Raw genomic sequence first — 56,295 nt, 5'->3', positions numbered from 1 at the left:
CTGCGGCCTCGTCGTCACCGTGCCGGACGGTCGCCGGACGCGCTACGAACTGGCCGACGAACGGCTCGGCCGCGCCCTGGACGACCTGCGTTCCGCGGTGGTGGCCGTCGAGTCGGACCGCACCTGCCCGGACGCGGAGACGAAGGGCTGCTGCTGATGGCCACGCTCTCCCTCGGCCCCTCCCCGACCCGCCGGGACGCGCTCGCCCGCCGGATACGGCTCCTGGTCGCGGTCACCATCGCCTACAACGTCATCGAGGCGGCGGTCGCCCTCACCGCCGGAACGATCGCCTCCTCCAGCGCCCTGATCGGCTTCGGCCTGGACTCCGTCATCGAGGTGTCCTCCGCCGCCGCCGTCGCCTGGCAGTTCTCCGCCCGGGAGCACGCGGTGCGCGAGAGCAGGGAGAAAATCACCCTCCGGATCATCTCCGTATCGTTCTTCGCGCTCGCCGCGTACGTCGCCGTCGACGCGGTCCGGGCACTGACCGGGACCGGAGAGGCCGAACCGTCCCCCCTCGGCATCGTCATCGCCGCCCTCTCGCTGGCGGTCATGCCGTTCCTGTCGGCCGCCCAACGACGCGCTGGACGCGAGCTCGGGTCCGCCTCCGCCGTCGCGGACTCGAAGCAGACCCTGCTGTGCACCTACCTGTCCGCCGTCCTGCTGGTCGGACTGCTCCTCAACGCCACGCTCGGCTGGTCCTGGGCCGACCCGGTCGCCGCCCTCGCCATCGCCGGCCTCGCCGTCAAGGAGGGGCGCGAGGCCTGGCGGGGCAAGGGTTGCTGCGCCCCGACGGCTCATGGTCAAGCCTGCGCAAATTCACCCGATCAGTAACACATCCATTGCCCGCCCTCAGGAGTCTCACCTCCGAGCGGCACCCTTATGTGGCCGCATATCAGGGGCATTTGGAGCGTTCAGTTGAATATCGGCATCAAGCGCATCAATCGCGTCACCGTCACGGCCACCGTGACGCTCACCGCCGGTGCGGTACTCGCGGGCAGCGCCTTCGCCTCCACGGCGCACGCCGCCACGCCGCCGACTCCGAAGATCGTCGCCAAGGGCGGCTTCGTGATGAACGACGGCACCGGCAAGACCCTCTTCACCAAGTCCGCGGACACTCGTCGTGCCACGGGTTCCACCACCAAGATCATGACGGCGCTGGTGGTCCTGTCGCAGAAGAACGTGAACCTGAAATCCAAGGTCACGGTCCAGAAGGCGTACAGCGACTACATCGTCAAGAAGAACGCCTCGTCCGCCCGGCTCATCGTCGGCGACAAGCCCACCGTGGGCCAGCTCCTCTACGGCCTGATGCTCCCCTCCGGCTGCGACGCCGCGTACGCCCTGGCCGACAAGTTCGGCTCGGGTACAACCCGTGCGGCCCGCGTGAAGTCGTTCATCGGCAAGATGAACGCCACGGCGAAGAGCCTCAAGCTGAAGAACACCCGCTTCGACTCGTTCGACGGCATAGGGGGCGGCAACAACTACTCGACGCCCCGTGACCTGACGAAGATCGCCAGCAAGGCGATGAAGAACTCCACGTTCCGCTCGATCGTCAAGACCAAGTCGACGAAGCAGAAGGTCACCACCAAGAGCGGTGGCTACCGCTACATGTCGTGGAGCAACACCAACAAGCTGCTCAGCAGCTACAGCGGTGCCGTCGGCGTCAAGACCGGCTCCGGTCCGACCGCCAAGTACTGCCTGGTCTTCGCCGCGACGCGCAAGGGCAAGACGGTCATCGGCACGGTGCTGACGTCGTCCTCCGAGGCGAACCGCACCGCCGACGCGAAGAAGCTGATGGACTACGGCTTCAACCTCTAGGTTGGTCTGTCCCGGGACAGACGAAAAGACCTGTGGGCCCGCGCGGTCGTCGCGCGGGCCCACGCATCACGGGTTCGCGGACAGATTCTCTGCCCTGTCTGCGTACATCCTTGCGGGCCGCTCATGAGTCTCGTATCGGGACCTCTCCATAGTCCCGGTCCCTCAATGCATTCGCGAACTCGGAGCGTTCATTGATATCGAGCCACAAGGCCCGCCCCAAGACTGGTCACAAGGCCCGCAGCAGGCGTCTGCGCAACTCTGTCGTCGCAGCCGTCGTATCCGGTGGCGTGATGCTTGCGGTCACGCCTCTCTCATCGCCCGCCCAGGCCGCTGTCCCCCTGCCGACGCTCAGCGCCAAGGGAGCGTTCCTGCAGGACAGGACAACCGGCGCCAAAAAGTACGGCAAGGCCGCTGACATCAAGCGGCAGATGGCCAGCACCACCAAGGTCATGACCGCCGCCGTGGTCCTCAACACCCCCGGCGTCGATCTGTCCCGCAAGGTGACCATCTCGCAGACCTACCGCGACTACGTCACGGCCGAGGGCGCCAGCACGGCGGATCTGAAGACCGGTGACAAGGCCACGGTCCGTCAGCTGCTCCATGCCCTGATGCTTCCGTCCGGCTGCGACGCGGCGTACGCGCTCGCTGACGCCTACGGCGTGGGCACTACCCGGGCCGCCCGGACCAAGCAGTTCATCGGCCAGATGAACAAGAAGGCCGCATCGCTCGGGATGACCAACACCGCGTTCGACTCGTTCGACGGCATTTCGTCGACCGGGAACAACTACTCGACCCCGCGAGATCTTGCGCAGCTCGCCAGCTACGCGATGCGGGGCTCGACTCTGCGCGGCATCATGAGCACCACCAAGTACGTGACCCCCGTGACGACCAGCACCGGGGCGCTGCGCACGTACACCTGGTACAACACCAACAAGCTGCTCGGCTCCTACAGCGGCGCCGTCGGCATCAAGACCGGCACCGGCACCGCGGCAGGTCCCTGCCTCATCTTCGCCGCCACCCGGGGCGACAAGACGTACGTCGGCGTCATCCTGAACGGCACCGACCGCTACAACGACGCGGCCAAGCTGCTGGACTACGGCTTCGGTTCCGCCACCGCGTCGACCATGCAGCTGCGCACGCTGCCCCCGGGCGCACAGCGCGACTGATCCGGCACCGGATACAAACGGCTGGACACAACAGCTGGACACGACAGAAGGGTGCGGCCACCGCCGGTGGCCGCACCCTTTGTCCGTTTTCCCGTCAGGCCCAGGTGATCAGGCGCTTCGGCTGCTCCAGGATCGCCGCCACGTCGGCCAGCACCTTGGAGCCCAGCTCGCCGTCGACCAGGCGGTGGTCGAACGACAGGGCGAGCGTGGTGACCTGACGCGGCTTCACCTTGCCCTTGTGGACCCAGGGCTGGAGCTTGATCGCGCCGACCGCCAGGATCGCGGACTCGCCCGGGTTGAGGATCGGCGTACCGGTGTCGACGCCGAAGACGCCGACGTTGGTGATGGTCACCGTGCCGGCCGCCATCGCCGCCGGGGACGTCTTGCCGTCCCGGGCCGTGGCGACCAGCTCACCCAGGGCCGCCGCGAGCTGCGGCAGCGTCTTGTCGTGCGCGTCCTTGATGTTCGGCACGATCAGACCGCGCGGGGTGGCCGCCGCGATGCCCAGGTTGACGTAGTGCTTCTGCACGATCTCCTGGTTGGCCTCGTCCCAGGCGGCGTTGACCTCGGGGTTCCGCTTGATCGCGACGAGGAGGGCCTTGGCGATGATCAGGAGCGGGTTGACCCGCACCCCCGCCATGTCCTTGTCCTCCTTCAGCTCGGCCACGAGCTTCATCGTGCGCGTCACGTCGACCGTGACGAACTCGGTGACGTGGGGCGCGGTGAACGCGCTGCCCACCATCGCCTGCGCGATGGCCTTGCGGACGCCCTTGACCGGGATACGGGTCTCCCGGGCGGAGTCGGAGGCCACGGCGGCTGCCTGGGCCTCGGGGGCCGCCTGCGCGGGGGCCGGGGCAGCCACCGGAGTCGTGGCGGCCGGGGCCGCCGCCGCGTGGACGTCCTCGCGGGTGATGATGCCGTCCCTGCCGGTCGGCACCACCGTCGCCAGGTCGATGCCCAGGTCCTTGGCGAGCTTGCGGACCGGGGGCTTGGCCAGCGGACGGCCTCCGTCCGGCGCACCACCCTGAGCCGGCACCGCAGGAGCGGGGGCCGGTGCGGGGGCGGCAGCGGGAGCAGCAGCCGGCCCCGCGTGGCCGTTCAGCTCGGCCTGCACCGCCGCCGCGACGGCGGCGGCCTCCGGAGCGGCCGACGCCCCCTTGCGCGGGCGGCGCTTGGTGGAGGACTCGGCGACGCCGTAGCCCACCAGGACCGGGGTACGGCCCTTCGGCTCGGCTTCCGCCTCGGGCTCCTCCACCGGCTCCTGGGCCGGGGCGGCGGCCGGGTCAGGCGCGTCGCCGCTGCCCGGGGCCACGTCGATCGCGATGATCACCTGGCCGACGTCGACGGTCGTGCCCTCGGGGAAGCGCAGCTCGTGCACCACCCCGTCGAACGGGATCGGCAGCTCGACGGCCGCCTTCGCGGTCTCGACCTCGCACACGACCTGGCCGTCGGTGACGGTGTCGCCGGGCTGGACGAACCACTTGAGGATCTCGGCCTCGGTCAGTCCTTCGCCCACGTCGGGCATCTTGAACTCACGGAAGCGAGCAGACGTTTCGGTCATCGTCGTCACGAACCCTCTCCTCAGAACGCCAGCGAGCGGTCGACGGCGTCGAGCACCCGGTCCAGGCCGGGCAGATACTCGTCCTCCAGCCGGGCCGGCGGGTAGGGGACGTGGTAGCCACCGACCCGCAGCACGGGCGCTTCGAGGTGGTAGAAGCAGCGCTCGGTGATCCGGGCGGCGATCTCCGCGCCGGAGCCGTAGAAGACGGGCGCCTCGTGGACGACCACGACCCGGCCGGTCTTCTCCGCCGACGTCTGGATGGCGTCGAAGTCGATCGGGGACATCGAGCGCAGGTCCAGGACCTCGATCGACTTGCCCTCCTCCTGGGCGGCCGCGGCCGCTTCCACGCAGACCTTCACCATCGGCCCGTACGCGACGAGCGTGAGGTCGCTGCCCTCGCGGACGGTCACGGCCTTGTGGAGCGGGCCGGGGATGGACTCGGTGTCGACCTCGCCCTTGTCCCAGTAACGCCGCTTGGGCTCGAAGAAGATGATCGGGTCATCGCTCTGGACGGCCTGCTGCATCATCCAGTAGGCGTCGCTCGCGTTGGACGGCGAGACCACCTTGAGCCCCGCGACGTGCGCGAAGAGCGCCTCGGGGGACTCGCTGTGGTGCTCGACCGCGCCGATGCCGCCACCGTACGGAATGCGCACGACGACCGGCAGCTTGATCTTGCCGAGCGCGCGGGCGTGCATCTTGGCGAGCTGCGTGACGATCTGGTCGTACGCGGGGAAGACGAAGCCGTCGAACTGGATCTCGACGATCGGGCGGTAGCCGCGCAGGGCCAGGCCGATCGCCGTGCCCACGATGCCGGACTCGGCGAGCGGGGTGTCGATCACCCGGTCCTCGCCGAAGTCCTTCTGGAGTCCGTCGGTGATACGGAAGACGCCGCCGAGCTTGCCGACGTCCTCACCCATGATGAGGACCTTGGGGTCGTTGTCGAGGGCGAGGCGGAGCGACTCGTTGAGCGCTTTCGCGATGGACATCTTTTCCACGGCCATGGCTACTTGCCCTCCTCGGCGGAATCGGCGAACGATGCCTGATAGGCGGCGAACTGGGCCCGCTCCTCGTCCACGAGGGAGTTGCCGTCGGCGTAACCGTGCTCGAACAGGGCCATCGGGTCCGGGTCGGGCATCGCACGCACCGCTTCCCGCACCCGCTTGCCGAGGGTCTCGCTCTCCTCGTCCAGCGCGGTGAAGAAGGCCCCGTCCGCGAGCTTCCCCTTCTCCAGGTACGCGCGCAGCCGAAGGATCGGGTCCTTGGCCTCCCACGCGGCCCGCTCCTCGTCGGCCCGGTACTTCGTCGGGTCGTCGGAGGTGGTGTGGGCGCCCATCCGGTAGGTGAACGCCTCGACGAGGGTCGGGCCCTCGCCCCGGCGCGCGCGCTCCAGCGCGGAGCGGGTGACGGCGAGGCACGCGAGGACGTCGTTGCCGTCGACCCGGACGCCGGGGAAGCCGTAGCCCTGGGCGCGCTGGTAGAGCGGCACACGGGTCTGGCGCTCGGTGGGCTCGGAGATGGCCCACTGGTTGTTCTGGCAGAAGAAGACGACCGGGGCGTTGTAGACCGCGGAGAAGGTGAACGACTCGGCGACGTCGCCCTGGCTGGAGGCCCCGTCACCGAAGTACGCGATCACGGCGGAGTCCGCGCCGTCCTTGGCGACGCCCATGGCGTAGCCGGTGGCGTGCAGCGTCTGGGAGCCGATGACGATCGTGTACAGGTGGAAGTTGTTGCTGTTCGGGTCCCAGCCGCCGTGGTTCACCCCGCGGAACATGCCGAGCAGGTTGGTCGGGTCGACGCCGCGACACCAGGCGACCCCGTGTTCCCGGTAGGTCGGGAAGACGTAGTCGTCGTCGCGCAGGGCCCGGCCGCTGCCGATCTGGGCGGCCTCCTGGCCGAGCAGCGAGGCCCACAGGCCCAGCTCGCCCTGGCGCTGGAGGGCGGTCGCCTCGGCGTCGAAGCGTCGGGTGAGGACCATGTCCCGGTACAGGCCGCGCAGCTCGTCGGCGCTCAGGTCGATGCTGTAGTCCGGGTGCTCGACGCGCTCGCCCTCGGGCGTCAGCAGCTGTACGAGCTGGGGCTCGGAACTCTGCGGCTTCTTCGCGGCGCTGGTCCGCTTACTGGCGCGTCGCGGTTTACGCGCGGCGGCAGTGCTCTCCACGGTCACGTGCGTGCTCCTCCGTCGGTCCGGCCCCCGGGGTCTGCCGGGGACCAGTGCGGCTCGCCTGGATCCGGAGCCGTGCACGGGGTGGGTGCCGGTCGGCCGGAGTCAGGCGTGACAGGTGCCCCGGCGAGTGCCCTGTCATAGGCACGTTACCCACAGCGTCGCAGAACTGCGAAACCCTATCTGACCTGCGATTTTGCTTGGATTTCCAAGTAAATCGAAAAAATCGCGAACCTCTGCTGGTCAGGGCACTGAAAGCAGCCTTGCGGGCCGCCGGAACAACGGCACGTTATCCCGCGGATCAGCGCCAGGGAAGAGCGGAGGAGAGGCGAGTGTGTGAGACTGCGATCGTGCGCGAAGATGGAAAAATCACGGTATTTCTGCTCGATGATCACGAGGTCGTCCGGCGTGGCGTCCATGAGCTCCTCTCCGTCGAGGCGGACATCGAGGTCGTCGGCGAGGCCGGTACGGCCGCGGACGCCCTGGTGCGGATCCCGGCGACGCGTCCCGACGTGGCAGTGCTCGACGTGCGGCTGCCGGACGGCAGCGGGGTGGAGGTGTGCCGGGAAGTCCGTTCCCAGGACGAGAACATCAAATGCCTGATGCTCACCTCGTACGCCGATGACGAGGCGCTTTTCGACGCGATCATGGCGGGCGCCTCGGGATATGTGCTGAAGGCGATCCGCGGCAATGAACTGCTGAATGCCGTACGGGACGTGGCGGCCGGAAAATCCCTGCTGGACCCGGTGGCCACCGCCCGGGTGCTGGAGCGGCTGCGCGACGGCGGCAGCGGCAAGGGCGACGACAAGCTCGCCGGCCTCACCGAACAGGAACGCAAGATCCTGGACCTGATCGGTGAGGGCCTGACCAACCGGGTCATCGGGGAGCGTCTGCACCTCGCCGAGAAGACCATCAAGAACTACGTCTCCAGCCTGCTGTCCAAGCTGGGCATGGAGCGCCGCTCGCAGGCCGCCGCGTACGTCGCGCGGCTCCAGGCCGAGCGCCGCTGAGCCTCCCCGCTCCCCACAGGGACTTTGGTCCCGGGCCGGCCGGGGCAGGCGACTCTTACGCGGCCCCTACGGCCGGGGGACAGTGGAATCCATGTCCTTCGACGAACTCCCCGCGACCGGGACGATCCGGCGGGCCCCGGCCGGCACGGTCGGGTCCCCCGCGACCGGCACGATCGAGCGGGCCGAGCCGATCCGGGGAGCGGCGCCCATCGAGCTGCTCCGCCGCGTCCCGTACGGCCGCCTCGCGACCAGCATGCGGGCCCTGCCGTTCCTGACGGTGGCCCGGCACATCGTGTGCGACGGCCGCATCCTGCTCCGGATGCACAGCGGCTTCGGCCACCACGAGGCATGCGACGGGAGCGTCGTCGCGTACGGCGCGGACAACTACAACGACGCGCACAACTACAACGGCACAGCCTCCGGCGACGGCGGCGACCTGTGGTCGGTGCAGTTCACCGGCCCCGCCGAGATCGTGCACCCCTGCCCCGAGCAGGAGCGGCTGTTCGGCGTCGCGCCCGTCTCCGTCAACGGGGAGCCCTTCGCGCCGGCCTACCTCCGGGTCGATCCGCACTTCGTCACGGAGCACACGCTGAAGTTCTGAGGCATCCAGGCCTTCCAGACGGCCTTAGCGCACCTCCGGGCGTGACCGCAACTCCGCCGAGCGGCCACGCAGAGTGATCTAACATCTGGTAAGTGCCGCGCTCATATGTCACCCGTCCACCTGTTCCCCCGGTCGGCGAGGTGCTGCGCCGTTACCCGAACGTGGGCGAGCCGCTCGCCTGCGAGCCGATCACCAAGGGCCTGCTGAACCACGGATACCGCGTCTCCACCACGAGCGGGTCCTACTTCCTCAAGCACCATCTCGACAAGAGGCACCTGGGCGACCCCAGCGGCGAACGCGCCGCGATCGTGCGTCAGCACCGTGCCACCCAGCGCCTACAGTCACTAGGCGTTCCCGTCGTCCCGCCCCTGACGGACGCCCTGGGCGACACCGTCACGGTGATCGGCGAACGGTGCTACGCCCTGCACCCCTGGGTCGACGGACTCCACCGGGTCGGCTCCGAGCTGACCCTCTCCCAGTCGCGTCGGCTCGGTGCGCTCCTGGGGACCGTGCACACCGGCCTGGAGCAGGTGATGGCGCCGCGCGACGGCCCGCATCCGGCGAGTCCGCCCGCGCCGCCGGTCCACCGCAGCCCGGACGCCGCCGACACCTTCGCGCTGATCGACGACCTGCTGGCCGCCGCGCGCGGGCAGGGCGGGCGGGACGCCCCCCGCGACGCCTTCGACGAACTCGCCGTGCACCGGCTCGTGGAGCGCCGCGCCCTGCTCGAACAGCACTCCCACCGCCGGCCGCCGACGCCGGACGGGCCCGCCACCGGCTGGGTGCACGGGGACTTCCACCCGCTGAACCTGCTCTACCGGGGCGCCGACCCGGTCGCGATCGTGGACTGGGACCGGCTGGCCGTACAGCCGCGCGCCGAGGAGGCTGTGCGGGCGGCGGCAATCTTCTTCGTCCGCCCGGCCGGGGAGCTGGACCTCGCCAAGGTACGGGCGTACGCCCGCGCGTACCGGCGGGCCGCGGGGGCGGGGGCCGCCGAGCTGGCGGCCGCCGTGCACCGGGTGTGGTGGGAGCGGCTCAACGACTTCTGGATACTCCGCTGGCGCTACCGCCTCCACGACCGCAGGGCCGACCCGCAGTTCCCCGCGGTGTCGGCCCTGGCGGTGTGGTGGACACGGGAGTACGAAGCGGTGTGCGCGGCCTTCACGGAGTGAAGCGGTGCACCACCGCGTGAGCCCGGCGCGCGCCACGAGGGCGCACGCCGGGCTCAGAGGTGGTGCGGTGGTGCGGTGGTGGTTATCCCGTCGTGGTGGCGCCGAGCGCCGTCTCGCCGGGCGTCGTGCCCGTACCGCCGTCGTCGCCGGCCCCGCCCTCGTCGTCGCCGCCGGGTCCGCCCGGGGTGCCGGGGTCGGTGGTCGGCTCGGTCGGCTCACCGGTGGGCTCGCCGCTGTTGCCCTCGTTGGTGTTGCCGTCCGAGGTCCCTGGGTCCGTGCCGGTCGGGTCCGGGGACGGGGTGAACGAGGGCTCGCTCGGGATCGGGTCCGGGTTGTACGGCGGCGGATTCGGCTGCGTCCGACCGCCGCCGGTGGAGGTGTCCGGGTCCTCCGGCTCGTCGCTCTCCTCCTCCTCGGACGGCGACGGGGAGGGCTTCTCCTTCTCGGACTGGCTGACCGAGGTGGACGGCGTGACCGGGTCCTTCTTGCCGCCGTCGTCCTTCGCGGCGTTGACGGCGAAGGCGACGCCCGCGCCGATCGCGATCAGCGCGAGCAGGACGAAGAGCCACATCTTGCCGCGCCCGCCGGAGCGCCGGCCGCCGCCGTCGTAGCCCCCGTCGTCCGGGTTGTACGGCGGCAGGATCGGGCCCTGTGAGGTGTCCCCGTGCGTCGGGTGGCCCATCGCGCGGGTGGAGCCGGACATCCCGTGCGGCGGGGTCTGGCCCCCCTCGCGCAGCGCGACCGGGCCGGTGTTCCACGTGCCCGTGTGGCCGCCCTGCACCTGGAGCATCTGGAGGCTGTACTGGACGAGCCCGCGCATCTCCTCGGCGCTCTGGAACCGGTCGTCCGGGTCCTTCGCCAGCGCGCGCATCGCCATCCCGTCCAGCTCCGGCGGCACCACGTCCGAGACCTCGGACGGCGGCACCGGGATGTCCTGGACGTGCTGGTAGACCACGGAGAGCGGGGTCTCGCCGGTGAACGGGGGCCGCAGCGCCAGCAGTTCGTAGAGCAGACAGCCGGTGGCGTACAGGTCGGACCGGTGGTCGACGGCCTTGCCGAGCGCCTGCTCGGGGGAGAGGTACTGCGGGGTGCCCATGACCATGCCGGTCTGGGTCATCGTCGACTGCGCGCCGTGCAGCGCGCGGGCGATGCCGAAGTCCATCACCTTGACCGCGCCGGAGTCCGTGATGATCACGTTGGCGGGCTTGATGTCGCGGTGCACGATGCCGTGCTGGTGCGAGTACGCGAGGGCTTCGAGCACCCCCGAGACGATGATCAGCGCCTGCTCGGGAGGCGGGGCCTCCGCGGTCAGGAGCAGGTCGCGGATGGTGCGGCCCTCGACCAGCTCCATCACGATGTACGGGACGGTCTGGCCGCCCACGACGTCCTCGCCGGAGTCGTAGACGGCGACGATCGCGTGGTGGTTGAGGCCCGCGACGGACTGTGCCTCGCGGGTGAAGCGCGCCTTGGAGACCGGGTCCTCGGCCAGGTCGGAGCGGAGGAGCTTCACCGCGACCGTACGTCCGAGCCGGACGTCCTCCGCCGCGTAGACCTCCGCCATGCCGCCCCGGCCGAGCCGGTAGGTCATCCGGTAACGCCCGTCACCGACCACGCCGCCGACACCCCAGGCGTCGGAGCCATCCGAAACTCCGCCGCCGTTTGCTTCGGAATCGGGTGCCATCAGTCCTCGCCGTCGTATCTGTCCGCGCGTCCGCGGGTTCTCACGGTGCCTTGCTGCATTGCAGCGTCACGCTACAGCCTCCGCCGGACACCACGGTTCCGCTGCGGCAGGATCATCGGACCGCCCGGCGCGTCCTACACATGGATTTGATGCGTTTCCTGTAACGCTTCCGAGACGCTTCCTGTGCTGAGGGTCACGGAACGGGCACCCGGCTTGACGTGTCGTACCCCTGCGGCAGACTTGGCGCGTAATCGCGTTGTACGGAACCGCGTCGCACGCAAACACGTCAGACGGATACACCGCGTGCGACCGCGCGCCGCCGAGGGGGATGCAAGTCATGAGTCAGGACGGCGCACAGGGCCGCTACGCGGGCGGGGCGGTCGCGGGCGGCCGCTACCAGCTGCGCGACCTGCTCGGCGAGGGCGGGATGGCGTCCGTGTACCTGGCCTACGACTCCGCCCTCGACCGCCAGGTCGCGATCAAGACCCTGCACACGGAGCTCGGCCGCGAGCAGTCCTTCCGCGAGCGCTTCCGACGCGAGGCGCAGGCCGTCGCCAAGCTCCAGCACACCAACATCGTCTCCGTCTTCGACACCGGCGAGGACGAGCTCGGCGGTGCGCTGATGCCCTACATCGTCATGGAGTACGTCGAGGGGCAGCCGCTCGGCTCGGTGCTGGCCGCCGACATCCGCAGTCATGGCGCGATGCCCGCCGACAAGGCCCTCAAGGTGACGGCGGACGTGCTCGCCGCGCTGGAGACCAGCCACGAGATGGGCCTGGTCCACCGGGACATCAAGCCCGGCAACGTGATGATGACCAAGCGCGGCATCGTCAAGGTCATGGACTTCGGCATCGCCCGTGCCATGCAGTCCGGTGTCACCTCGATGACACAGACCGGCATGGTCGTCGGCACCCCGCAGTACCTCTCCCCCGAGCAGGCCCTCGGCCGCGGCGTCGACGCCCGGTCCGACCTGTATTCGGTGGGCATCATGCTCTTCCAGCTGTTCACCGGCCGGCTCCCGTTCGACGCGGACTCGCCGCTGGCCATCGCGTACGCGCATGTGCAGGAGGAGCCGGTCGCGCCGTCCAGCATCAACCGGTCGGTCACCCCGGCGATGGACGCCCTCGTCGCCCGCGCGCTCAAGAAGAACCCGAACGAGCGCTTCCCCAGCGCCGCCGCGATGCGCGACGAGATCGCCCGCGTGCTGAACGCCTCCGGCGGCCGGACCGGCGCCCCCGTTATCGTGGCAGGCGGCGGGCCCGCCAACAGCGGCTCCGGTGTCGGCTCCGCGGTGTTCCCGCCGGTCGACCAGAGCACTCCGGCACCCCAGAGCGTCCAGACGCCGTACCAGCCGCATCCGCAGCAGCAGCCCCACCAGCCGGGCCCGTACAGCCAGCCGGCGCCCACGCCGGGCTACGGCTACCCGCAGGCCCAGGGCTACCAGACCCCGGGACCGCCGGCTCACCAGACCCCGCCGCCGTACTCGATCAGCCCGCAGCACTCGACGGCCGTGGGCGGCGTGGCCGCCGGCGGCTCCAAGCGGAACATGCCGGTCGTCGTCGGTTCGATCGTCGTCGCACTGCTGGCCATCGGCGGCCTGATCACCGCGATCGCCCTCCAGGACGGCAACAAGGACGACGAGGCGGGCAAGGGCGGCGACCCGGGCACCAGCGAGGTGGAGGGGTACCGCCCGCCGGAGCGCAACCGGACGATGAAGAGCACGGAGTGCACGGACGCCTCCGAGGACTCCAACGACCCGGCGAAGGTCCAGGCGCCGAACTTCGTCTACAAGGACATCCTGTCCGCGAAGGCGTGTGCGGCCGCCGCGGGATGGACCATCAAGGAGATCGAGGAGAAGGGCAACACCTACGCCGAGGGCCAGGTCGTCGGCCAGTTCCCGTCCTCCGGCGCGGCCGTTTCCGAGCGCGGCGCCCACTTCGAACTCCAGGTCTCCACCGGCAGGCCCTCCTGACCCGCCGGTCATCCGTCGACACCGTCCGACCGGGCGGTGTCCGGGGATGACCGTTACGGCCCACTGATCTCCGTCCCGGACCGTTATCAGGGCACTCTCAGGGCCCCGTATTTCCGGATACCGCATCCGGGATGCCGGATGAGGGGGCCCGTGTGACGCTGATCTCATGGCTCCAGGACTTCCGGCCGCGTGGTCGTCGAGGTGTGCGGTCTGTCTGATGGCGGCGGCCGGAGCGGCGCTGGGGCCGCTGGGCGGATCCGCCCACGGTGCACCGGCGCCCGAGGGCCCGCCCCGCACCGCCACGGCCTCCGCCCCCGCGGCGTCGAGCCCCGCCACCGCGTCCGCGACCCCCGCCCGTCCGGCCGCGGCACAGCCCGTACCGCCGGGCTCCGCGTCCCCCTCGGCGCTCCCCTCCGTCCTGCCCGTACGGTCCGGCGTCCCGGTCTCCGGAGCGCCGGGAACCGGTCCGGCCCCGTCCTCCCCGGCAGCGACCGGGCACGGGGCGGGGGCCCCCGCCGGGCCCGGGGCCGAGTCGCCGGACTCCGCCTCCGCCTCTTCCTCCCCTTCCCCCGCCGTATCCGGATCGACCGCCCCCCTGGCCGGGCGCGAGGCCGGGGCGGGCAAGGCGCGTCCCGGGCGTTCGCTGACGCCGCTGGAGCTGGCGCGGGCCGAGGAGCCGGTGCCGGAGGAGAAGCCCGGCACGGACCTCGTGGACCCGGTCGACCTGCCCGCTTCCACCCCGCCGCCCAGCGCCTTCACCGATCCGGGGCCCCGGTCAGGACAGGCTCTGGACGCCTCGTCCGTGCGCCGGGTGCAGCAGGTCTCGCTCGGTACGGGCATCGCGCTGGTCGGGCTGGGGCTCGGCTTCCTCGCCTTCCGTATGCGCCGGGCGAACTGAGCGTCGCGACCCTCTGTCGTGTCGCACCGAACCGGGTCGGCGGGACTTGCCAGGACGAACATACTCGGTATACATACTCAGTATGTCCATTCGTCACGGCCTGCTGGCCCTGCTGGAGCGGGGCCCTCGTTACGGGTCCCGGCTCCGCACCGAGTTCGAGTCACGCACCGGCTCCACCTGGCCCCTGAACGTCGGGCAGGTCTACACGACGCTCAGCCGGCTGGAGCGCGACGGCATGATCGTCCAGGAGGGCTCGGACGACGCCGGGCACGACCTCTACGCGATCACCGACGACGGCCGCACGGAGCTGCGCACCTGGTTCGAGACGCCCGTGGACCGCACCAGTCCGCCCCGCGACGAACTGGCCATCAAGCTCGCCATGGCCGTGGGCGCGCCCGGCGTCGACATCCGGGACGTCATCCAGTCCCAGCGCCACCACACGCTCAAGGCGATGCAGGACTACACCCGCCTCAAGGCCCAGGCCCTGGCCGACGTCCCGGCCAACCGGGACGAGGTCGCCTGGCTCCTCGTCGTGGAGCAGCTGATCTTCCAGGCGGAGGCCGAGGCCCGCTGGCTCGACCACTGCGAGTCCCGGCTCGTCCGCCTTGCCGAGGCCGCCGCGACCGAACCCTCCGCCGAGCCCGGCCCCGCGGCCACCCGCGGTCCGGCCCGCTCACTGGCCGGCCGGACCCGGTCCAGGCGCTGACGCCGACTCCCGCGGTGCCGACGGGCGCCCGTCCCGGCACCGCCGCCCACATCCCCAGCACCAGCACCCACGTCCCCGGCCCCACCGCCGCCCACACCTGACCCCGTCCGTTCCCAGGGGGGAACCACCCGCCATGCCTTCGTCCGCCACACCCCCGCCCCCGCCGTCCTCCGGGACGCCCGGCGGCAGCCCCGTACTCGAACTGCGGGCGCTGACCCGTACCCACGGCTCCGGCATCGCCGAGGTGCACGCCCTGCGCGGGATCCAGCTCGCCGTGCACCCGGGCGAACTGGTCGCCGTGATGGGCCCCTCCGGCTCCGGCAAGTCCACCCTGCTGACCCTGGCCGGCGGGCTCGACACCGCCACCAGCGGCCAGGTGGTCATCGAGGGCCAGGACATCGCCGCCCTCGGCGCCAAGGGGATGGCCGCCCTGCGCCGCCGCAGCGTCGGTTACGTCTTCCAGGACTACAACCTCATCCCCGCCCTGACCGCCGCCGAGAACATCGCGCTGCCCCGCGAACTCGACGGCGTCTCCGTGCGCAAGGCCCGTAAGGAGGCCCTCGCCGCGCTGGCCGAGCTGAAGCTGGAGGAGATCGCCGACCGCTTCCCCGACGAGATGTCCGGCGGCCAGCAGCAGCGCGTCGCCATCGCCCGCGCCCTCGTCGGCGACCGGCGCCTCGTGCTCGCCGACGAGCCGACCGGAGCGCTTGACTCCGAGACCGGCGAGGCCGTCCTCGCCCTGCTGCGCACCCGCTGCGACCAGGGCGCGGCCGGCGTCATGGTGACCCATGAGCCCCGGTACGCGGCCTGGGCCGACCGGGTCGTCTTCCTCCGGGACGGCTCGATCGTCGATCAGACGCTGTCCACCGGGGCCGACTCCCTGCTCTCCGCCGGAACCGCCGAGGCCGCCACGTGAACCCGCTCCCCGGCTGGCGCGCCGCCTTCCGCATAGCCCGGCGCGACGCCGTACGGGCCAAGGGCCGCAGCGCCCTGGTCGTCGCGATGATCGCCCTGCCGGTCCTCGGCGTGACCGCCGCCGACCTCACCTACCGCAGCGCGCTGCCCACCAGGGCCGAGGAGCTGACCGGTGAACTGGGTGCGGCCGACGCCCGGTTCTCCGCCACGGGCATGGGCCCGGTGAAGCTCCAGCAGATGCCCGACGGCGTCAACTGGGGTCCGCTCGACGGCGCGCCGGACCCGACCCCCGAGGAGCAGGAGCGGCCGGTCGACGTGCCCGCCACCTTCCCCGAGGGGTCGCGGCACCTCACCGAGCGGAGCGTTCCCGCGTCGGTGACCACCCGGCACGGCATCGCGAACACCGAGATCACCGAACTGTCCATCGCCGACCCGATGCTGCGCGGCCGGATCGAGCTGACCGACGGCGCCTACCCCCGGGCCGGGAACGAGATCGCGGCGACCGAGAAGTTCATCGAGGCGTCCGGCCTGTCCATCGGGGACCGCGTCACCGTGCGCGGCCCCGACCGGACCTACACCCTCACCGGAGCGGTCGAACTCCCCGCCGACCTGCGGGCGGACTCCCTGTACGCGGTCCCCGGCTCGGTCATCGCCCCGTGGCAGAAGATCGCCGAGCGCGACAAGAACGTGTCGCCACCCCAGGCGAGCGACCCGGACTGGCTGGTCCAGGGCCCGCCCGGCGCGGGTGTGACCTGGCAGGACATCCTCGCCGCCAACGACAGGGGGGTGGTGGTCGTCTCCCGCCAGGTCGCCCTGGATCCGCCGCCGGACTCCGAGGTCCCGATGGCCGGGACGAGCCTGGCGTACGACACGGACACGGAGCTGACCGCGGCGGTGCTCACGGTGGCCGCCATGGCGGTCCTGGAGATCGTGCTGCTGGCCGGCCCCGCGTTCGCCGTGGGCGCCCGTCGTTCACGTCGGCAGCTCGGCCTGGTCGGCTCCTGCGGCGGCAGCAGGGGCCAGGTCCGGGCCGTGGTGCTCGCCGGTGGCGCGGTGCTCGGCGCGGTCGGCGCGGTGGCCGGGGTCGGCGCCGGATTCGGCCTGACCGCCCTGTTCCGCCCGATGATCGAGGACTACACGGGCAGCCGCTTCGGCGAACTGACCGTACGGCCCTGGGAGATCCTCGGCATCGCCCTGCTCGGTCTGGTCACCGGCGTCCTCGCCGCGCTCGCCCCGGCGATCGTCGCGGGCCGCCAGTCCGTCCTGGAGTCGCTCACCGGCCGGCGCGGCACCCGCCGCAGCTCCCGCGTCCTGCCCGTCGTCGGTGTCGTCGCGCTCACGGCCGGCGTCGCGGTCGCGGTCTACGGCGGGGTGGCCGGCGACACCGCCCTCGTCGCCGGGGGATCCGTCCTCGCCGAACTGGGCGTCCTCGGCTGCATCCCGGTGATCGTCGGCTTCCTCGGCCGGCTCGGCCGACGGCTCCCGCTGACGCCCCGCATCGCCCTGCGCGACGCGGCCCGCAACCGGGGCCGCACCGCGCCCGCCGTCGCCGCCGTGATGGCGGCCGTCGCGGGCAGCGTCGCCATCGCCACGTACACCAGCAGCAACGCCGCCGAGCAGGCGTACGACTACCAGCCCAATCTGACCCCGGGCACCGTCGCCCTGATGGCCGCCGACACCGGCGACAGCGCCGAACTGGCGCGCACCCGGGCCGCCGTCGAGCAGAACTTCCCGGTCAGCGGCGCACGCGCCGACATCAGCCGGGTCTGGGCCGGCAGCGACTGCATGGTCTATTACGACGAGGAGAGCGGCTGCGGCACCCTCGAACTCGTCAAGCCCACCGGCAAGGGCCACTCCTGCCCGCTGAAGGGCAAGGGCGCCAAGGAGCTCGCCCTGCGGATCTCGGCCGACGAGCACAAGCGGCTGATGAACTCCCCGGCCTGCATGGACGAGCACTACACGATGGTCGCGTTCGGCACCGGCGGCGACAAGATCGTCGTCGGGGGCGCGGACGTGCTCGACTCGTACGTGAAGCTGGAGGACCCGGCGGCGGCGAAAGCCCTGGCGGAGGGCACGCCCGTCCTGCTCAACTCGGCGTACGCGAAGAACGGCGAGATCGCCCTGAAGGCCACCCACGCCTACAACGACCGCGACAAGAAGAACCGGGCCCTGCACCCCGGCAAGACCCGCGTCACCACCGACCGGCTGAAGGTCTACGTCGCACCGGACCGCTACGCGGCGACGCCGGGCATCCGGATGGTCATGCCGGAGAAGACCGCACAACGGCTCGGCCTGCACGTCGAGGAGTACGGCAGCTTCTACACGCTCGACCGGGATGCCACGGATGCCGAGAGCCAGGCGACCCACGCCGCGTTCGCTCAGGCCGGGAACCGCGCGTACCTGATGACGTCGAACGAGACGTTCCGCAGGAACGACGACACCGACACGGTCCTGCTGCTCCTCGCCCTCTTCGCCGGGGTGGTGACCCTGGGCGCGGCGGCCATCACGACCGGGCTGTCCAAGGCCGACGCGGAGGCCGACCTCACCACGCTCAGCGCGGTGGGCGCGCCCCGGGGGTGCGGCGTTCGCTGTCCGGCTTCCAGTGCCTGGTCGTCGCCCTGACCGGGGTGCTCCTGGGGACGGCGGCGGGGCTCGTGCCCGCCGTGGCCCTGCGCCTGACCGACCTGCGCGCGGCGCTGGCGGACATGCGGGAGGATCCGATGGAGTCGGCGTACACGCCGATCGTGATGCCGTGGGAGACCGTCGGGCTGCTGGCCCTGGTCGTCCCGGTGCTCGCCGGACTCCTGGCGGCCGGCCTCACCAGCTCCCGGCTGACCCTGGCGCGACGCGCGGGCTGAGCGGCGCTGGTGGTGCTGGCGGTGCTGGTACCGATGCTGGTACCGATGCTGGTACCGATGCTGGTACCGATGCTGGTACCGATGCTGGCAGTGCTGCCGGAGGGCTTTCGGTGCTGCCGGAAGGCTTGCGGTGGGCTTTCGGTGCCCCCGAAGACGGTGGATCTTCCGTTTTCGGGGGCACCAACGTGGGGTACGGCGTGTGTGCGAGACAATGGCGGCATGGAAATGCCGAGGAATGACCGGTCGCAGGAGCACCCGCAGGTCCTTGTCGTGGGCCAGGACGGAATGGCTATCGGCGGCGGTGCCAGTGACGACGAGTCGCGCGAGGTCCCGGTGACGGAAATGGTGGAACAGCCCGCGAAGGTCATGCGCATCGGCAGCATGATCAAGCAGCTCCTGGAGGAGGTCAGGGCGGCCCCTCTCGACGAGGCGAGCCGGGTCAGGCTCAAGGAGATCCACGCCAGCTCCGTGAAGGAACTGGAGGACGGCCTGGCGCCCGAGCTGGTCGAGGAACTGGAGCGGCTCTCCCTGCCCTTCACCGAGGAGTCGGTGCCCTCCGAGGCAGAGCTGCGGATCGCCCAGGCCCAGCTCGTGGGCTGGCTGGAGGGCCTGTTCCACGGCATCCAGACGGCGCTGTTCGCGCAGCAGATGGCGGCCCGCGCCCAGCTGGAGCAGATGCGCCGCGCCCTGCCGCCCGGCACAGGACACGAGGACGAGGAAGGCGGCGCGGACCCGCACGGCCCGATCCGTTCGGGCCCGTATCTGTAGACCCCGTCTCCGCCTCATCCGCCTCCTGAAGTCGGAGGACCGACCACGAGGGGCCCGGCGCGCACATCACGGTGTGCGCCGGGCCCCTCGTCGCGTCTGCGGCCCGTTCACGGGGTCAGGTATCCGCTTTACGGGTCAGGCGTCGGCCTACGGCCTGTCCGCTCTGCGGGTCAGGCGTCGGCCTACGGCTGTCCGCTCCGCGGGTCAGGCACCGGCCGACGGTGCGACCAGGAGCACCTTCCCGATGTGCGTGCTGGACTCCAGCACCCGGTGCGCCTCGGCGGCGTCCGCCATCGGCAGCGTCCGGTCCACCACCGGCCGGACCACCCCGTCCGCGATCAACGGCCACACGTGCTCGCGTACGGCGGCGACGATGGCGGCCTTCTCGTGGAGCGGGCGGCCCCGCAGGGAGGTCGCGGTGACGGCGGCCCGCTTGGTCAGCAGGGCGCCGAGATTCAGCTCGCCCTTGGCCCCGCCTTGGAGCCCGATGATCGCGAGGCGGCCGTTGACGGCGAGCGCCTGCACATTCCGGTCCAGGTACTTGGCGCCGATGAGGTCCAGGATGACGTCGGCCCCCGACCCGGCGGTGTTCTCCCGCAGCTCCTCGACGAAATCCTGCTCGCGGTAGTTGATGAGGATGTCCGCCCCCAGCTCGGCGCACCGGGCGAGCTTCTCCGGACTGCCCGCCGTGACCGCGACCCGGGCCCCGACCGCCTTCGCCAACTGGATCGCCATCGTGCCAATTCCGCTGGAGCCGCCGTGCACCAGGAAGGTCTCGCCGGGGCGGAGGTGGGCCACCATGAAGACGTTGGACCACACCGTCGCGGTGACCTCGGGGAGCGCCGCGGCCTCCACCAGGTCGACGCCCTCCGGTACGGGGAGGAGCTGGCCCGCCGGCACGGCGACCTTCTCCGCGTAGCCGCCGCCCGCCAGTAGCGCGCACACGGCGTCGCCGACCGCCCAGCCGGTCACTCCGGGACCGAGCGCCAGGATTCGGCCCGCGCACTCCAGGCCGGGGTAGGGGGACGCGCCGGGCGGCGGGTTGTAGAAGCCCTGCCGCTGGAGCACGTCCGCACGGTTCACTGCGGAGGCGACGACCTCGACGAGGACCTCGCCGTCGCCGGGTACGGGATCGGGCACCTCGGCCCACACGAGCGCCTCGGGGCCGCCGGGTTCGGGAATCGTGATCGCATGCATGGCCGCGAGGCTACTCCGGCACGGCGTGGGTTCAGGGGCGCGGCGGCATCGAGTTGTTCGGCGCGGAGGCGGAGCTGGGGCTCTTCCGCACGATGGTGATGACCCGGTCCGTCAGCTGCAACGGGCTGGCCGCCGGGTCGTCGTAACCGAGCAGCCGGTGCCCGCGCAGGACGCTGACGACGAGGTCGTCCGTCTCCCGTACGTTCTTGCCCACCTCGGCCTTTATGACAGGCCGTTCCACCAGGTCGAGGCCGCTGCCCTGCTGGATCAGGTCCTCCATCACGGTACCCGCGCTGGGGCTGAGGACGGAGAGGCCGAGCAGCCGCCCGGCGGCACTGGCGCTGGTGATGACGGCGTCGGCGCCGGACTGCCGCAGCAGGGGAGCGTTCTCCTCCTCGCGCACCGCCGCCACGATCTTCGCCCCACGGTTCAGTTGCCGTGCGGTCAGGGCCACCAGGACGGCCGTGTCGTCGCGCTGGGTGGCGATGATGATCTGCCGGGCCTTCTGAAGCTCCGCGCGCAGCAGGACATCGCTGCGGGTGGCGTCGCCGAGCACGCCGGTGAATCCCTCGGCGTTGGCGGCCTCGATCACCTTGGAGGCCGGATCGACGACGACGATCTGGTCCTTCCGCAGGCCGGTGGTGCAGAGAGTCAGGATCGCCGAGCGGCCCTTCGTACCGAAGCCGACGACGACGGTGTGGTCACGCAAGTTGGATCTCCAACGCTTCAGCCGGAAGTCCTCGCGGGTCCGTTCCGTGAGGACTTCGAGAGTGGTACCGACCAGGATGATCAGGAAGAGCACGCGCAGCGGTGTCACGAGCACCACATTGATCAGCCTGGCCCCGTCGCTGTACGGGGTGATGTCCCCGTACCCGGTGGTGGAGAGGGTGACCGTCGCGTAGTAGACCGCGTCGAGCAGATCGACCTTGCCATCGGCGTTGTCGTTGTAGCCGCCGCGGTCGAGCCAGACGATCAGCACGGTCGCGGTCAGTACGAGCAGCGCCATCAGCAGGCGCTTGCCGACCTGGCGGGCCGGGCCGTCGACGACCCGGCGGGGCAGCATCACCCGGGTCGGCACGACCACTTCTTCGGCTCGCCTGGCCATCGCATCGTGGCCGGGAAGTTTCACGTGAAACACCCTTCCGTCCACGGCGTCGCCGGGGCCCATGGGAGATCCAGAATCTCCACCTCGGTGCCGGACCGTACCCCGCCCGGCACCACCACGGCCAGCCCGTCCGCCGCGGCGATTCCCCGCAGCATCGCGGGCCCGTTGTAGCGCAGCGGCGCGACGTGGTCCCGGCCACCCGCCCGCCCCGCGCGATGGACCACGGGGACGAGGCGGGTGTCGTGCGGATGCCCGTGCACCTCGGCATGGACGAGAGCCCGGTACGCGTCCTGGGCGGGGCGGCCCGCGATCCCCGCGAGCAGCGGCTCCACGAGCGTCAGCAGGCCTGATACGGCCGCGAGCGGATTGCCGGGCAGCCCGACCAGATAGGGCCCGTCCGGCGAGCCCAGCGGCTGTCGCTTCGGCGAGCCCTCCGCCTGCCCCTGCGGCTGTCCGTCCGGCGCTTCCTGCGGCTGTCGCTCCGGCTGTGCCGAAGCCGGAAGTCGTGCCAGCAGCATGGGGTGGCCGGGGCGGACCGCGACCCCGTCCACCAGGAGTTCGGCCCCGAGGGAGTCGAGGACCGGGTGCACATGGTCGACCGGGCCGGAGGCGGTGCCGCCGGTGGTGACGATCAGGTCGGCGTCGGAGGCGGTGAGGGCAGCGCGCAGCGCTTCCGCGTCGTCGCCGAGGCGACGGGGCCCGGAGACCTCGGCGCCCAGGGCTCGAAGCCAGGGGCCGAGCATGGGGCCGAGTGCGTCCCGGATGAGCCCGTCGTGCGGCAGGCCGGAGGCGAGCAGTTCGTCGCCGAGGACGAGGATGTGGACGCGCGGACGGGGCACGGCGGGCAGCGCGTCGTACCCGGCGGCCGCGGCGAGACCGAGCACGGCCGGGGTCACGACCGTCCCGACCGGGACGAGCTGCTCGCCCGAGCGGCACTCCTGGCCCCGGGGTCTGATGTCCTGCCCGGCGACCACCGGCCGCCTGGCGTGGAGCAGCCCCTTGGCCTCGTCGGGGTGCGCGTGCTCGCTGCGGATGACCGCCGTGGTGTCGGGCGGGACGCGGGCGCCGGTGGCGATCCGTACGGCGGTGCCGTCGGGCAGCGCGGCGCCGGGGCCGCGTCCGGCGAGGAGCCCCGCCCCGGCCCCGAACGCCCAGGGCCCCGGCCCTGCGACCGCCCAGCCGTCCATGGCCGAGGTGTCGAAGGACGGCAGATCGGTGAGCGCGCCGAGCGGCTCGGCCAGCACATGCCCGAGCGCTCGGTCGAGCGGCAACCGGATCGCCGCGAGCGGAGCCGCCCGCCCGGCCCGCGCCGCGACCGCCCGCGCCCGGTCCCAGGAGAGGGGCGGGGGCGGAGGCGGGGCACCGGTCGGGGTGGGGCCGCCCGGAGCGGCTCTGTTGGCGCTGGTGGCGCTGGTGGCGCTGGTGGCGCTGGTGGCACTGGTGGCACTGGTGGCACTGGTGGCGCTGTTCAGGGTGGAGTGGGGGCTGCCGGTGGGTGCGTCGTTCGCGTCACCGCACGGGCCGCCGTCGGAGACGTCCCGTCGGCGGTCGGGGTCCCGGCCCGGGCCGGATCGCGCCCCGCCGACCAGGGCGAGCGCCTGCTCGACGGCCCGTTCCGCCTCCGCCTGTGCCTCCGCCTGTGCGACGTCGTCCGGGGCACGGCGGGAGCGACCGGGTCGGACCGGGTCGGGGCCGGTCATGGGGCCCCAGTCCCTTCGCGTCCCGCATCGGGCTTCGTCTCCGCGTTCGTTTCCGCGTTCGTCTCCGCGTTCGTCTCCGCGTTCGCTTCCGCTTCCCAGCGCAGAGCCAGGGCGGTGGCCTTGCGAGCGGCCTCCGCGACCGCTGCCGCGGCCTCGTCGGGACCCGCGCCCGCGCTCGCCCTGGCCGCCGCGTACCCGACCAGGAAGGTCGTGAGCGGTGCGGCGGGGCGGGCCACTCCGTGCGCGGCGTCGCGGGCGAGGTCGAGCAGGACACCGGTGTCGACGTCGAGTTCGATTCCCAGTTCGTTCTTGACCGAGGTGATCCATTCGTCCAGCACGGCCCCATGCTCCCTGATCCGGGCTCTGGCGGCCGCGATGTCGTCCCAAGTGTCGCAGTCGAACGCGGCGTCGGGGCCCGCGTCGACCCGGGCGAGATCGAGCTCCGCAGTCAGGAGCCGGAGCGGCAGCCCGGCGAGCCCCCCGTACTCGACGGCGAGCAGGGCCAGCTCCCGGCGGAGCGGCTCGGCGCGGTAGGCGGCCACCAGCGGCTGGTCACGCCCGCCGGGGTCGGTGCACAGGGCCCCTTCCCGGCCGGGCTGTCCGGCCGCGGCGAGCAGCGCGTCGACCGTCCCCGCGCCGAGGAACGGAAGGTCGGCGGAGAGGACGAGAACGCGCTCCGCCGTCGTCAGCCGCAGCCCCGCCCCCAGCGCCGCCAACGGGCCGCCGCCCTCGGGCACTTCCCGGGTCCAGAGCACCGGTCTGGCGGTGGCGCGACGGCCGCCCACCACGACGGTGAGCGCCGCGCCGGCGCACGCCGCGAGCACCCGGTCGAGCAGCGCCCGGCCGCCCACCCGGACTCCTGGCTTGTCGGCGCCGCCGAGCCGCTTCGCGGCCCCGCCGGCAAGGACGATCACGTCGTAGGCGGTCATACGTCGAGTATGGGCGGCGGCCCGGAGCGACGCCCCCGCCGGGGTGGCCGGAAGGCACGGCCCCGGAGGGGCGCGTCCGGCGGTGCGCCGGCCCGTCGGCTACAGGGTGCGCAGCAGCACCGCCGGCTGCTCCACACAGTCCGCCACATACCGGAGGAAGCCGCCCGCGGCTCCCCCGTCGCACACCCGGTGGTCGAAGGTGAGGGACAACTGGACGACCTGGCGTACGGCCAGTTCGCCCTGGTGCACCCATGGCTTGGGCATGATCCGGCCGACGCCGAGCATCGCCGCTTCCGGGTGGTTGATGATCGGCGTCGAACCGTCGACCCCGAACACCCCGTAGTTGTTCAGCGTGAACGTGCCTCCGGTCAGCTGGGCCGGGCTCAGCTTCCCGGTCCGCGCCAGCTCGGTCAGCCGGGCGATCTCGGCCCCGATCGACTCGACGTTACGGGTGTGCGCGTCCCGGACGACCGGAACGACGAGGCCCCGCTCGGTCTGGGCCGCGAACCCGAGGTGCACGCCGGGCAGCCGGACGATCTCCCGGGCCTCCGTGTCCACGGTGGAGTTGAGCTCGGGGAACCGGGCCAGCGCCGCCGTGCAGATCCTCGCCAGCAGGGCCAGGACCGACACCTTCGGCCCGGCGGACGGGCCCGTGGCGGCGTTCAGCGCGGCCCTGACCGCCATCAGCTCGGTGGCGTCGGCGTCGACCCAGCAGGTGGCGTCCGGGATCTCGGTCCGGCTCCGCGACAGCTTGTCGGCGACCGCTCCGCGCACCCCGCGCAGCGGAATCCGCTCGGCGGCCGGAGCAGCCGGTGGCGCGGGAGCCGCAGGCGCCTGGGCCGGTGCCTGGACCGGTGCCTGGGCCACACGGGCCGTCGCCGCCGCGGTCTCCTCCGCCTGACGGATCGCGCCGTCGACGTCCGCGCGCAGGATCAGCCCGTCGGGGCCCGAACCCGTCAGCCGCCGCAGATCGATGTCGTGTTGCCGGGCCAGCCGGCGTACCAGCGGAGAGACCACCGGCACGGGGCCCTGCCCGTTCACCACAGCGACAGCCCCAGCCGCGGGAGCGGTCTCGGTGGCAGCGGACGAGGGAGCCATGGCGGACGCCGCCGGGGCGAGCGCGGGCGCATCGTCCCCCGGGGCGTCGGGTGCCGGGGTCTGGGCGACCGTCCGGTCGAGTCGGTCCGGCCGGATGCGCCGACGCCGCGCGGCGGGTGCGCCCGTCCCGTACCCCACGAGCACGTTCCCCGAGCCGCCCGGGGACTCCGTGGCGGAGGCGGTGGAGGCGGTGGAGGCGGTGGAGGCGGTGGAGGATGCGGCGGGCGACCGGGCGCCCCGGAGAGATCCAGCCCCTCCGGCGCTCCGACGGCGACCGTCAGCAGCGGTGCGCCGACGGGAAGTTCCGTGCCCTCCTCGCCGAACCGCGCCGTCACCACGCCCCCGTAGGGGCAGGGCACCTCCACCATGGCCTTGGCCGTCTCGACCTCGACGACGGGCTGGTCGATGGCGACGACCTCGCCGACCTCCACCAGCCAGCGGACGATCTGTGCCTCGGTCAGCCCCTCACCGAGGTCCGGCAGTTTGAATTCGAGCACCCTGGCCATCAGCTGTCCGCCTCCCACTGCAACCGGGCCACCGCGTCGAGCACCCGGTCCACTCCCGGCAGATGATGCCGCTCCAGCATGGGCGGCGGGTAGGGAATGTCGAACCCGGCCACCCGCAGCACCGGAGCCTCCAGATGGTGGAAGCACCGCTCGGTGATCCGGGCCGCGATCTCACCGCCGGGCCCACCGAATCCGGGGGATTCATGGACGACGACCGCTCGCCCGGTGCGCCGCACCGACGCGGCCACCGTCTCGTCGTCGAACGGCACCAACGAGCGCAGGTCCACCACTTCGAGGTCCCAGCCCTCGGCGACCGCCGCCTCCGCGGCCTCCATACAGACCGGCAGGGAGGGCCCGTACGTGATCAGCGTGGCGCTGCGCCCGGGACGGCGCACCACGGCCTTGCCGATCGGCTCGACCGCGGCGGGGGCCTCGGGCGACCAGTCGGCCTTGGACCAGTAGAGCCGCTTGGGCTCCAGGAAGATCACCGGGTCGTCCGAGGTGATCGACTCCCGCAGCAGCCCGTACGCGTCGTCGACCGTGGCCGGAGTGACGACGTGCAGGCCGGGGGTGGCCATGTAGTACGCCTCGGAGGAATCGCTGTGGTGCTCGACCCCGCCGATCCCGCCGCCGTACGGCACCCGCACGGTGATGGGCAGCGGCATGGCCCCGCCGGTGCGGTTGCGCATCTTGGCGACATGGCTCATCAACTGCTCGAACGCCGGGTAGGCGAACGCGTCGAACTGCATCTCCACCACGGGCCGCAACCCGTACATCGCCATGCCGACGGCCGCGCCGAGGATGCCCGCCTCGGCCAGCGGGGTGTCGGTGCAGCGGTCGTCGCCGAACTCCTTCGCCAGCCCGTCGGTGATCCGGAAGACCCCGCCGAGCGTGCCCACGTCCTCGCCGAGCACATGAACGGTGGGGTCCTCCGCCATCGAGTCGCGCAGCGCGCGCCCGAGGGCCTGCGCCATCGTGGCCGGTTTCGCCTTCGCCCGACGTCCGTCGGCCGTCACTGCCGCGGTCGTCATCGCCCCGCCTCCGCGTCGTGCTCGTCGTGGTCCTGCTCGGCGTCCAGCTCGGCACGCAGAGCGGCCGCCTGCTCCCGGAGCTGGCTGGTCTGCTCGGCGTAGACATGGGCGAACAGGTCCATCGGGGCCAGCTCCGGATCCGCGTTCATCCGGTCGCGCAGGGCGGCTGCCATGCGTTCCGCGGCCTCCTTCGCCTGCGCGATGCCCTCGTCGTCCAGCAGCCCGCGCCCCGTCAGCTCACGCTCCAGCAGCCGCACCGGGTCGTGCGCCTTCCAGGCCTCGACCTCGCTGTCGATCCGGTAGCGGGTGGCGTCGTCGGCGTTCGTGTGGGCTTCCATGCGGTAGGTGACCGCCTCGACCAGGGTCGGGCCCTCGCCGCGCCGGGCCCGTGCCACGGCCTCGCCGAGGACCTGGTGCACCGCGGCGGCGTCGTTGCCGTCGACGAGGCGCCCCGGCATCCCGTAGCCGACGGCCTTGTGGGCGAGGGAGGGGGCGGCGGTCTGCTTGGCCAGCGGAACGGAGATCGCGAAGCCGTTGTTCTGGACGAAGAAGACGACCGGGGCCTTCCAGACGGCCGCGAAATTCAGCGCCTCGTGGAAGTCGCCCTCGCTGGTGCCGCCGTCGCCGACCATGGCGAGCGCCACCACGTCGTCGCCCTTGAGCCGGGCGGCGTGCGCCAGCCCCACGGCGTGCGGAAGCTGAGTGGCCAGGGGGGTGCACAGCGGGGCGATGCGGTGCTCGCGCGGGTCGTAGCCGGTGTGCCGGTCTCCCCGCAGCAGGGTCAGCGCCTCGACCGGGTCCAGGCCTCGCGCGACAGCGGCCAGCGTGTCGCGGTAGCTGGGGAAGAGCCAGTCGCGCTCCTCCAGGACCAGGGCCGCGGCGATCTCGCACGCCTCCTGACCGGTGCTCGACGGGTAGACCGCCAGCCGGCCCTGCTTCGTCAGCGCGGTGGCCTGGGCGTTGTAGCGGCGCCCGCGGACCAGCTCGGCGTGGAGCCGGAGCAACAGCTCGGGGTCGACGTCGGCGACCGCGTCCGTACCGAGCACCCGGTAGGGCTCCGGGTCCGGGAGCAGCGGGGCGGGGTCGGTGATCGGCTTCCAGGCCGGGGGCGGCGTGGGCCGGTAGGCGGCCGCGCCGGGCAGCTCTTGGACCGTCATGAGAAGCACCTCCTGGCATCGAGGGTGATCGGGGGGTGGTCGATCAAGGGTCGACAGGGAGCGAGGTATCGAGGGGTGGGCGGGGCACGGATGTGGTGGTGCCTCACCTACCGATTGTTCGGTCGCGGGGGCATTTTGGCTACAGGCACCGCCAGCCTGTGGACAAACGGTTCTCCACAGCCTGGGATAGGAACAGGTCGTCCACAACAGGGAGGCGCGGGCAGATGGCAGCTGAACAAATGGCCGACAGGGGCGAGGAGCCGCGCCAGGCCGCGCCCGCGGCCGCACCGCCGACCGCACCCTCCGCCACGCCGCCGACCGCACCCCCGTCCGCACCCGCGGCCGTACCGGGGGCCTCGTCCGCGGTCGTCCCGTCGGCCGCATCCGTCGGCGGCCCGGCGGCGGAGCCTCCGGTTCCGCCCGCTCGGCCGCTGGACGCCATCGACCGCGACATCCTGCGCATCCTCCAGACGGACGGGCGCGCGTCGATACGTTCCGTGGCCGAACGGGTCCACGTCTCGCGCGCCAACGCCTACGCCCGGATCAACCGGCTCGTCGAGGACGGCGTGATCCGAGGCTTCGGCGCCCGGGTCGACCACGAGCGGGCGGGCCAGGGGGCGTCCGCGTACATCACGCTCAAGATCGTGCAGAACTCCTGGCGCACCGTGCGCGAGCAGCTTCAGGCGCTGCCGGGGGCCACCCACATCGCCCTGGTCAGCGGCGACTTCGACGTACTGCTCCTGGTGCACACGCCGGACAACCGGGCACTGCGGGAGCTGGTCCTCACCCGGATCCAGTCCATCCCCGAGGTGCTCTCGACGCGCACCCTGCTGGTGTTCGAGGAGACGGACCTCGGACCGCGCCCGGACCGGCCGGCCGAGCTCGCCTGACCGCGACAAACGGGCTCAGCGGCCGTTCGCCCGAAGCCCCTCGAAGGCCAGCTGGACGATGGTGTCCGCGAGCTGCTCCTCCCCCGGGAAACCGCCCGGCTGCGGCCGGTACCACTCGACCAGCGAGTTGACCATGCCGAACAGCAGCCGGGTCGCCAACCGTATGTCCACGTCCGCCCGGAGGTCGCCCTCGGTGACCGCCGCCTGGAGCAGCTCCGACACCCGCTGGTCGAACTCGCGGCGCCGCTCCAGCGCCCAGCGCTCCGTCTTCGTGTTGCCGCGCACGCGCAGCAACAGGGTGACGTAGGGGACCTCGGCCATCAGCAGGTCGACCGTCCGGCGCGTGACGTACTCGACCCGCTCGACCGCGCGCCCGCGCTGCGCCCCCGGCTCGTCGAGGATGGCGAAGAGCCCGTCGAGCGCCCGGCTCACGGCCCGGCGCAGCAGCTCTTCCTTGCCCGCCACATGGTGGTAGATGGAGGATTTCGAGATGCCCGCCGCCCGGGAGAGGTGCTCCATGGAGGTGCCGTCGTAACCGCGCTCGTTGAAGACACGGACGGCGACGGTGAGCAGGGTCTCCGGTGTGTACGTGTCCCGCTTGGCCGTGGTCATGTCCGCGATCCTCCCCCATGAGGGATCAGCCCCGCACAGGCGGGGACCGCCGAAGTTGTCCACAGGTTCCCCGGGGACCCCTTGTCCCGACCGATCGTTCGGTTACTCTAACTCCGTCCGTACGTCCCCGCCCGGCTCGATGAGGAGTTGGTCCGCCATGGCCGCCGTGCTCACCCCCCAGCAGCTGTCCGAGACCCACCGGCCCACGCTCGACCAGGCCCTCGACACGATCAGTACCCGCGCGTACTGGTCGCCGCACCCCGAGCACCCGAAGGCCTACGGGGAGGGCGGCGCCCCGGGCAGTCTCGGCGCGGCCGAGGGCAAGGCCGCCTTCGACGCCCTTCTGAACACCCGTCTCGACCTGGGGCAGCCCGGCACCGACGGCTGGACCGGCGGCGAGGTCTCGCCGTACGGGCCGGAGCTCGGCGTCGAGTATCCGCACGCCGACCTGGAGGTCCTGCTTCCGGCGATGAAGGCCGGCACGGGCGCCTGGCGGGCGGCGGGACCGGAGATCCGGGCCCTGGTCTGTCTGGAGATCCTTTCGCGGATCAGCGCCCGCACCCACGAGCTGGCCCACGCCGTGATGCACACGAGCGGCCAGGCCTTCATGATGGCGTTCCAGGCGGGCGGGCCCCATGCCCAGGACCGTGGCCTGGAGGCCGTGGCGTACGCCTACCGGGAGCAGATCCGCACCCCGGAGACCGTCGACTGGGCCAAGCCGCAGGGCAAGCGCGATCCGCTGAAGCTGCACAAGTCGTTCATCACGTCCGGCCGCGGCATCGCGCTGCTCGTCGGCTGCAACACGTTCCCCACGTGGAACGGCTACCCCGGCCTCTTCGCCTCCCTCGCCACCGGCAACCCGGTGCTGGTCAAGCCGCACCCGCGCGCCGTGCTTCCGCTGGCCCTCACGGTGTCCATCGCCCGCGAGGTGCTGAGCGAGGCGGGCTTCGACCCGAATCTGGTCGCGCTGGCCGCCGAGCGGCCCGGCGAGGGCATCGCCAAGACCCTCGCGGTCCGCCCCGAGATCCGGATCATCGACTACACCGGCTCCACCGCCTTCGGCGACTGGCTGGAGGAGAACGCCCGCCAGGCCCAGGTCTACACGGAGAAGGCCGGCGTCAACACGATCGTCGTCGACTCCACCGACGACTACCGGGGCATGCTCGCCAACCTGGCGTTCTCCCTCTCGCTGTACAGCGGCCAGATGTGCACCACCCCGCAGAACCTGCTGATCCCCCGGGACGGCATCGCCACCGACGACGGCGCCAAGTCCTACGACGACGTGGTCGCCGACATCGCGGCCGCCGTCACCGGACTGCTCGGAGACGACGCCCGTGCGTCCGCCCTGCTGGGCGCCCTGGTCAACCCGGACGTCAGGGCCCGGGTGGAGGCGGCCGGTGAGCTGGGCGAGGTGGCCCTTCCCTCGCGGACGGTCGCGAACGCCGAATTTCCCGACGCGGTCGTCCGTACGCCGGTCGTCGTGAAGCTCGACGGCACCAAGACCGACGACGGCGCGGCCTACCTCTCGGAGTGCTTCGGACCGGTGTCCTTCGCCGTCGCCGTGGAGTCGACGACCGCCGCCCTGGATCTGCTCCGCCGGACGATCCGCGACAAGGGGGCGATGACGGTCGGCGCCTACACCACGTCCCCCGAGGTGGAGCGCGCCGTCGAGGACGTCTGCCTGGACGAGTCCGCCCAGCTCTCGCTGAACCTGACCGGCGGGGTCTACGTCAACCAGACCGCGGCCTTCTCCGACTTCCACGGCTCCGGCGGCAACCCCGCAGCGAACGCGGCGCTCTGCGACGGAGCCTTCGTCGCCAACCGCTTCCGCGTGGTGGAGGTGCGGCGCCAGGCGTGACCAGGCCCTGCCGTCGAACTCCCGTCGTCGCCCGGAGGGCGGCTCCGCGGGGTCAGGTGCGTGCTCTCGGCATGCCGGGCTCACGTCCTCGTACGGGACGTACTCGGGCGGGACGTCCTCGGGCGTGTGCCCGGTGCGGCGAGAGTGCGTGCAGAGTGCGTGCAGGGCGCCGCGGGGCAGACGGCAGTTCGACGACAGGGCCTAGAGGGTCCCTCGCGGGTCCGGGACGTCGGCGTGGCGCTGCACCCACGCGTGCATCGCGATGGCGGCGGCGGCGCCGGCGTTGATGGACCGGGTCGAACCGAACTGCGCGATCGAGCACACCATGGAGGCGTGCTCACGCGCTTCCTCGGTCAGGCCCGGCCCCTCCTGACCGAAGAGCAGGACGCAGCGGCGCGGCAGCTCGGTGCGCTCCAGCGGTACGGCGCCGGGGAGGTTGTCGATCCCGATGATCGGCAGCCCCTCGGCCGCCGCCCACGCGGTCAGGTCCGCCGTGTCGGGGTGGTGGCGCACATGCTGGTAGCGGTCGGTGACCATGGCCCCGCGCCGGTTCCAGCGCCGCCGACCCACGATGTGGATCTCCTTGGCCAGAAAGGCGTTGGCGGTCCGCACCACCGACCCGATGTTGAAGTCGTGGCCCCAGTTCTCCACGGCCACGTGGAAGTCGTGCCGCCGCAGGTCGAGATCGGCGACGATCGCCTCCCGCGTCCAGTAGCGGTACGCGTCACCGACGTTGCGCCGGTCGCCCTGGGCCAGCAGCTCGGGGTCGTAGCGCTCGCCCTCGGGCCAGGGCAGCGGGTGCGGTCCGACACCGACCGGCTGGCCGTAGCCGTCGTCGTACTGGAGGGGTTCCTCCTGAGGAGGCGCCGCCGGGGAGTCTTCCGCCGGGCGGGGTTCCGCCGCTGTCGGGGTCTGCTGGGTTCTGCCGGTCTCACTGCTCACCCGACGAGCGTATGGCCCCCGCCGCCACCCTGACGCCGGGGCTCCTCCGTGCCGCCGCCCCCGCCGTCCCGCACCGGCCCGGCCTCCGGTGCGCCGGCCGGGCCGTACACGGCGCCGGGGGCCCCGGGCTCCCCCGATGAGCGCGACCGGCCGGGCAGCCCGGAGAGCAGTCGCCGCTTGCCGATCGCGGCACGTGCTCCCAGCCACATCAGGAAGGCCGTGGGCAGGAACACGGCGTCGGCCGCGATCATCGCCATGGAGAAGAACGGCAGCCCCAGGAGCAGGGCGATCCCCGCGTGCTCGCAGATCATCACGACCAGCAGGACGTTCTTGACCCGCCGGTTGAACAGGGTGAACGGAAAGGCGACCTGCACGATGACCGTGCCGTACGTCAGCACCATCACCATCAGCCCGCTGGCGCCCAGGATGTCCGACAGGGCGGGCCACGGGGTGAAGTAGTCCAGATTGAGCGGGTAGTAGAGCGCGGTGCCGTCCTGCCAGCGCGATCCCTGGATCTTGTACCAGCCGGCGGTCGCGTAGATCAGGCAGACCTCGGCCATGATCACGGCGAGCGTGGCGTTGTGGGCGAGGTTGGCCAGCACATCGAGCAGGGTGCGCGGCTCACCGTGGGGCAGGTAGCGGTTCACGGCCCACCACGCGGCGGCGGAGAGCCAGATCGTCCACAGCAGGGTGGGGAGCCACCAGGTGCCGCCGAGACCGCCCATCAGCGTGGCCGCCACGAGGACGGGGCCGAGGAGGACCCAGAGCACCGGGCCCACGATGTCCCGCGGGGGCGGCAGCCCCGCTGCGGCGCGCCGCGTGTCGCGCGCCGCGCGCCGCGCGTCCAGCGACCAGACCTGGGCACAGCGCGTCAGCACCAGGTAGATCGCCATGAGGTGGACGACGTTGTCGCCGCCGTCGCCCATGAAGATGCTGCGGTTCTGCACGGAGAGCACGCCGACCATGAAGAGGACGGACATGGTCCGGGTCCGCCACCCGAGCAGCAGGGCCGTAGCGGACAGCAGCGTGAGGGCGTACACGGCCTCGAACCAGACCGTGCTGTCCGTCCACATCAGGACGGAGAAGGCCTCGTTGCCGTTGGTGAGCCGGCGGGCCAGGTCCCAGTGCCACGGGCTGTCCGGGCCGTACAGCTCATGGCGGTTCGGCAGCTCGCGCAGCAGGAAGAAGAGGTAGGTGGCGGCGAAGCCGATCCGGACGACGGCGCTCTGGTACGGACCGAGGGCCGAGGCGGTGACGCGCTGGAGGGCACGGGCGGGGCCACCGGGACCCCCGGGACCCCCGGGGCCGCCGGGACCGCCGGGCCCCCCGGCCCCGCCTGGACCGCCGGGACCGCCGGAAAGGGGCACGGTCGGGCGGGGGGCCGGGGGCTGTGTGCCCGCGTTCTGGGGGCCGCCGTTCTGCGTGCCGACGTTCTGGGGGCCCGCGTTCTGGGGACCCACGCCTTGGGGGCCCGCGGGCGAGGGGACGGTCACTGACTCTCCTCCACGCCGCGCGCCTCGTCCCGGTCCTGGTCCGCGCCACGCCCGGGGAGATCGTCCGGCGTCACGGTCCACCAGGGGAGTACCCGGTAGACGGGCCGGGTGCTGATCTTCTCGTTGCTCCACGGGGGCGGGGCGATGGAGCTGGTGGCGGAACGGAGCTGGATGCGCTCGATCGTGCCGCCGTAGTTGCGCTCGCTCAGCCGCAGCATCGTGATGCGCCGCACGTAGCGCTCGGAGAGTTCCCCGCGCAGACCGTTGGGGCGGTTCTCGCTGTCGTGGGAATTGACGTAGAAGTCCCAGCCCCGACGGAGTTCGTTCTGGTCCACGTGGCTGGGGAAGAGGTTGCCGCGTATCTGTTCGCCGTCCTCGTGCGTCAGGTTCATCCACCTGGTCGTATGGCGGCCGTCGGCCCCTGCCCCCACCACTTCGGCGCGCACGTGGACGGCGACGTTCTGCTGGAGCGGGTTGGGGGCGAAGAGCTTCCAGTTCTGCTCGAACTCCGGGTAGATCCAGCGGTCGATCGTCTTCCCGTGCTGTTTGGACAGCGTGTTGGACGGGGCGACGTGCAGGAACACCATGGCCACCTGTGTGCAGGCGAGCAGCCCGATCAGGGACAGCGCCAGAGCCGCGACCACCTGGTAGGGAAAGGAGAGCCCGGCTATGCCCCGGCCAGTGGTTGAGGAATCAGGCACCGGGACCGGGACCGGGACCGGGTGCGGGGCCGGGACCGGGGACGTCGGCGGGGACTTCGGCGGTATGGCTTCGGAGGTGTCCCGCGCCTCCGCCGGCCGGTTCAACGCCTGCGGCCAGACGTCCTTCCCCCCGCCCGCAGAGCTCCTGTCGTGGTCCGAATCCATCCCGCCCCGATCGCCGTCGATCACCACTCAGTTATCCACAGGGTTGACACCCTACGGGCCTCCGACTCACCATTGAAGTCAAGGAACCGAACGATCGGTCGGTAGGGAGCCCGGGATGGCGGCAGTGACTGCGGACCAGACGACGCAGAAGACGCTCGGCACGGAGGATGCGGTGGACGCGGACCGCATCGCGGCTTTCGACGCGGCCGTGGCGGCGGACGAGCGGATCGAGCCGCGCGACTGGATGCCCGACGCCTACCGGGCGACGCTGGTGCGCCAGATGGCGCAGCACGCCCACTCGGAGATCATCGGCATGCAGCCCGAGGCCAACTGGATCACCCGGGCGCCCTCGCTGCGACGCAAGGCGATCCTCATGGCCAAGGTGCAGGACGAGGCGGGCCACGGCCTGTATCTCTACAGCGCCGCCGAGACCCTGGGCACCAGCCGCGAGGAGCTGCTCGACAAGCTCCACGCGGGCCGCCAGCGCTATTCGTCGATCTTCAACTACCCCACGCTGACGTGGGCCGACGTCGGGGCCATCGGCTGGCTGGTGGACGGGGCGGCGATCACCAACCAGGTGCCGCTCTGCCGCTGCTCCTATGGCCCCTACGCCCGCGCGATGGTCCGCGTCTGCAAGGAGGAGTCCTTCCACCAGCGCCAGGGGTACGAGCTGCTGCTCGCCCTCAGCCGCGGCACCGAGGCCCAGCACGCCATGGCCCAGGACGCGGTGAATCGCTGGTGGTGGCCCTCCTTGATGATGTTCGGCCCGCCCGACGACGCCTCGTCGCACTCCGAGCAGTCCATGGCCTGGAAGATCAAGCGGCACTCCAACGACGAGCTGCGCCGACGCTTCGTGGACATCTGCGTTCCCCAGGCCGAAGCGCTGGGCCTGGAGCTCCCCGACCCCGACATCCGGTGGAACGAGGAGCTCGGTCGGCACGAGTTCGGCGCGATCGACTGGGCCGAGTTCCAGGCGGTCCTCAAGGGCAACGGCCCCTGCAACGAACAGCGGATCACCCAGCGACGCAGGGCCCACGAGGAGGGCGCCTGGGTCCGCGACGCGGCAGCGGCGTACGCCGCCAAGCACGCCCCGGCGCAGTCATCACCCCGGACACCGGCACAGCACAGCGCGCCCGCGCACCACGTGGAGGAGACGGCATGAGCAGCTCGACCGACTGGCCTCTGTGGGAGGTCTTCGTGCGCTCGCGCCGCGGACTGTCCCACACCCATGCGGGCAGTCTGCACGCGCCGGACGCCGAGATGGCCCTGCGCAACGCCCGCGACCTCTACACCCGCCGCTCGGAAGGCGTGTCGATCTGGGTGGTCCCGTCCACCGGGATCACCGCCTCCTCCCCCGACGAGAAGGACTCCTTCTTCGAGCCGGCCGGCGACAAGCCCTACCGCCACCCGACCTTCTACGAGATCCCGGACGGGGTGAAGCACCTGTGAGCGCCGCCCTCGCCCTCGGCGACGACGCGCTGGTGCTCTCGCACCGGCTGGGGGAGTGGGCCGGCCACGCCCCCGTCCTGGAGGAGGAGGTGGCCCTCGCCAACATCGCCCTCGACCTGCTGGGACAGGCCCGGGTGCTGCTCTCGCTCGTCGGCGACGAGGACGAGCTCGCCTACCTCCGCGAGGAGCGGGCCTTCCGCAACCTCCAACTGGTCGAGCAGCCGAACGGGGACTTCGCGCACACCATCGCCCGGCAGCTCTACTTCTCGGTCTACCAGCACTTGCTGTACGAGCGACTGGCGGCCGGGGACAGCGAGTTCACCGGACTCGCGGCCAAGGCCGTCAAGGAGGTGGCCTACCACCGCGACCACGCCGAGCAGTGGGTCCTGAGGCTCGGCGACGGCACCGAGGAGAGCCGCACCCGGATGCGCAACGGCCTGGACGCGCTCTGGCGGTTCACCGGGGAGATGTTCCAGCCTGTCGAGGGGCTCGACTCCCCGGACTCCGGTGTCGACTGGCAGGCGCTGGAGACCGGGTGGCTCGCCGCCGTCACCGATGTCGTCGAGCGGGCCGGTCTGACCCTCCCGGCGGGCCCGCGGTCCGGGGGCTGGGCGGCCGGAGCGGGCCGGCAGGGCCTGCACACCGAGCCGTTCGGCCGCATGATCGCCGAGATGCAGCATCTGCACCGCAGCCACCCGGGGGCGTCATGGTGACCGACACCCGGCTGGAGGCGGAGCTGCGCGACCTCGCAGGCTCCGTGCCCGACCCCGAACTGCCGGTGCTGACCCTGGCGGAGCTCGGTGTTCTGCGAGACGTGCACCTGGACGGGCCGGGCCGGGTGACCGTACAGCTCACTCCGACCTACACCGGCTGCCCGGCGATCGAGTCGATGTCCGCCGACATCGAGCGGGTGCTGCACGACCACGGCATACCGGACGTCTCCGTGGTCACCGTCCTGACGCCGGCCTGGTCGACGGACGACATCAGCGCCGAAGGACGCCGCAAGCTGGCCGAGTTCGGCATCGCCCCGCCGCGCGTCCAGGGCACCGACGGCGGCCCCGTGCCGCTGACGCTCTCGGTGCGCTGCCCGCACTGCGGATCCACGGACACGGAACTGCTCAGCCGGTTCTCCTCCACGGCGTGCAAGGCCCTGCGCCGTTGCGTCGCCTGCCGTGAACCGTTCGACCACTTCAAGGAGTTGTAGATGTTCCATCCGCTCCGGGTCAGCGCGATCGAACGGATCACGGACGACGCGGTGGCCGTGACGCTTGCCGTGCCGGCCGAGCTGCGCGAGACCTTCCGCCACACCCCCGGCCAGCATCTGAACGTGCGCTACACCGTGGACGGCCAGGAGATCCGCCGTTCGTACTCGATCTGCGCACCGGCCACCGAGCAGCCCGGCGAACCGGTCCTGCGGGTGGGCATCCGCGGGGTCGACGGCGGGGCGTTCTCCACGTACGCCCTGAAGGAGCTGGCCGTCGGGGACCGGGTGGAGGCCATGCCTCCGATGGGCCGCTTCGTCCTGAAGCCGCGTCCAGGTCTGTTCGCGGCGGTGGTCGGCGGCAGCGGCATCACCCCGGTGCTGTCCATGGCGGCCACCCTGCTCGACCGGGAACCGACGGCCCGGTTCTGCCTGATCCGCAGCGACCGCACGGCGGCCTCGACGATGTTCCTCGACGAGGTGGCCGACCTCAAGGACCGGTATCCGGACCGCTTCCAGCTGGTCACCGCACTCTCCCGGGAGGAGCAGTCGGCCGGGCTCCCCTCCGGGCGGCTGGACGTCGAACGGCTCACCGGCCTGCTGCCCGCAGTGCTTCCGGTGACGGAGGTGGACGGCTGGTTCCTGTGCGGGCCACTCGGTCTCGTACGGGGCACGGAGAAGGCCCTGAAAGCCCTCGGCGTCGACCGCTCCCGGGTCCACCAGGAGATCTTCCACGTCGACGAGGGCCCCACCGACGTGGCGGTGGTCAAGGTCGCCGCCCCGTCCGACGCCGTGCTGACTGCCACCCTCCACGGCCGCTCGGGCAGCTGGCCCGTGCAGGACACCGAATCCCTGCTGGAGACGGTGCTGCGAAGCCGCTCGGACGCTCCGTACGCCTGCAAGGGAGGGGTGTGCGGGACCTGCCGGGCCTTCCTCGTCTCGGGCGAGGTCCGGATGGACCGCAACTTCGCGCTGGAACCGGAGGAGACCGGAGCGGGCTTCGTGCTGGCCTGTCAGTCGCATCCGCTCACCCCGGAGGTGGAGTTGGACTTCGACCGCTGAGGTCGTTGAGCCCGCTGCGGCCACCGGGACGCTGAGGTCGCTGGGGCCACCGGGACGCTGAGGTCGCTGGGGCCACCGGGACGCTGAGGTCGCTGGGGCAATCAAGATTGTTGAGGTCGCTGGGGCAATCGAGGTTGTTGAGGCGGCTGAGGTCGCTGTGGTCGTCGGGATCGCTGAGGAGCCGCTCGGGCCGCTCGGGCCGCTGAGGGCCTCCGGTGCCGGGGTGCTGACGCGCCCCCACGCCTCCGCGGCTATCCCCTCCCTCCAGAACCTGTTCTATCTAGCGACCCGTCAGGTCGAGCACGGTCAGCGGGAGGCCGGGGCAGTGGACTTCACCTTCACCGAGGAACAGCGGGCGACCGTCGAGGCGGCCAGGGCGGTCTTCTCGGACGTCGCACCCGACCGCGCTCCCAGCCCCGCCCTGACCCCGGGCGCCGTGGCGGAGGACATCGACCGACCGCTGTGGAACGAGCCGGCGCGCACGGATCTGCTCGGTCTCACCCTGTCGCCGGACCACGGAGGCGCGGGCCTCGACCCGATCGCGCTCTGCCTGGTCCTGCGGGAGTCGGCGAAGGTGCTGGCCAGGGTCCCGCTGCTGGAGAGCTGTGCGGTGGCCATGGCGGTCCAGCGGTACGGCGGGAGCGCCCTCGCGGCGGAGCTGTTGCCCCCGGCAGGCCGAGGTGAACTGATCCTGACCGTCGGCGCAACGGCCGCAGCGGTCTCGATCCCGCCGAACTCGCCGTCGCCGCACGACCGTACGGGGAGAGCGGCGCGTGCGAAGAGAGCCTCGGGGCGTCGGCGTCCGCGTCGGCCAGCGGCTCCGGCTGGGTGCTCGACGGGGTGCAGTCCGCGGTTCCCTGGGCCCAGGTGGCCGACTGGATCGCCATCCGAGCGCACACCGCGGGGGGTCGGCCGGTCCTGGCCCTCATACCCCGTACCCGCGACGGCGTCACCCTGGCGGACCGGGTCTCCACCAGCGGTGAGCGGCTGGCCGAGGTCCGGCTCGACGGGGTGCGGGTGACGGACCGCGAGCTGATCGACGTCCCGGGCTGCTGGGAGTGGCTGCGGTCCCTGCTCACCACGGGAACCTGCGCACTCGCGCTCGGACTGGGCGAGCGGGTGCTCGCGATGACCGCCGCATACACCGGCGAGCGCGAGCAGTTCGGATTCCCGGTCGCCGCGTTCCAGGCGGTGGCCGTCCAGGCAGCCGACCGGTACATCGATCTGCCGGCGATGGAGGTGACGCTCTGGCAGGCCGCCTGGCGGATCTCGGCCGACGCCGGGGGGCCGCTGCCGACGGCGGGCGATGTCGCCGTGGCGAAGGTCTAGGCCTCCGACGGCGTCCGCCGTGTCGTACAGACCGCACAGCACCTGCACGGCGGCTTCGGCGCGGACACCGACTACCCGTTGCACCGCTTCCACGCCTGGCGAAGCAGATCGAGCTCTCCCTGGGCTCGGCCGCGGCCCATGAGGAGGCCCTGGGCGGCCTGCTGGCCGCCCACCCGCTCGGCTGACCGACAGCACCGCCGGCACCGCCAAAGACGACGGCACCGACCAGGCCCGCCCGTCCGGGCCTGCCCACGCCTGCCCGGGGTCAGAGGACGAAGGCGGGCGCCCCGTTGTCCGTGACCATCGGGCGTCCGGCGCCGTCCCAGGCCTGCATGCCGCCGTCGATGTTCACGGCGTCGATGCCCTGCTGGACCAGGTACTGGGTGACCTGGGCCGACCGTCCGCCGACCCGGCACATCACATGGACGCGCCGGCCGTCCTCGGCGGACTCGGTCAGCTCGCCGAACCGGCCCACGAAGTCGCTCATCGGGATGTGCAGCGCACCCTCGACGTGACCGGCCGCCCACTCGTCGTTCTCACGGACGTCCAGGACGAAGCCGTCCGACGGCACCGCCGCGGCGTCCACCGAGGGCAGCGGGGCGAAGTTCATGGGTCATGCCTTCTCTCGTGCGGTCTTGGACCACGTACGTGGGGCCTCGTGCAGGGGCCTCGTCCGTACGCGGCAGAGTCACCCGGAACGCTACTGCACCATCTCCGCGAGCTCGGCCTCGCGCCGGGACACCTCGCCCAGCAGTTGCTCCGCGATGTCCTCCAGCAGCTGATCCGGGTCGTCCGGGGCCATCCGGAGCATCGAGCCGATCGCGCCGTCCTCCAGCTCCTTGGCGAGCACCGTCAGCAGCTCCTTGCGCCGGCTGAGCCACTCCAGCCGGGCGTAGAGCTCCTCGCTCTCGCTCAGCGGGGCCAGGGGCTGCACCGGGCCTGCCGCCCATTCCGCCACGAGTTCCTTGAGGAGGTCGACGTCGCCGCGCCCGTAGGCGGCGTTCACCCGGGCGATGAACTCGTCCCGGCGCTGCCGTTCCGGCTCGTCCTGGGCGAGGTCGGGGTGCGCCTTGCGGGCCAGCTCCCGGTAGAGCTTGCGGGCCTCCTCGCTCGGCCTGACCCGCTTCGGCGGGCGGACGGTCTGTTCGGTGAGCATCGCCGCGGCCTCGGGGGACAGCCCGTCGGTGTCCATCCAGTCGTGGAACAGCTCCTCGACCCCGGGCATCGGCATGACGACCGCACGCGCCTCCCGTGCCTTGCGCTCGTCCTCCGGGTCCCCGCTCCGGGCGGCCCGCGCCTCGGCGATCAGCGCGTCCAGCTCGTCGAGGCGGGTGTACATCGGGCCGAGCTTCTGGTGGTGCAGCCGGGAGAAGTTGTCGACCTCCACCCGGAAGGTCTCCACCGCGATCTCGAACTCGATCAACGCCTGCTCGGCGACCTGCACCGCCCTGGCCAGCCGCGCCTCGGGGCGCGGCGCGGCGTCCTCGGGGCCGGTGGACTCCCCGGCAGCGGCGTCCGCCGGACCGGAAGCGTCCGGCGCCCCCGGAGCGTCCTGCGTCCCTGGGGCGTCCCCCGCCTCGGGGACGGATCGGGGCGCGTCGGGCCGGTCGTTGTCCTGCCGGTCTTCATCGTTCCGGGTGGTCGGCACCCCGGCGGCTTCGTGGGTCACCCGTCCAGCGTATGGCCACGGCCCTGCGGCGCGGCACACACGGTGGGGCCCGGGCCCGGGTTCCACCCCGTCACGGACAGAGCCGCACCGCCTCGCGGACAGAGCCGCACCGCCGCGCGGACAGGGCCCCGGCGCCTCACGGACCCGCCCCCATCGCCCCACGAACCCGTCACACACCGAACTCGGCGGCCAGCCTGCCGGCCTTGATCGCCCGCACCAGCTCGGCGTGATCCGCTTCCGTACGGTCGGCGTACGTCACCGCGAAGGCGGCCATGGCCCCGTCGAGCTCGTCGTTCTTGCCGCAGTAGCCCGCCAGCAGCCGGGGGTCCGCGCTGTGCGCGTGCGCCCGCGCGAGCAGCGCGCCGGTCATCCGCCCGTAGTCGTCCACCTGGTCGGCTGCGAGCGCGGCGGGGTCCACGCTGCCCTTGCGATTCCGGAACTGCCGGACCTGGAACTGCCTGCCGTCGACGTCCGCCCAGCCGAGCAGGATGTCGCTGACGACCTGCATCCGCTTCTGCCCGAGCACCACCCGGCGACCCTCGTGCGCCACCTCCGGCACGTCGAAGCCGACCGCGGGCAGATAGGGGGCGAGCACCGAGGGGCGCGCCTCCTTCACCTGGAGGACCAGCGGCTCACCCCGGTGATCGAGCAGCAGCACCACGTACGACCGGGTCCCCACGCTGCCGGTGCCGACCACCCGGAACGCCACGTCGTGGATCGTGTACCGGGCCAGCAGCGGCACCCGGTCCTCGGAGACGGTGGAGAGATAGCCGCCGAGCCCCGCGGCCACGACAGCGGCCTCGGCGTCCGGGACCCGGCGCAGCACGGGCCGGGCGTCGACGAAGCGCCGGCCGCCGTCGGGGCACTCCTCGGTGGAGCGGGCGGCGAAGCGGGCGCTGGTGTTGTTGCGGGCCTTCTCCGAGACCCGCTCCAGGGTGCCGACCAGGTCACGCGCGTCCGTGTGCGAGACGAGCTCCTCGTCCGCGATCGCGTTCCAGGCGTCCAGGGCGGGCAGCCGGGCCAGCAGCCGCATCGTGCGCCGGTAGGCGCCCACGGCGTCGTGCGCGCCCCGGCGGCAGGTGTCCTCGTCGGCCCCGGCGGCCCGGCCCGCCAGCACCAGGGAGGTGGCGAGCCGCTTGAGGTCCCACTCCCACGGCCCGAAGACGGTCTCGTCGAAGTCGTTCAGATCGATGACCAGGCTGCCCCGGGCATCGCCGTAGAGGCCGAAGTTGGCCGCGTGCGCGTCGCCGCAGAGCTGGGCGCCCACCCCGGTGACCGGGCTGCCCGTCAGATCGTGGGCCATCAGCCCGGCCGCGCCGCGCAGGAACGCGAACGGCGTCGCCGCCATCCGGCCCACCCGTATCGGCGTCAGGCCCGGCACCCGGCCCCGGTTCGACTCCTCGACCGCCCGCACGGTGTCCGGCCGTCCCGGCGGCAGGACCAGCGAGGCGTGCGAGGCCCGCGGCACCCGGTCGCGGAGGGCCTTGCCGGCCGCCTTCGGTGAACTCCCGGCACCACGCCGGGCAAACCCGGGCACGACCGGAATGCGCGGATCCTCGCCCGCGGTCGCCGCACCCTCCGCAGTCGCCTCGATCCCCGTCGTTCCCGCAGTCCGCCGCTCAGGCGTCGTCCTCTCGGTTCCGCTCATGGAGCGTCGCCTCCCCCACCCTCGTACCGCTTCCGGCTGCCCGGCCGTCGAACCGGTCAGCGGTCCTGTCCGCCAGCGACCGAGCACGACGGTACCGCCGGATGCCCGGCACGCGCCGGGTCCGTGGACGGACGCCACGCGGGGAGGACGCCAGCAGCGGTGCGCCCGGGGCGGCCGGGGGCCGGGCGAGGTCAGCAGCCGGTCCCGGAGCCGGCCGCGTCATCCCGCGTCAGATAGTCGTCCCGCGTCCGGTAGATGTCCCGCGTCAGGTAGGTGTCCCGCGTCAGGTAGGTGTCCGCCCATCGCCCCAGCTCCTCGAGTGCGGGCTCCATCGCGGCACCCGCCTCGGTGAGCCGATACGCGACGCGCAGCGGCGGTCCCGCGTCGACCTCGCGGATCACCAGGCCGGCCGTGCCGAGTTCGGTCAACCGGTCCGAGAGCATGCGCTCACTGATGCCGGGAATCGCCCGTCGAAGCTCGGCGAAGTGCACCGGTCGCTGGAGCAGCACCGAGACGATCTGGCCGGTCCAGCGCTTGCCGAACAGCGCGAAGACGCGGCTGATCCTCCGGTCGACCCGCCGACAGGGCTGCTCGCCGTGATCCGCCATTTCCCCAGGATACTGCGCCACTCTTAGCGGCTTACCAAAGGTAAGTAGCCGGTCCATGAACTCCGACAGGGGCGGGGAGACTCCCTGAGCGCCGCCGCCCTGCCGTATGATGATCATGAACAACCGGACGTTTCACGTGAAACACAGCACGCGCGGAGCGCATCAGGCGACCCCTCCGGCCGCCACCCCCGCACCTGCGGGCTCCTCGTCGCCCTCGTCCCCGGCCGTCCCGGCCCGTGGACCACGGCCGGTTCCACCGCCCCGCAGACCCGACCCGCCCGATCGGGAGCCCGCGTCGGTCGCGGAATCGGAACCCGCGCCCTTGGCCTCCGCGGCGATCCTGGCCTCCTGCTCCTCGCGCTCCGCCTTCTCGCGAGCCTGGGCCGCCAGATCCACCCGGCCCTCCGGCTTGATGTGGGCGATGACGCCGGGGTGAGCGATCGACGGCAGGATGTGGCGCCACATCTCGGCCACCTGCTCGCGCAGATCGGCCCGGCCCGAGTCGGCCTCCGAGACCAGCTGAATACCGGTGAACGAAGCGACGATGATTTTGGCTGACACCATCGGGTCGATCTGCGGGAACACCTCGCCGCGCTCCTGGCCCAGCTCCAGCATCCGGGCCGTCGCGTCGATCCAGTCGCCCCATGGGTGCGGTCCGCCGAGGAAGACGCCCTCGATGGAGAGCCTGGTGCCGGCCCGGGCCATCGAGTTGTGGCGCAGAGCGAAAGCGAACTGCTGGCCACCGTCCACCAGGGACTGAAGCGGCGATCCCTCCTGCTCGAACTCGACCGTGGAGGTCTGCTCGTCCATGATCGCCTGCGCGATGGCCTCCTTGGAGGCGAAGTGGAAGTACAAGGCCCCCTTGGTGACCTTGGCGCGGCGGAGAATCTCCGAGATGGCGGCACGCTCGTAGCCGTAGTCGTCGAAGACACTCGCCGCGGCATCCACGATCGACCGCCACGTCTGGACTGCGCGAGCCTGCTTCGCCATTTCCTGCCTCCGGGACGTTCTGTGCGCTCAGCCCTTCACCGCCGAGTCGCCGTCGATCCAACCTCTGCGGCCAGCGTATGCAAGTGCGCCGTTGCACCGGCCATCGGTCTGTCCGGAAACCGTGCCCACACCCGGTGGATCACCGCCCGCGGGCACCCGCTGCCGCCTCCTCCTCACCCGCCTGTCCGTACCCCGCCCGCCCGCCGGACACACGGCCCGACGAGAACGTGGTGAAGGAGGAACACCACGGATACCAGGGTTCGGGCCACGGAACAACGAAGAACCCCCGCTCCGGATCTCTTCGAAGCGGGGGTTCTGCCGAACCAAACCCGACAGTCGCGAGCGACTGAGAATATGCGAGGGAACTCAGCTGTCCGCATACGGCTGAGTCTTCTCAGGCTACACGGAAGCGACCCGCCGCCCGGATCGACCTGCCTCAGCGGTGGTGCTCGGCCAGGCCCGGGCCTGGCGAATGCGGCGGGTGGTCCGGACGGCCGCACGGGGGCGCAGCCCCAGCGGTAGCAGATGCCGGCGAGACCCGCGCCGACGGTGGGAAGAGAGGTGAAAAGAGAGACGAAAGGGAGGGGAGGGGGAGCAGAGGCGGCAACTGCTTCCGCGTCGAAGCGGTCAGCGGGAGGGCCGTGTACGCGGAGAACCCCGGAGGACGGCAGCGGACCGGTGCAGATGTCGGGCCTCGGGACCGAGGAGTGGGCCCCGACGCCGCAGGACGACCGAAATACGCCGCTGCCGCCGAAGCCGACCAGCGAGAACCGTTCGTGTCCCCGCGCACGCACGGTCACGACCTGCGACACTCGTCCGCGGCCGGGCGCCCCGGTGTCCCTCGCCCCCGGTTCCCCGCAGGGCGTGTTCCGGTCAGCCGACGGCCTCGCCGAGCAGCATGTACTCCAGCCGGTGGTCCTGCGTCTCGCGCGACCACCGGTCGGCCGCCTGCATCCGCTCCTCGATGCCGGTGTCCACCAGGCGACGACCCGGCCAGATCTCGTAGTCGCCGAGCACGTCGGTCTGTTCGGCCAGCCCCGCCTGGAACAGCGACTCACGGGTGAACAGCAGCTCGGCCATCGGGAGTTCCGACCACAGGCGGCGGCCCTCCTGGATGATCTCCAGCAGACGCGGCTTCTCCTCGGGCCGCTCCGTCAGATGCTGCCGGACGACGGAGCTGCCGACCGCCAGGTGACGGATCTCGTCCATGCTGGCGCCGCGCTCGACCAGGGCGGCGGCGGGGTCCAGCGGACGCCACTTGCGCTCGCTCAACTCCGCCGCGGGCGCCAGAACGCCCTCCACCAGTACGGTCAGGACGAGTACACCGCCGTAGAAGTCACCGTTGTCGCGCAGCACCCGCAGGCCGAACTCCTCCAGCGGATCGAGCACCGCCGCGCGAGCGGCCCCGGCCGCCTTGTCCACGGTGGCCGCGAGTTCGGCGGCGGGGACCCCCAGCCGCAGCAGGTGGTCGCGGAACGCGCGGGCGTGCCGGGCCTCGTCGACCAGCTGGGTGGAGAAGAACTCCAGGCAGTCCGCGTCCGGTGCGTGGAAGACGAGGAAGGAGAGGGCCCGGGCGGCCTTCTCCTCCGCGAGGTGCCGGAAGGAGAACTCGCCCAGCAGGGCGTCCCGCAGCGGCCCGGGCTCGGTCACCGCGGCGGTGGGCGGCGGGTCGGCCACGGTGCCGTCCGCGAGCCGGCGCATCATGCCGGACGCCACGTGCTCGAACCAGTACGGCAGCCCGCACTGCGCCGGAGTCAGCTCCAGAGTCCTGGCCCCCTCCAGCACGTTGGGCGCGCGGTCCCAGTCGGTCTCGACGGGGATGGGGGCGGTGGTGTGCTGCGGCTTCATCTCGGTTCCTCCAAAGGGGTACTGCGTACGAGAGGGAGTCATAGGGCGCCCGTGAGGCGGAGCAGCCTCCAGACGGCGGGCGGGCGCACTCCGCTCTGGAAGGCGACGTACTCGGGGTCCACCGCGTGCGGGGCCCACTTCCGTTTGAATGCCTCCTGACTGCGTGCCGGATAGACCGCGTCGCCGTGCGTGCCGAGCAGACGGACGGCTTTGGTCAACACCGGGGAGGCGGAGGCGGGCTCGGGCTCCGTGTCGAGGGAGGCGAAGGGGGTGAGGCCGAGGTGCAGCCACTGTGCGCCCTCCTCCTGGAAGCGCTGGAGGGCCGTGAGGTTGATCAGCTCCACCGTGCCGACGGGGGCTTCGGGTTCCCGGCGGGTGAGGTCGTAGAGCCAGCCGGGCCGGCTGCCCCAGGCCGGGGAGTAGCTGACGTAACCCAGCGTGCGTCCGTCGCGGCGGGCCACGAACGTGCGGCGCAGCGGGGCGCCGGGGCCGCCGCGTTCGCCGATCAGGAAGCGCAGTTCCTTCACGTGGCGGCCCTTGGCGCGCAGCCAGTTCCCGTCGAGGGCGTCGAGGGCACGTCGCAGGGCCGGATCCGACCCGGTGACCTCGCTCACCGTGCAGCCTTCCCGGCGGGCCCGGGACACGTTCTGCCGGACCTTGGCGAGCGGTTTGCCGGAGAGGGTGAAGCGGGTCAGGTCGATGCTGTACGAGCTGCCGATCCGGTTCACCGCGAAGCCGCGGTCCTCGTACGCCCGCACGTCCCGCGCCCGCAGTTGTACGGCGGTGAGCGCCGCCCCGCGTCGGCGCGCGCGCAGGGTGCCGAGGAACTCGTCGAGCAGCGCTGTCCGTTGGGCGGGCGCGGCGAACGGACCGCCGAACTGCACCGCGTGCCGTCCCGTCGCGCGGTACGCGATCAGGCCGGGGACGCCCTGCCCCAGGTAGTGGCGGGTGGTGGAGTTGAGCGCCAGGAAGGCGCTCGGATGGTCCGCGTGGGCACGCAGCAGTTCGGCAGGGGACGCGGCAGGGACAGCGGGGACGGCAGGGGACGCGGCAGGGACAGCGGGCGACGCGGCGGGGGACGTGGCGGGGACAGCAGGGGACGCGACGGGAACAGCAGGGGACGCGGCGGGTACGGCGGGCGAAACGGCGGGGTCGACGGTCATCCGCGGCCCCCGCCCACGGCCTCGGTGGTGCGCACGGCACTGCCGGGGACTCTCGTCTCCGCCTCGAACGCCTCGAACGCCTGGAGCCGTTGCGGCTCGAAGGGCACCGAGAAGGGCTTGAGGAAGTTGCCGAGCAGGCCCCGGTCCCCGCACAGGTGGATCGGCACCGCCAGCAGCGCCCACTCCGGGCCCACCAGCCAGATCCACAGCGCGACCACCGCGCCCGCGGTCAGCCAGCTGTGCATGGTGTTGTAGAGGACGTAGTAGACGCGCCGCACCGGACCGCCGCGGGCCCGGCGGTGGGCGAGGGCTCCCGGCAGGTAGCCGATCAGGTCGATGTACAGGAACATGCCCAGGGCCACCGGCCAGCGCACCTCGTCGAGGTGCATCAGGAAGAGCACCGAACAGCCCACCAGCGCGACGAAGTACTCGGCGCGCAGCAGCCGGTAGGTGACGGGCGACTCGAACCTGTTCGCGGCGTCCATCAGGCGGCCCGGTCCGGGCCGGCGGCAGCCGCGGCGGGCACGTCGAGGAGGGCGGTGAGGATGCGGGCGACGGACTCCTGGAGGACGCGCTCGGCGACCGGGTCGATGATGCCGGCGAGGCTGGGCAGGCCGAAGTCGAACTTGGCCGTGAACCGCACCCGGCACCCGTCGGCCCCGCTGCCCGTGACCTCCCACTGGCCGGTGAACTCTTCGAAGTCGCCCTCGGTCTGCCGGAAGGTGACGGTCAGCCGGTCGTCGTCGAAGACGTCCTCCTCGGACCACGTCAGCACGCCGCTGCGGAAGTCGACCTCCCAGTCGCTGCGCGTCGGACCGTCGGCAGCGGGCGGGTGCACGGTGACCGCCCGTACGGAATCGACCAGTTCCGGATACCGGGCGAAGTCCCGCACCAGGGCGTACGCCTCCTGCGGGCCGACCGTCTCGGACCCGACCTCCATCTCTACCGCGCGCATTCCGTTCCTCCCGGGGTCTCGTTGAATCGGACGGCCAGGGCGCGGGCGGCTCCCTCGACGGCCGCTCCCAGCTGTTCCACCTCCGCCACGGTGAGCACGGCCGGCGGGGTGAGGCGGACCACCGCGTGCGCGTTGAGGGAGTGGTTGAGCAGCACGCCCCGGTCGAGCATCTCCAGCAGGAACTCCCCCGCCAGGCCCGCGTCCCGGAACTCCACTCCGATGAGCAGCCCCCGGCCGCGCACTTCCCGCACCAGGTGCGGGCAGTGCTCGTACAGGACGGTGCGCAGCATGGCCAGCAGTTCCGTGCCCAGTTCCTCGGCACGGCGTACCAGGCCCTCCTCCTCGATGACGGTGACGGCCGCGTGGGCCGCTGCCATCGCGATCGGGGCGGCCGAGTAGGTCGAGGTGTGCAGGAAGGGATCGCGGTCGAAGGGCCGGTAGGCCCGTACGGTGGCGACGGCCGCCGCCACCGGCACCACGCCCCCGCTGAGCGCCTTGCCGACCAGCAGCACGTCGGGCACCACACCCTCGCGGTCGGCGCCCCACCGCAGGCCGGTCCTGCCGAGCCCGGTCATGACCTCGTCCAGGACGAAGAAGGCCCCGGTCCTGGCGCAGAGCCCGGCCACCTCGCTCAGATAGCCGTCCGGCGGCAGGATCACCCCCGCCTCGCTCTGTACGGGCTCCACCAGCACGACCGCGTCGGAGCCGTCGTCCCCGAGCACCTGCGCGAGGGCGTCGGCATCACCGTAGGGAATGTGCACCCGGTCCAGCAGCGGCAGGAACGGGTCCTGGTAGAGCGGCTGTCCGGTGGCCGACAGGGCGCCCAGGGTCTTGCCGTGGTAGCCGCCCCGGGCCGAGACGATCCGCCGGTGGCCGTGTGCGCGGGCCAGTTTGAGGGCGCACTCGACCGCTTCCGCGCCGGAGTTGGTGAAGTGGACGCGCTCCAGTCCCGGCGGAGCGAACCGGGCCAGCGCGTCGGCGGCGTCGGCCGCCCTGGGTTCGAGCAGCATCCGGGTGGACAGCGGCAGGGTGCGGACCTGGTGCTCGACGGCGGCCACCACGCGGGGGTGGCAGGCCCCGGTGAAGAAGACGCCGTACCCGCCGCAGTTGAGGTAGTCGCGCCCGGCGGCGGTGCGCAGCCGGGCCCCGGCGGACGACACCTCGGAGTCCCCGCCGAAGAGTTCGCCCAGGGTGGCGCGGCCGGTGCTGAGGTGGGCCCGGTAGCGGGCGGCCAGTGGGAGCGGCGCGTCCCCCGCGCCCTCCGGGGACGTCGTGCCGCGAGCGGTGCTCGTTGCGGTCATCGTGTCACCCGATCCGCAGCGGTGCGCCGTCGTGGTGGTCCAGCAACGCCTGGGCGGCGGAGATCCGGGACGGCGGGTGGAAGGCCAGCGCCCGGCTGACCGCCAGCAACTGGCCGACGTCGGCGGAGGTGGCGAAGGCGAGGCCGCCCAGCAGTTCGGCCGCCCGGTCGGCGGTGTCGACCAGCAGTTCCTGCACGGCGTACCGGGCGGTCAGCGCCGCGCCCAGCTCGTTGTCGCCGACCGGGCCCTCGTCCATCGTGCGGGCCACGTTCTCGACGAGGGAGGCGGCCGTCTCCACGCCGGTGAGCAGGGCCGCCCGTTCGCCGGCGGGGCCGCGCCCCGCCCGCAGCGCCGACTCGGCCAGCCGGGCGACCGCGCCGGAGTACACGGACGTCACCAGCAGCTCGAACCAGACGAAGCCGACGGTCTGTAGCGTGTCGAGGCCGGCCCCCAGCTCCACCTGCGGCAGCAGCATCAGTTCCGGCGGTACGTGGACGTCCTCCAGGGTGACCTGGTCGCTCTCGGCGCCCGCCAGGAACGGTGCTCCCCAGAACGGTTCCCGGGTGATGCCGGGAGAGGCCGCCGGCACCAGGGCGACCCCCAGCTCCGTACGGCCGTCCTCGTGCCGCAACGCGACGCTCGCGGTGAGGAGGTCCATCGAACGGGACAGGCTGCACGGCTTCTTCACGCCGTTGACCAGGTAGCCGTCGGCGACCGGGCGGGCGGTCACCGCCGCGTCGAGGATGCCCGATCCGGTACGTCCTTCGGCGAAGCCGGAGGCGAGGAGCAGCCGGTCCCTGGCGATGCCCTCGATGAGCAGCCACTCCGGGCCCTTGGCGGCCGCGGAGGAGACCAGGGCGACCAAGCCCGCGGTGGAGAAGTGGTGCATGGCGCTCGCCACCCCGAGGGACGGCGAGAGCGCGCCGAGCGCCCGGGTGACCCGGACCGCCTCGAGTGCCGTCGCGCCGACCCCGCCGTACGTCGTCGGGATCAGCAGTCCGGGGCCGCCACTGCGCCGGAAGGCGTCGAGGCCGGGGCCGCCGGGGGCCTCCAGGGTCGACAGCGGCACCTCGGCGAGCGCCTCGGCGAGGCCGGGAAGGTGCTTCTCGCACGCCTCGCGCGCGGCATGCAGGGAACGCATCACGGGGTGCGCCTTTCGTCCTGGTCTCGGGCAGGGGCCGAAGTGGAAGGGGCCTGGGTGGGCAGGGCCGAAGTGGAAGGGGCCGGGGCGGGGGAGACGGCGTCGCCCGGTCGCACGTCGACGGCCACGCTGACGCCCTGGAGGTGGGAGGTGCGGAGCGCCGGGTAGTTGGCCTCGCCGCCGGGGCCCCCGGTCAGGCCGGTGCCGCCGTGCGAGGGCAGCAGGGGCAGGAAGCCGATGTGCGAGTCGTTGACCTTGAGCAGGCCGCCGTTGCGGACCCGGGCGACGAACCGTTCGATCACCGCGGGGTCGGCGGCCCACAGGGAGTTGCGCAGCCCGTACTCGTTGGTGTTGACGAACGAGGTGACGGCGTCCAGGAGTTCGCGGTCCGTGCGCGCCGGGTCGGACCCGTCCTGCGGGGCTTCGGGCACGACGACCGGCAGCAACGGGAAAAACGTCTCGTGTCGCACGACGTCCAGGCGGCGGGCCTCCTTGAGCCCGTCGACGCGGAGCACGGTGGGTTCCAGGAAGGTGCCGGCCGTGTCGTCGGGCTCGCCGTCGACGGAGAGCCGCCGACCGCCGCAGACCAGGCGGGCGCCGGAGTCCAACGCCGCGTGGAGCCCCGCGAAGAAGGCGTCCGTGCGCAGGACCGGGGAGAGCAGGGCGTCGTCCTGCTCGGGGTAGCCGGGGCGGATGGTGCGGGCGCGTGCGGCCAGGCGTTCCAGCAGCTCGTCCGCGACGGCCGGGTGCACCACGACGCAGTTGGGCACCATGCAGATCTGCCCGGAGCCGTAGAAGGCCTCACCGAGCGCCTCGGCCGCCCGGCCCAGATCGGCGTCGCGCCACACGACCACGGTGTCGTTGCCGGCCAGTTCCAGCACCGGCTTCTTGCCCGCGGCCACACAGCGGGCGCCGAACTCGACGCCCTTGACGCTGTCCCCGAAGTACATGATGTCGTCGACCAGGGGGCTCTCCAGCCACTGGTCCAGCGTGGGCCCGGCCGGGGCGCAGACCGCGCCGAGCACCCCGACGGGGCGCCCACCCGTTCCAGGGCGGGCACCACGAGGGTGTGCAGGGCGTGCAGGACTCCGTACGCGGCGCTGCGCGGGGCCCGCACCACCAGGGAGTTGCCCGCCGCCAGCACCCAGATGCCGAGCAGGGAGTTGGCGACCGCGGCGTTCTGCGGGGGGTTGAGGCAGACCACGCCGTCGGCAACCCGGCGCAGCGTCATCCGTCGGCCGTCGACGGTGGCGTGGTGCTCCAGGTTCCCGGCGATCCAGTCGCGGGTCGGCTCGCTCGTGGTGGCGAGCATGCCCGCCACCTCCCACCGGGCGAGCCGCCGGGGGTGGCCCTCGGCGATCAGGAGCTCCACGAGCGCGTCCCGGTGCTCGCCCACGAGGTCGTGGAAGGCGGCGACCAGCGCGATCCGGGTGGCGACGGGGGCCGCCGCCCACTCGTCCACGGCGTCGGCGGCGACGTTGAGCGCGGCCTCCATGTCGTGGGCGTCGCCCACCGCCGTACTGCCGACCAGGCGGCCGTCGGCCGCGGCGGCACGGGCCGCCTCCTCGGACAGCCGGCCGCGTTCCAGGCCGCGCTTGAGGCGGATGGCGCCGAGCGGGTCGCGCAGCATCTCCGAGGCGCGCACCTGGTACACGCGCCGTTCGGAGGGCCGGTCCTGACCGGAGACGTACACGCCGTAGTCACGCATGTGCGTCCTCCTGCTCTCCGGCGCCCTCGGCCAGCAGGTCGAGGGCCGCGTCGAAGACCACGGCCAGCTCCTTCAGCCGGTGGCCGTCCTCGAAGATCGTGAAGTGGTCGCCCGGTGTGCCGAGCACGTCGACGCGCCCCGCGATGTGCGCGCCCCACGACCGGACCTTGTCGGTGCGCCGGATGTGCATGGTGTCCAGGAGCGCGCCGTCCTCCTCGTCGCGGGCCAGCACCAGTACGGCGTCGCCGTCGAACCGGCGGTCGGGGTAGTAGCCCTTGAGCAGGTCGTGGTTGTGCCGCCAGGCCTCCACGAAGCCTTCCTTGATCAGGAGTTCGGCCTGCTCCTCGCTCTCGGTGGCCGACTCCAGCAGGAGCGGTACGGCCGCGTCGAACTCGGCGTCGGTGACGTGCCCCCCGACGTAGGCCTCCGGCGGATGGCTGTCGATCATGAGCAGCGGGCCGACCTCCTCGCCCGCGGCGCGCAGTTGCAGGGCCATCTCGAACAGCACGTTGCCGCCGAAGGAGTAGCCGCCCAGCAGGTAGGGGCCGTGCGGCTGCTCGGCGCGGATCTGGGCCACGTACAGCGCCGCCAGGTCCCGCAGGGTGTCGGGCCGCCCGGCCCGGCGGTCGGGGTAGGAGACGGCCGCGAGCGGGCGCGAGGTGCCCGAGTGGAGGGCGAGGCGGAAGTACACGAAGTTGGTGCCGCCGGCCGGGTGCACCAGGAAGAGGGTGCGCGCCTCCCCGCCGGGCCCCTCGCTCCCGCGCCCCGCCCCGCCGGGCCTCCTGCCGCCGCGCACGTGCAGTACCCGGCCCACCCGGGTGCCGGACGGGGCCGCGGGGGCCGCCGGGTCCGCGGTCCTCGGAGCGTCCGGGGCCGCCGGCGTCCGCGCGGCCGTGGAGACGGCGTAGTCGGTCATCTCCCCGACGGAGCGCAGGGTGGCGAACCGCTCGAAGTCGAAGTCGTCGCCGACCGACTTGCGCAGCACCGAGCCGATCTCGACGGCCAGCAGCGAATCGCCGCCCAGCTCGAAGAAGTCGTCCTCGGCGGCGATCCCGGCCACGCCGAGACGCTGTTCGAGGAGGGTGAGGACCTGGGCCCGGATCTCGTCCGGGTTCCGGGGCGCCTCGGGCGCGACGGCGGTCGCGTCACCCGTGGCAGGCTCGTCGGCCTCGATCCAGTGCCGGGTGCGGCGGAAGGGGTAGGAGGGCAGCGAGACCGTACGGGCCGGGCCGAAGGCCCACCCGCCGGGCTCCCTGCCCGCGTTCCACTCCCGCACCACGGTGTCGGCGGCCGCTGCGGCGTCGCCCTCCGGGGGTGCGGGCAGGGCGGGGCCGGTGCCGAGAAAGGCGTCGAGTCCGGCCCGCACCCCGGCCACCGACGCGGCGGTGAAGGCGTGCCGTGCGGACATCGCCCGCCGTCCGGCGAGCAGGGTGCGGGCGAGGTCCGGCAGGGCGGGTCGCGCCCGCTCCAGGTGGTCGCGGAGCGCGCGGGCCACTGCCCGCAGGTCCTCGTCGTCCTTCGCCGAGAGCACCACGGGCAGCGCCGTGTCCGTGCCCGGATCCGCATCCCGCGGTTGTGCGGGGGCGGGCTCCGGCGGGGCCTCCAGCACGCAGTGCACGTTGCTGCCGCCGATGCCGAAGGAGCTGACCGCCGCCGCCCGCAGCGGGCGGCGCACCGCTTCCCCGGTGGGCACTTCGTACGGCAGCGCGCCGAGCCCGAGGTGCGGGTTGGGCGTCCGGTAGCCGACCAGGGGCGGAACGGTCCCGTGGTAGAGCGCCAGCGCCGTCTTGATCAGTCCGGCGACGCCCGCCGCCGCGTCGAGGTGGCCGATGTTGGCCTTGACGCTGCCGATCGCGCAGCCCGGGGCCGGGCCGTCCGCCGCCCGGTGGGCGGCGGCCAGGGCGCGCAGCTCCAGCGGGTCGCCGAGGGCGGTGCCGGTGCCGTGCGTCTCGACGTACCCGATGGTGTCGGCCGGCACGTGGGAGACGGCCAGCGCCTGCTGGATGACGGCCTGCTGTCCGGCCGGGCCGGGGGCGGTGTAGCCGATCTTGTCGGAGCCGTCGTTGTTGGTGGCGGTGCCGCGCACCACGGCGTAGACGCGGTCCCCGTCGGCGAGGGCGTCGGCCAGGGGCTTGAGGACGACGACGCCGCAGCCGTTGCCCTTGACGGTGCCGTCCGAGCCCGCGTCGAAGGGACGGCAGTGCCCCTCCTTGGAGAGGATCCCGCCCTCCTGGTGGAGGTGGCCCGCCGTCTGCGGGAAGGTGATGCTGACCCCGCCGACCAGGGCGGTCTCGCACTCGCCGCGGTCCAGGGCGGCGCAGGCCAGGTGCAGTGCGGTCAGCGATCCCGAGCAGGCGGTCCCCACGCTCATGCTCGGGCCGGTGAGGTCGAGCCGGTAGGAGATCCGGGTGGCGAGGAAGTCCTTGTCGTTGCCGAGGAGCGCGGGGTAGGTCAGTTCCTCGCCGGAGTGCGCGGCGGACCGGAGCACCTGGTTGAGCAGATAGGTGCTGATGCTGCCCGCCGCGTACACACCGGTACGGCCGCCGGTCTGCCCCGGCGCCAGGCCGGCGTCCTCCATGGCTTCCCAGGCGCAGGTGAGGAGCAGGCGGTGCTGCGGGTCCATCAGGGCCGCGTCGCGTGCGGTGATGCCGAAGAAACGGGCGTCGAAGAGGTCCGCGTCGGCCAGGTCGGCGGCGACGGCCACCCGGGCCGGGTCGGCGACGGCGCTCTCGTCGAGCCCGGCCGCGCGCAGTTCACCGGGGCTCAGTTCCCGTACCGACTCCACCCCGTGGACGATGTTGTGCCAGAACGCGGTGACGTCGTCGGCACCGGGGAAGCGGCCGGCCATGCCGATCACCGCCACCGGGGTGGTCGCGCCCCCGGAGGCGACACGGGCCTGCCCAGCGGCCTCGGGCGGCGCCGCAGTGAACTCACTCACGAGGAGCTTCCCTTCTCGGCGTCCTGACCGGCGGCCAGGAGCCCGTCGAGGTGCGCGGCGAGTCTGCGCACGGTGGTGTAGGTGAAGAGATCGATCATTTCGAGCTCCGCGCCCGGCAGTTGGGGGGCCAGTCGTCCGTGTACGTCCGCCACGTGCATGGAGGAGCCGCCGATGTCGAAGAAGTTGTCGTCGGGGCCGAATTCCACGCCGGGCAGCACCGTCCGCCACACGGCTCGCACGCGCTCGGCGGCGGTCGGGGCGGCCTCGTCGCCGCCGGTCGCGGCCGCGGCGGCCGGGGCGACCTGCGCGCCGGACGCCGGTGCCCACGGCAGGGCCCGTTCGTCGACCTTGCCGTTGACGGTCAGCGGCAGCGCGTCCAGGACGACGATCCGCCCCGGCACCATGTAGGCGGGCAGCCGGCCCTGCAGGCCGCGCTTGAGTTCCGCCTCCTGGAGGCCGGAGCCGGCCACGAAGGCGGCCAGGGCCGGCCGGGCCGGGTCGCGCTCGTCGGCCAGTACGACGCACTCGCGCACTCCGGCCACCGTCAGGAGCGCGTTCTCGATCTCGCCGAGCTCGATGCGGAAGCCGCGCAGCTGGACCTGCCGGTCGATCCGGCC

General features: G+C 72.4%; 46 protein-coding genes and 4 pseudogenes (2 of these 50 cut by a window edge). 21 read left to right on the top strand and 29 right to left on the bottom strand.

Translation table 11 applies throughout. The features are described 5' to 3' along the window. From AC3CH1_RS14570 to AC3CH1_RS14555, 4 genes are all read left to right on the top strand, one after another. Positions 1–157 carry the final stretch of an ArsR/SmtB family transcription factor gene (locus tag AC3CH1_RS14570; RefSeq protein ID WP_488463274.1) on the top strand. It extends 179 nt beyond the left edge of the window, so the window shows 157 of its 336 coding nt (coding positions 180–336); its start codon lies beyond the left edge, outside the window; the stop codon is at positions 155–157. Then, positions 157–831, top strand: a complete 675-nt coding sequence (locus AC3CH1_RS14565; RefSeq protein WP_488463273.1) for a cation diffusion facilitator family transporter — start codon at positions 157–159, stop codon at positions 829–831. The genes AC3CH1_RS14570 and AC3CH1_RS14565 overlap by 1 nt, the downstream gene beginning before the upstream one ends. Before the next feature lie 84 nt (positions 832–915). Beyond that, positions 916–1,815, top strand: a complete 900-nt coding sequence (locus AC3CH1_RS14560; RefSeq protein WP_488463272.1) for a D-alanyl-D-alanine carboxypeptidase family protein — start codon at positions 916–918, stop codon at positions 1,813–1,815. A gap of 290 nt (positions 1,816–2,105) precedes the next feature. After that, positions 2,106–2,981: a D-alanyl-D-alanine carboxypeptidase family protein gene (locus AC3CH1_RS14555; RefSeq protein WP_488463271.1), complete on the top strand. Its 876-nt coding sequence runs from the start codon at positions 2,106–2,108 to the stop codon at positions 2,979–2,981. A 94-nt stretch (positions 2,982–3,075) separates the two neighbouring features. Here AC3CH1_RS14555 and AC3CH1_RS14550 read toward each other — a convergent pair whose 3' ends face one another. From AC3CH1_RS14550 to pdhA (AC3CH1_RS14540), 3 genes are read right to left on the bottom strand one after another with little or no spacing between them, the layout of a single operon-like run. Then, positions 3,076–4,551 (bottom strand): dihydrolipoamide acetyltransferase family protein, encoded by a 1,476-nt coding sequence (locus tag AC3CH1_RS14550; RefSeq protein WP_488463270.1) that lies wholly within the window; start codon positions 4,549–4,551, stop codon positions 3,076–3,078. An 11-nt stretch (positions 4,552–4,562) separates the two neighbouring features. Further along, the gene (locus tag AC3CH1_RS14545; RefSeq protein ID WP_469223235.1) at positions 4,563–5,543 is read right to left on the bottom strand and encodes an alpha-ketoacid dehydrogenase subunit beta; all 981 of its coding nucleotides are present in this window, start codon (positions 5,541–5,543) and stop codon (positions 4,563–4,565) included. Positions 5,544–5,545: 2 nt separating this feature from the next. Beyond that, positions 5,546–6,706, bottom strand: a complete 1,161-nt coding sequence (gene pdhA, locus AC3CH1_RS14540; RefSeq protein ID WP_488463269.1) for a pyruvate dehydrogenase (acetyl-transferring) E1 component subunit alpha — start codon at positions 6,704–6,706, stop codon at positions 5,546–5,548. A gap of 347 nt (positions 6,707–7,053) precedes the next feature. Between pdhA (AC3CH1_RS14540) and AC3CH1_RS14535 the strand changes: the two genes are divergently transcribed. The 3 genes from AC3CH1_RS14535 (at position 7,054) to AC3CH1_RS14525 (ending at position 9,486) form a co-directional block, all read left to right on the top strand. Then, on the top strand, positions 7,054–7,713 hold the full coding sequence (locus AC3CH1_RS14535; protein ID WP_007447175.1) for a response regulator: 660 nt from the start codon (positions 7,054–7,056) through the stop codon (positions 7,711–7,713). A gap of 91 nt (positions 7,714–7,804) precedes the next feature. After that, positions 7,805–8,314 carry a pyridoxamine 5'-phosphate oxidase family protein gene (locus AC3CH1_RS14530; protein WP_488463268.1) on the top strand — a complete coding sequence of 170 codons (510 nt, stop codon included), beginning with the start codon at positions 7,805–7,807 and terminating at the stop codon, positions 8,312–8,314. 140 nt (positions 8,315–8,454) lie between these two features. Continuing rightward, entirely contained in the window at positions 8,455–9,486 is a 1,032-nt protein-coding gene (locus AC3CH1_RS14525; protein WP_488463508.1) for a phosphotransferase, read from the top strand. An 82-nt stretch (positions 9,487–9,568) separates the two neighbouring features. Here AC3CH1_RS14525 and AC3CH1_RS14520 read toward each other — a convergent pair whose 3' ends face one another. Then, positions 9,569–11,167, bottom strand: a complete 1,599-nt coding sequence (locus tag AC3CH1_RS14520; protein ID WP_488463267.1) for a protein kinase domain-containing protein — start codon at positions 11,165–11,167, stop codon at positions 9,569–9,571. Positions 11,168–11,504: 337 nt separating this feature from the next. Here AC3CH1_RS14520 and AC3CH1_RS14515 point away from each other — a divergent pair, with 337 nt between their 5' ends. The 6 genes and pseudogenes from AC3CH1_RS14515 (at position 11,505) to AC3CH1_RS14490 (ending at position 19,284) form a co-directional block, all read left to right on the top strand. Further along, entirely contained in the window at positions 11,505–13,139 is a 1,635-nt protein-coding gene (locus AC3CH1_RS14515) for a protein kinase domain-containing protein (protein ID WP_488463266.1), read from the top strand. A 166-nt stretch (positions 13,140–13,305) separates the two neighbouring features. Next, positions 13,306–14,037: a hypothetical protein gene (locus AC3CH1_RS14510; protein ID WP_488463265.1), complete on the top strand. Its 732-nt coding sequence runs from the start codon at positions 13,306–13,308 to the stop codon at positions 14,035–14,037. Positions 14,038–14,119: 82 nt separating this feature from the next. Then, the gene (locus tag AC3CH1_RS14505; protein WP_488463264.1) at positions 14,120–14,743 is read left to right on the top strand and encodes a PadR family transcriptional regulator; all 624 of its coding nucleotides are present in this window, start codon (positions 14,120–14,122) and stop codon (positions 14,741–14,743) included. Positions 14,744–14,876: 133 nt separating this feature from the next. Beyond that, entirely contained in the window at positions 14,877–15,659 is a 783-nt protein-coding gene (locus AC3CH1_RS14500; RefSeq protein ID WP_488463263.1) for an ABC transporter ATP-binding protein, read from the top strand. Then, a pseudogene (locus AC3CH1_RS14495) lies at positions 15,656–18,516 on the top strand (FtsX-like permease family protein). The gene AC3CH1_RS14500 and the pseudogene AC3CH1_RS14495 overlap by 4 nt, the downstream one beginning before the upstream one ends. A 219-nt stretch (positions 18,517–18,735) precedes the next feature. Then, positions 18,736–19,284 carry a bacterial proteasome activator family protein gene (locus AC3CH1_RS14490; RefSeq protein ID WP_026290403.1) on the top strand — a complete coding sequence of 183 codons (549 nt, stop codon included), beginning with the start codon at positions 18,736–18,738 and terminating at the stop codon, positions 19,282–19,284. A gap of 204 nt (positions 19,285–19,488) precedes the next feature. Here the strand turns inward: AC3CH1_RS14490 and AC3CH1_RS14485 are convergent, their stop codons facing one another. From AC3CH1_RS14485 to pdhA (AC3CH1_RS14455), 7 genes and pseudogenes are all read right to left on the bottom strand, one after another. Then, the gene (locus AC3CH1_RS14485) at positions 19,489–20,481 is read right to left on the bottom strand and encodes an NAD(P)H-quinone oxidoreductase (protein WP_488463262.1); all 993 of its coding nucleotides are present in this window, start codon (positions 20,479–20,481) and stop codon (positions 19,489–19,491) included. 31 nt (positions 20,482–20,512) lie between these two features. Beyond that, entirely contained in the window at positions 20,513–21,649 is a 1,137-nt protein-coding gene (locus tag AC3CH1_RS14480) for a potassium channel family protein (protein ID WP_361876479.1), read from the bottom strand. Further along, complete coding sequence (locus tag AC3CH1_RS14475; protein WP_488463261.1) at positions 21,607–23,286, bottom strand: molybdopterin molybdotransferase MoeA; 1,680 nt, start codon at positions 23,284–23,286, stop codon at positions 21,607–21,609. The genes AC3CH1_RS14480 and AC3CH1_RS14475 overlap by 43 nt, the downstream gene beginning before the upstream one ends. After that, a complete protein-coding gene (locus AC3CH1_RS14470) occupies positions 23,283–24,215 on the bottom strand; it encodes a DUF6457 domain-containing protein (protein ID WP_488463260.1) in 933 nt (310 codons plus the stop codon). The genes AC3CH1_RS14475 and AC3CH1_RS14470 overlap by 4 nt, the downstream gene beginning before the upstream one ends. 99 nt (positions 24,216–24,314) lie before the next feature. Continuing rightward, positions 24,315–25,819, bottom strand: a pseudogene (locus tag AC3CH1_RS14465) (dihydrolipoamide acetyltransferase family protein). Further along, entirely contained in the window at positions 25,819–26,850 is a 1,032-nt protein-coding gene (locus AC3CH1_RS14460) for an alpha-ketoacid dehydrogenase subunit beta (RefSeq protein ID WP_488463259.1), read from the bottom strand. The pseudogene AC3CH1_RS14465 and the gene AC3CH1_RS14460 overlap by 1 nt, the downstream one beginning before the upstream one ends. Further along, positions 26,847–28,007, bottom strand: a complete 1,161-nt coding sequence (gene pdhA / locus AC3CH1_RS14455) for a pyruvate dehydrogenase (acetyl-transferring) E1 component subunit alpha (protein WP_488463258.1) — start codon at positions 28,005–28,007, stop codon at positions 26,847–26,849. Before pdhA (AC3CH1_RS14455) ends, AC3CH1_RS14460 begins: the two co-directional genes overlap by 4 nt. A 239-nt stretch (positions 28,008–28,246) precedes the next feature. On the opposite strand from pdhA (AC3CH1_RS14455), the gene AC3CH1_RS14450 reads away from it, so the two are divergent. After that, positions 28,247–28,897 carry an Lrp/AsnC family transcriptional regulator gene (locus tag AC3CH1_RS14450; protein ID WP_488463507.1) on the top strand — a complete coding sequence of 217 codons (651 nt, stop codon included), beginning with the start codon at positions 28,247–28,249 and terminating at the stop codon, positions 28,895–28,897. Positions 28,898–28,912: 15 nt separating this feature from the next. Here AC3CH1_RS14450 and AC3CH1_RS14445 read toward each other — a convergent pair whose 3' ends face one another. Continuing rightward, on the bottom strand, positions 28,913–29,509 hold the full coding sequence (locus AC3CH1_RS14445; RefSeq protein WP_018957271.1) for a TetR/AcrR family transcriptional regulator: 597 nt from the start codon (positions 29,507–29,509) through the stop codon (positions 28,913–28,915). A 157-nt stretch (positions 29,510–29,666) separates the two neighbouring features. Between AC3CH1_RS14445 and paaN the strand changes: the two genes are divergently transcribed. Beyond that, positions 29,667–31,367 carry a phenylacetic acid degradation protein PaaN gene (gene paaN, locus AC3CH1_RS14440; RefSeq protein ID WP_488463257.1) on the top strand — a complete coding sequence of 567 codons (1,701 nt, stop codon included), beginning with the start codon at positions 29,667–29,669 and terminating at the stop codon, positions 31,365–31,367. A 201-nt stretch (positions 31,368–31,568) separates the two neighbouring features. On the opposite strand, the gene AC3CH1_RS14435 is transcribed toward paaN, so the two are convergent. From AC3CH1_RS14435 to AC3CH1_RS14425, 3 genes are read right to left on the bottom strand one after another with little or no spacing between them, the layout of a single operon-like run. Next, positions 31,569–32,309 carry a TrmH family RNA methyltransferase gene (locus tag AC3CH1_RS14435; protein ID WP_488463256.1) on the bottom strand — a complete coding sequence of 247 codons (741 nt, stop codon included), beginning with the start codon at positions 32,307–32,309 and terminating at the stop codon, positions 31,569–31,571. Continuing rightward, entirely contained in the window at positions 32,306–33,802 is a 1,497-nt protein-coding gene (locus AC3CH1_RS14430; RefSeq protein ID WP_488463255.1) for an HTTM domain-containing protein, read from the bottom strand. Before AC3CH1_RS14430 ends, AC3CH1_RS14435 begins: the two co-directional genes overlap by 4 nt. Further along, the gene (locus AC3CH1_RS14425) at positions 33,799–34,668 is read right to left on the bottom strand and encodes a DUF5819 family protein (RefSeq protein ID WP_488463254.1); all 870 of its coding nucleotides are present in this window, start codon (positions 34,666–34,668) and stop codon (positions 33,799–33,801) included. The genes AC3CH1_RS14430 and AC3CH1_RS14425 overlap by 4 nt, the downstream gene beginning before the upstream one ends. Before the next feature lie 115 nt (positions 34,669–34,783). On the opposite strand from AC3CH1_RS14425, the gene paaA reads away from it, so the two are divergent. From paaA to AC3CH1_RS14395, 6 genes and pseudogenes are all read left to right on the top strand, one after another. Beyond that, complete coding sequence (paaA, locus tag AC3CH1_RS14420; protein ID WP_488463253.1) at positions 34,784–35,830, top strand: 1,2-phenylacetyl-CoA epoxidase subunit PaaA; 1,047 nt, start codon at positions 34,784–34,786, stop codon at positions 35,828–35,830. Further along, positions 35,827–36,117: a 1,2-phenylacetyl-CoA epoxidase subunit PaaB gene (gene paaB, locus AC3CH1_RS14415; protein ID WP_007447213.1), complete on the top strand. Its 291-nt coding sequence runs from the start codon at positions 35,827–35,829 to the stop codon at positions 36,115–36,117. Before paaA ends, paaB begins: the two co-directional genes overlap by 4 nt. Further along, positions 36,114–36,830, top strand: coding sequence for a 1,2-phenylacetyl-CoA epoxidase subunit PaaC (gene paaC, locus AC3CH1_RS14410; RefSeq protein ID WP_488463252.1), 717 nt, complete (start codon positions 36,114–36,116; stop codon positions 36,828–36,830). Before paaB ends, paaC begins: the two co-directional genes overlap by 4 nt. Beyond that, positions 36,824–37,321: a 1,2-phenylacetyl-CoA epoxidase subunit PaaD gene (gene paaD / locus AC3CH1_RS14405; protein ID WP_488463251.1), complete on the top strand. Its 498-nt coding sequence runs from the start codon at positions 36,824–36,826 to the stop codon at positions 37,319–37,321. Before paaC ends, paaD begins: the two co-directional genes overlap by 7 nt. Beyond that, positions 37,322–38,380, top strand: a complete 1,059-nt coding sequence (locus tag AC3CH1_RS14400; RefSeq protein ID WP_488463250.1) for a 2Fe-2S iron-sulfur cluster-binding protein — start codon at positions 37,322–37,324, stop codon at positions 38,378–38,380. A 325-nt stretch (positions 38,381–38,705) separates the two neighbouring features. Continuing rightward, positions 38,706–39,894, top strand: a pseudogene (locus AC3CH1_RS14395) (acyl-CoA dehydrogenase family protein). Between the two features lie 80 nt (positions 39,895–39,974). Here the strand turns inward: AC3CH1_RS14395 and AC3CH1_RS14390 are convergent. From AC3CH1_RS14390 to AC3CH1_RS14325, 14 genes and pseudogenes are all read right to left on the bottom strand, one after another. Beyond that, complete coding sequence (locus AC3CH1_RS14390) at positions 39,975–40,319, bottom strand: rhodanese-like domain-containing protein (RefSeq protein ID WP_488463249.1); 345 nt, start codon at positions 40,317–40,319, stop codon at positions 39,975–39,977. 90 nt (positions 40,320–40,409) lie between these two features. Continuing rightward, on the bottom strand, positions 40,410–41,378 hold the full coding sequence (locus tag AC3CH1_RS14385; RefSeq protein ID WP_488463248.1) for a J domain-containing protein: 969 nt from the start codon (positions 41,376–41,378) through the stop codon (positions 40,410–40,412). Between the two features lie 169 nt (positions 41,379–41,547). Then, entirely contained in the window at positions 41,548–43,026 is a 1,479-nt protein-coding gene (locus AC3CH1_RS14380; RefSeq protein ID WP_488463247.1) for a DUF2252 domain-containing protein, read from the bottom strand. Between the two features lie 191 nt (positions 43,027–43,217). Further along, positions 43,218–43,634: a winged helix-turn-helix transcriptional regulator gene (locus AC3CH1_RS14375; protein ID WP_488463246.1), complete on the bottom strand. Its 417-nt coding sequence runs from the start codon at positions 43,632–43,634 to the stop codon at positions 43,218–43,220. 162 nt (positions 43,635–43,796) lie between these two features. Continuing rightward, the gene (locus AC3CH1_RS14370; RefSeq protein WP_488463245.1) at positions 43,797–44,624 is read right to left on the bottom strand and encodes a ScbR family autoregulator-binding transcription factor; all 828 of its coding nucleotides are present in this window, start codon (positions 44,622–44,624) and stop codon (positions 43,797–43,799) included. 873 nt (positions 44,625–45,497) lie between these two features. Then, positions 45,498–46,472, bottom strand: a complete 975-nt coding sequence (locus tag AC3CH1_RS14365) for a VlmB-like protein (protein ID WP_488463244.1) — start codon at positions 46,470–46,472, stop codon at positions 45,498–45,500. A gap of 38 nt (positions 46,473–46,510) precedes the next feature. Beyond that, a complete protein-coding gene (locus AC3CH1_RS14360) occupies positions 46,511–47,635 on the bottom strand; it encodes a bifunctional lysylphosphatidylglycerol flippase/synthetase MprF (protein ID WP_488463243.1) in 1,125 nt (374 codons plus the stop codon). Beyond that, positions 47,632–48,120 (bottom strand): hypothetical protein, encoded by a 489-nt coding sequence (locus AC3CH1_RS14355; protein ID WP_488463242.1) that lies wholly within the window; start codon positions 48,118–48,120, stop codon positions 47,632–47,634. Before AC3CH1_RS14355 ends, AC3CH1_RS14360 begins: the two co-directional genes overlap by 4 nt. Then, positions 48,120–48,590 carry a type II toxin-antitoxin system RatA family toxin gene (locus tag AC3CH1_RS14350; RefSeq protein WP_488463241.1) on the bottom strand — a complete coding sequence of 157 codons (471 nt, stop codon included), beginning with the start codon at positions 48,588–48,590 and terminating at the stop codon, positions 48,120–48,122. Before AC3CH1_RS14350 ends, AC3CH1_RS14355 begins: the two co-directional genes overlap by 1 nt. Further along, a complete protein-coding gene (locus tag AC3CH1_RS14345) occupies positions 48,578–49,891 on the bottom strand; it encodes an aspartate aminotransferase family protein (RefSeq protein ID WP_488463240.1) in 1,314 nt (437 codons plus the stop codon). The genes AC3CH1_RS14350 and AC3CH1_RS14345 overlap by 13 nt, the downstream gene beginning before the upstream one ends. A gap of 4 nt (positions 49,892–49,895) precedes the next feature. Continuing rightward, positions 49,896–51,032 carry an acyl-CoA dehydrogenase family protein gene (locus AC3CH1_RS14340; protein ID WP_488463239.1) on the bottom strand — a complete coding sequence of 379 codons (1,137 nt, stop codon included), beginning with the start codon at positions 51,030–51,032 and terminating at the stop codon, positions 49,896–49,898. Beyond that, a pseudogene (locus tag AC3CH1_RS14335) lies at positions 51,032–52,527 on the bottom strand (aldehyde dehydrogenase family protein). The gene AC3CH1_RS14340 and the pseudogene AC3CH1_RS14335 overlap by 1 nt, the downstream one beginning before the upstream one ends. A gap of 205 nt (positions 52,528–52,732) precedes the next feature. Next, the gene (locus tag AC3CH1_RS14330) at positions 52,733–55,678 is read right to left on the bottom strand and encodes a beta-ketoacyl synthase N-terminal-like domain-containing protein (protein ID WP_488463238.1); all 2,946 of its coding nucleotides are present in this window, start codon (positions 55,676–55,678) and stop codon (positions 52,733–52,735) included. Beyond that, positions 55,675–56,295, bottom strand: partial view of a non-ribosomal peptide synthetase gene (locus AC3CH1_RS14325; protein WP_488463237.1) — the end only. Its footprint extends 2,511 nt past the window's final position; the window shows 621 of its 3,132 coding nt (coding positions 2,512–3,132); the start codon falls outside the window, past its right edge; the stop codon is at positions 55,675–55,677. Before AC3CH1_RS14325 ends, AC3CH1_RS14330 begins: the two co-directional genes overlap by 4 nt.

It is taken from the genome of Streptomyces sp. MGP-P1 (assembly GCF_057766565.1).
The sequence above is the reverse complement of the archived record's forward strand: the minus strand, read 5'-3'. Positions and strand labels throughout refer to the sequence as shown.

Bases quoted from the DNA above. Each gene is read 5' to 3' on its own strand.
- AC3CH1_RS14400 (WP_488463250.1), top strand. From the start codon at position 37,322: ATGTTCCATCCGCTCCGGGTCAGCGCGATCGAACGGATCACGGACGAC.
- paaD (WP_488463251.1), top strand. From the start codon at position 36,824: ATGGTGACCGACACCCGGCTGGAGGCGGAGCTGCGCGACCTCGCAGGC.
- AC3CH1_RS14350 (WP_488463241.1), bottom strand. From the start codon at position 48,590: ATGCGCGCGGTAGAGATGGAGGTCGGGTCCGAGACGGTCGGCCCGCAG.
- AC3CH1_RS14390 (WP_488463249.1), bottom strand. From the start codon at position 40,319: ATGAACTTCGCCCCGCTGCCCTCGGTGGACGCCGCGGCGGTGCCGTCG.
- AC3CH1_RS14355 (WP_488463242.1), bottom strand. From the start codon at position 48,120: ATGGACGCCGCGAACAGGTTCGAGTCGCCCGTCACCTACCGGCTGCTG.
- AC3CH1_RS14460 (WP_488463259.1), bottom strand. From the start codon at position 26,850: ATGACGACCGCGGCAGTGACGGCCGACGGACGTCGGGCGAAGGCGAAA.
- AC3CH1_RS14425 (WP_488463254.1), bottom strand. From the start codon at position 34,668: ATGGATTCGGACCACGACAGGAGCTCTGCGGGCGGGGGGAAGGACGTC.
- AC3CH1_RS14365 (WP_488463244.1), bottom strand. From the start codon at position 46,472: ATGAAGCCGCAGCACACCACCGCCCCCATCCCCGTCGAGACCGACTGG.
- AC3CH1_RS14500 (WP_488463263.1), top strand. From the start codon at position 14,877: ATGCCTTCGTCCGCCACACCCCCGCCCCCGCCGTCCTCCGGGACGCCC.
- AC3CH1_RS14505 (WP_488463264.1), top strand. From the start codon at position 14,120: ATGTCCATTCGTCACGGCCTGCTGGCCCTGCTGGAGCGGGGCCCTCGT.
- AC3CH1_RS14470 (WP_488463260.1), bottom strand. From the start codon at position 24,215: ATGACCGCCTACGACGTGATCGTCCTTGCCGGCGGGGCCGCGAAGCGG.
- AC3CH1_RS14340 (WP_488463239.1), bottom strand. From the start codon at position 51,032: ATGCGTTCCCTGCATGCCGCGCGCGAGGCGTGCGAGAAGCACCTTCCC.
- AC3CH1_RS14530 (WP_488463268.1), top strand. From the start codon at position 7,805: ATGTCCTTCGACGAACTCCCCGCGACCGGGACGATCCGGCGGGCCCCG.
- AC3CH1_RS14360 (WP_488463243.1), bottom strand. From the start codon at position 47,635: ATGACCGTCGACCCCGCCGTTTCGCCCGCCGTACCCGCCGCGTCCCCT.
- paaN (WP_488463257.1), top strand. From the start codon at position 29,667: ATGGCCGCCGTGCTCACCCCCCAGCAGCTGTCCGAGACCCACCGGCCC.
- AC3CH1_RS14520 (WP_488463267.1), bottom strand. From the start codon at position 11,167: ATGGCACCCGATTCCGAAGCAAACGGCGGCGGAGTTTCGGATGGCTCC.
- AC3CH1_RS14445 (WP_018957271.1), bottom strand. From the start codon at position 29,509: ATGACCACGGCCAAGCGGGACACGTACACACCGGAGACCCTGCTCACC.
- AC3CH1_RS14555 (WP_488463271.1), top strand. From the start codon at position 2,106: ATGCTTGCGGTCACGCCTCTCTCATCGCCCGCCCAGGCCGCTGTCCCC.
- pdhA (WP_488463258.1), bottom strand. From the start codon at position 28,007: ATGACGGTCCAAGAGCTGCCCGGCGCGGCCGCCTACCGGCCCACGCCG.
- AC3CH1_RS14380 (WP_488463247.1), bottom strand. From the start codon at position 43,026: ATGAGCGGAACCGAGAGGACGACGCCTGAGCGGCGGACTGCGGGAACG.
- paaA (WP_488463253.1), top strand. From the start codon at position 34,784: ATGGCGGCAGTGACTGCGGACCAGACGACGCAGAAGACGCTCGGCACG.
- AC3CH1_RS14450 (WP_488463507.1), top strand. From the start codon at position 28,247: ATGGCCGACAGGGGCGAGGAGCCGCGCCAGGCCGCGCCCGCGGCCGCA.
- AC3CH1_RS14515 (WP_488463266.1), top strand. From the start codon at position 11,505: ATGAGTCAGGACGGCGCACAGGGCCGCTACGCGGGCGGGGCGGTCGCG.
- AC3CH1_RS14545 (WP_469223235.1), bottom strand. From the start codon at position 5,543: ATGGCCGTGGAAAAGATGTCCATCGCGAAAGCGCTCAACGAGTCGCTC.
- AC3CH1_RS14565 (WP_488463273.1), top strand. From the start codon at position 157: ATGGCCACGCTCTCCCTCGGCCCCTCCCCGACCCGCCGGGACGCGCTC.
- AC3CH1_RS14475 (WP_488463261.1), bottom strand. From the start codon at position 23,286: ATGACCGGCCCCGACCCGGTCCGACCCGGTCGCTCCCGCCGTGCCCCG.
- AC3CH1_RS14370 (WP_488463245.1), bottom strand. From the start codon at position 44,624: ATGGCGAAGCAGGCTCGCGCAGTCCAGACGTGGCGGTCGATCGTGGAT.
- AC3CH1_RS14510 (WP_488463265.1), top strand. From the start codon at position 13,306: ATGGCTCCAGGACTTCCGGCCGCGTGGTCGTCGAGGTGTGCGGTCTGT.
- AC3CH1_RS14485 (WP_488463262.1), bottom strand. From the start codon at position 20,481: ATGCATGCGATCACGATTCCCGAACCCGGCGGCCCCGAGGCGCTCGTG.
- paaB (WP_007447213.1), top strand. From the start codon at position 35,827: ATGAGCAGCTCGACCGACTGGCCTCTGTGGGAGGTCTTCGTGCGCTCG.
- AC3CH1_RS14480 (WP_361876479.1), bottom strand. From the start codon at position 21,649: ATGGGCCCCGGCGACGCCGTGGACGGAAGGGTGTTTCACGTGAAACTT.
- AC3CH1_RS14490 (WP_026290403.1), top strand. From the start codon at position 18,736: ATGGAAATGCCGAGGAATGACCGGTCGCAGGAGCACCCGCAGGTCCTT.
- AC3CH1_RS14345 (WP_488463240.1), bottom strand. From the start codon at position 49,891: ATGACCGCAACGAGCACCGCTCGCGGCACGACGTCCCCGGAGGGCGCG.
- AC3CH1_RS14375 (WP_488463246.1), bottom strand. From the start codon at position 43,634: ATGGCGGATCACGGCGAGCAGCCCTGTCGGCGGGTCGACCGGAGGATC.